Genomic DNA, 57,671 nt, shown 5'->3' with positions numbered 1-57,671 from the left:
AGCCATTATGAACTTATCACTACCAATGGTTATTGTAGCAACATTGGTAGGCTCTTGTTTAATCGGTGTCTTTATGACGTTAATTGGTGATATAGGAATTGAGCATGGGCTATCATTCCCAGTCTATATGCGTGCACCTTTTGGCACATTCGGTACACATATACCTTCCCTTGTACGTGGTGTCACAGCTGCTTGTTGGTTTGGTCTTAATACGTATTTCGGTGCTTTAGCGATAAATGGTATTTTAAATTTAATGTTTGGCTTTAATAATTGGTTTATCTGTTTCCTTGTATTTGCTGCTCTTCAACTTTTTAATACATCCCTAGGTATTAAATCCATTGAGCGCTTTGCTGATTTAGCAGCACCTGTCATTATTTTAATTTCTTGTTGGATGTACTACACATTAGCAGATAGTGCAACGTCACAAGGAAAAAATATTTGGACGTGGGTGGAAACCCCAACAACAGGCATTGCTGCTTTTACCGCTTTTATGGTAGTCGTGATGGCAAATATGGGCTTTTGGGCAACACTCGCAGCCGATATGCCTTCCCTATCTCGTTTCTTTAAGGCACCTAAAAATGAGCGAAATTGGTTTAAGCGTAATAAAACACAGCTTGTTGGCTCATTAATTGTTATGCCAATTACCAATACATTCATTGTCGCAATTGGAGCAGTTTGTTATATGGCTGTTGCATCGGCTGATCCGATCAACGCCCTACAACAAAGTGCAAGCGGCTTTATTTTAGGTATTTTATTGTTGATGATTGTGTTAGCGCAATGGTCGACTAATACCTCTGCCAATGTTGTGCCAGCTGCGACGATTTTCTCTAATATTGGCGGTCCTAAAGTACCGTTTTGGGTAGGGGTTGTCATTGCAGGAATTATTGGTATTATTGCACAGCCTTGGAGCCTATTTGATGTGATGGTCAATGTCCTATTAATAATTGGCGGTATTTTAACGGCCATTGTAGGTATTTTATTTGCTGATTATTACCTAATTCGTAAACGCCGTGTTCATGTTAAAGAGCTTTATGAGTTAGATGGGCAATTTAAATATTATAAGGGCTTTAATATGGCCGGGTTAATTGCCTGGGTCATTGGGGGAGCGGTCGCGAATATTTTTGCAACTTATTCCTCTTTAGTAGGATTTGTTGTTGGAGCGGCTGTATATTATGTATTAGCGAAGTATTGGTGGTTTAAAAAGTATCCACAGGCGGAGCTAGAAGACCCGAGTGATGCCAAATATTTAGGCATTACAGTCGGGCATAATTTGGATGAACTATTTGGGCAACCAGCATCTGCTCCAACGTCGGCCCTAGAGGAGGAAGAACTTGTGGAGCAACCAGATCCTCTGTTAGAAATGAAGGGCGCCGAGTAAGATAGACTACATCAAGACATTTTCAAAAGAAGGTGAGGTGATGACATGTCTGAATTCCAACAAAGCACAGAGGAAATCCAAAAAGTAGATCATTATTTAGATAGTGGCTTTAAAATCAAATATGTCTACGAAAATTTAAGTGGGATGTTTGTAGAATTTGCTCGTCAGGAAGAAGTGACATTGTTGCAAATTCTGACAGCGGATGCACGTAAATACTTCTCTGCAAAATTACAAGAACAAACATTATTACAATAATGACCTACACTCTATTCCTTTCAATGAGATGGGAATAGAGTTTTTTGTATCTTTTGAAACGATGCGAGGGTTCCAAAGAGCTTCTAGCTATAGACAAGAAAAAAACCCTTTCGTACAATGAGGTCTGGTCAATCAACTTCGTACGAAAGGGAATCCAAATGGATTATAAAAGTTTAGCACACAACATGGAATTGTAAGTATTAAATCGTCTTTGCTCCCCAGTATAGAAGACAGATTATTTATGGGCAAATCAAAGCAGATATAGGTAAAGTTTTACGCCAGATGGTAAGCATAAGAAAGCTACTCCTGCTAGAAGCAGTAATACTAAAAGCTTATACATTTCATTACTTATTCCTTTGTTGCTTTAAACATATAGCCGCTATAAGATTTGTAGATAATCATCACAATACCCATTAGCATAAAATTTGATATTAGTGAACTTCCACCATAGCTTAAAAATGGCAGTGTCATACCAGTTACTGGTAGAAGCCCAATGGTCATACCAATATTTTGGGTAATTTGGAAGGCCAATAAGCTAGAAATTCCTGCACCCATCAGTGTCATAAATGGGTCTCTTGCTTGTACTGTAATAACAACAATACGGTAAATAACAAAAAATAAAAGTGCAATTATAAATGATCCTCCAATAAAGCCTAGCTCTTCGGCAATATTCGCAAAAATAAAATCAGTATGTTTCTCCACGACATAAACATTATTGTTCATGTATCCTTTCCCAGTAAACTCACCTGTACCAATTGCTAAAAACCCCTGCCTCGTTTGATAAGAAGAATCTGGATATTCATATGGCTGTAACCAACCATGAATTCGAGAAATTTGATGCCCTGATAATTTATTTAAAATTTTATCTGTAAAAAAATCGTGGGATTTTACATATAAAAGTACCACAACACTAATAATTGATAGAGGGACGGCTGTAAAGATGACAAGCAATTTTCTTTGTATGCCTGAAAAGAAAATCATTGGTAAAATCATCGACATATAAAGCATGACCATGCCTGTATCAGGTTGCTTGTAAACGGCGAGCATCGGTGGAAGTGATATAATAGCAATTATGAAGAGAAGCCTCATATCCGTGAAAAAGGTAGGACGTTCGTATTTCTCTCGATGTGCGACGATAACCTTGCTGACAACGATTAAAAAGGCGAACTTTAAAAACTCTGACGGCTGAAATGATCCTAGCAAAGGAATTTGGTACCAGCGCTTCGCCTCGTTTATAGTTCTAGCTATACTTTCAGGTGCAATGAATAAGCTAAATGTTAATAACACCATTATCCAATAAAACGGCCAGCCAATTTTTTTAAGCTGTTCAATATCAAGTATGGCTATCCCATACATAGTTAAAAATCCGATTATGTAATAAATAAACTGCTTTATAATAAATGAGCTTGAATACTGTTCGAACACCGTACTACTGGAATGGACAAAGAGACAACTAATCATACCTAGTAGCATCAAGCTAATTACTAAACTTTTATCCAATTTATTGAAATGTAACATTCAAATATCTCCCCTTTGTTAGAAGCAACTATTAACGATAACGATTGGTAACTATGGAAGGTTGCGACATAACGGGGTAATAAATTTGACTTCAGATTATTTTGCTTAACTATTCATCCAATTTCCACAAAAATAGAACAAGTGATTTCTAGCTATATACTTTAATTATTGGTGATATATGGATAACTGGTTTTTTGATACATATGGGAAAGACAAGCTACTTGTACTATCTAATGGATTATTAGGTATTTTTAATGTTGATAATTTAGGGAAAAGTTATACTAGCCTATTAATCAAATTAAGCGTTAAAAGAAGTCTCTACTAACCTAGTGGAGACTCCTTTGCGTTATTTAGTAAAGTTATAAAATGAAAGAGCGGTATGAGCTAAATCTATCAAAATATCATTATTTTTTGTTTTTCCTAAAAATACATTTGTCTTTTTTAGAAAAATTGATTATGATTTTAAAGGTATTCAACGTAGAGAGAACATCAGAAAAGAGGCGTTAACGAGTGGCCAATAAGGAATTAAAACGAGGATTAGAAGCACGTCATATCCAAATGATTGCACTTGGCGGTACGATTGGTGTAGGGCTATTTATGGGCTCGGCCAGTGCAATTCAATGGACGGGACCTTCTGTACTCCTTGCCTATGGTATTGCAGGTATTTTTATTTTTTTCATTATGAGGGCAATGGGTGAGATGCTTTATATGGAGCCGAGTACAGGCTCTTTTGCAACGTTTGGCTATAAGTATATCCATCCTTTAGCGGGGTATTTAACAGCGTGGAGTAACTGGTTCCAATGGGTTATTGTTGGGATGTCTGAAATTATAGCAGTCGGAACGTATATGCAATACTGGTATCCAGAATTACCAGCGTGGATACCAGGTCTTATTGCGATGATTATTTTAGGTTTGGCGAACTTTATTTCTGTCAAATCATTTGGGGAATTTGAATTTTGGTTTGCGATGATTAAAATTGTCACGATCATTTTAATGATTGTAGCAGGTGTAGGGCTGATCTTCTTTGGCTTTGGCAATGATGGTATTGCCATTGGTTTATCTAATTTGTGGAGTCACGGTGGCTTCTTTACAGGTGGCTGGACAGGCTTCTTCTTTGCCTTATCTTTAGTTGTTGCTGCATATCAAGGGGTAGAGCTTATCGGGATTACGGCTGGAGAAGCAAAAAATCCACAAAAAACGATTACTAATGCCATTCAAAGTATCATTTGGCGTATTTTAATTTTCTATATCGGTGCGATCTTTGTCATTGTGACGGTGTATCCTTGGGATGAACTTGGGACAATAGGTAGTCCATTTGTGGCGACATTTGCTAAAGTAGGTATTACAGCTGCCGCAGGTATCATTAATTTTGTTGTAATCACAGCAGCTATGTCAGGCTGTAACAGTGGGATTTACAGCGCTGGACGTATGTTATATACTCTTGCGATGAATGGACAAGCACCAAAATTTTTCGCCAAGCTTTCAAGGAATGGCGTACCTTTATTTGGAACAGCAGGTGTGTTAGTCGGGCTATTCATTGGTGTCATCCTAAGCTATATTGCTCCTGAAAATTTATTTGTTTATATATATAGTGCGAGTGTTTTACCAGGAATGATTCCATGGTTTATTATTTTAATCAGTCAAATTCGCTTTAGAAAAGAGAAGGGTGCGCAACTGGCTAAGCATCCTTTCAAAATGCCTTTCGCACCCATTACAAACTATGTAACGATTATCTTTTTAATCATGGTATTAGTTGGTATGTGGATTAATGATGATACACGTATATCATTAATTGTTGGTATTATTTTCCTAATCCTCGTAACAATTAGCTACTATGTGTTTGGGATTGGCAAAAACCGCTACAGTAAAGATTCTATAGAATAAGCTAGAGGGATGTATCTCAACGTGAGATGCATCCTTTTTTCTGTCTATTTTTACTAGCACAATTTTTACATAAATGAACGGATAAAAGCCAAACTACTAAAAAATGAATGACAATGACTGGTATTCATCGGAATTAAAGGGGTTGAAAGAAATGAACGAGATACCGGAACAAATTGTAGCTAAATTGACGCAGGAGATCAACGAAATTGATGATGTAAAACTGAAAATGGTGGCGACAGAAGAGGGAGATGTCACGGTCATTTATTTCTCCTCGCTCATTGAAAAAATGACCTTACAAACCATGGTGACGATTCCGTTGGCTAATAATTTAAAACAAATTCATCAAGTCGCTCAATATGTGGACCCAAAGGATGTCCAGGGAGCCGTTAAAAAATTGAATGCTGGGCAAACCCTCCTTTTTTTTCATGAAACGAATGCGTTGTTAAGCGTGGATACGTATAGTGCACCGACAAGGGCCATTACAGATACTGAAACGGAGTCCACAGTAATCGGTCCACAGGATGCATTTACAGAATCATTAGAAACAAATATTTCATTGGTGAGAAGACGCATACAAAGCGCTATGCTTAAAAATGAAAACCGTGTTGTCGGGTCTGAAGCCAATATTAAAATCTCGATTATGTATATGGATAATATTGTGAGTCATAAAAATTTAGAGGATTTAAGAAATCGGATAGATCAAGTAGATTATCCATTATTTACGGATATATCTGTGCTGAAGCAATTAATTGAGGATAATCCTTTATCACCCTTTCCGCAATATTATATGACAGTTCGTCCAGATAGTATTTGCCGTTATCTTCTAGATGGTAGAATCGTCGTTTTTATGGATAATAGTCAGTTAGCAATTGTTTGTCCTACGTCTTTTTTTGAAATGTTTGTGTCGATTGAAGATTATTACAACCGATGGACAACGGCAACTTTACTAAGGATGTTACGCTTTTTTGGTTTTTTCCTAACAATTATGATTACCCCCATGTATATATCAGCTCTAACCTTTCATCCAGAAATATTGCCCTATGAATTATTATTAAATCTTCAAGAGTCGAGGAGTAAAGTACCATTTCCACCGCTGATTGAAGTGCTATTTATCGAGCTGATTATTGAAGTGTTACGAGAAGCGGGTTCTCGAATGCCAGCCAAAGTCGGTCAAACAATTGGTATCGTAGGAGGTATTGTTATTGGTACTGCTGCTGTAGAAGCGGGGTTACTCAGTAATATTCTCATCGTGCTAGTCGCGACATCGGCCTTATTATCGTTCCTACCGCCGATTTTCTTAATGAGTAATACTAGCCGTTTTGTGCGCTATATTTTTATCTTATCAGCAGGACTCTTTGGCTTATTTGGCCAGATGCTCGCCTTTGCCTGGTTAATTCATCATTTATTAAGTTTAAAATCGTTAGGAACGCATTATATGACACCCGCTATTCCTAGAAAGCCAAGCGATTTATTGGATGGTGTCATCCGATTTCCAACTAAATACCTAAAAAGTAAATCAGGTCTTTCAAAAGCACAGAAAAAATAGAACTAGAAGAATGAGGTGGTCAACTTTGAGTACAACGAAAGGCAAAGTATTAAATCGCTATCATGTCATTTTTTTAGCTCAAAGTGTAATGCTTGGTACGGGTATCCTTTCACTACCTCAAAAATTAAGTTCTATGGGATATTCTCAAACATTTATGCCGCTTTTATATGGTCTGATAGCGACTCTTACACTGTTTGCAATGGTATGGCTGTGTTCGAAATTTCCTAATGATGATTTATTTAAGATGAACGAAATACTTTTAGGCAAATATATTGGGAAAGCCATCAATTTTTTCATCATTTTACAATGTACTGTTTTTAGTGCAGGGATTATAAGTAACTATATGCATTTAATACAAAGTACAGCGTTACAGGAACAAACGATTACATTACCTGTACTTTGCTTTTTACTTTTGCTTATTTACATCGTAAATGGCGGTATAAAATCAATTGCAAGATTTTGTATCATGACATTTTTTATTACGATTTGGATGTTCTATTTTACACGGTGGGCGATTGAAAAAGGGAGTGTAAGTCATTTTCTTCCTCTCTTTAATTTTACGACTAAAGAATTTTATGCAGCATTCAAGCAAGGCTATTTTTCATTTCTTGGATATGAATTAATTGTATTTTATTTTCCTTTTATCATTGATAAAAAGAAGGCTTTTCGTCATTCCTTATTAGGCGTTTGGATTAGTGTTTTTTTATGTTTTATCACAACGCTTATTAGTGTGATGTATTATTCGGAATGGCAATTGAAAAATGTAGAGTTTTCGGTGTTGAATTTATTTAAAGCAGGGGAATTTACCTTTATAGAGCGTATTGATATTATTGGCATTACACTTTGGGTATTTCTGATTTTAACTTCTATGACTGCTTATGTATGGTGTGCGAAACAAGGTGCCCATGCATTATTTCCGTTACCTAAAAAAAAGAAGAATTATTACTTATATATGATTACCTGTCTGATCTTTGTCATTATTAAAATGCCTGTTTCCAGAGAAGTTCAGGATAAACTATTTTTGGCAAGTAACTATATAGGTTATATCTTAATTATATGGCCACTATTTTTAATCATGATCTACTTATTTAGGAAAAAGCAGGTGCAAGTATGAAAACACGTCTATGTATACTCAGTTTGATTGTTTTAATTTTACTTGTGGGCTGTTCTCGAAAAGAACTAAAAGTGCCATTAGAGGATATTGGCATGGTTGATTCGATGGCATTTGATTACATTGATGAAAATGAGATGAGGCTTACAGTGGCTATTCCTCAATACTCTCCAGAGGCAGAGCAGGATACGCAAAATTTTTCCATTACGACAGATCTAGTGTCCAGTGGCATAGTCAAAATAGAAAAACAATCAGATAAAAAGATTGTTTTCAATCAATTACGTGTGGTATTAGTCAATGAGGATTTTGCACGAAAAGGAAATGTCAGAAAGATTATTCAGCATTTATATCGCAATGCAGAGGTGGGAAATAAAGTGCTCATCGCTGTTGTAAAAGATAACGCAGAAGCTATTCTAAAGGGAGATTATCCTGATAAACCTAATATTAACTTTTATTTAAATGATCTATTAGAACCTAGTATTAATACAGCCTTTAATCCAAACACCAATATCCATGATTTTATGTATACAATTACGAATCCAGTAATTGATACCATTTTACCTTATATTGAAAAGCGAGGAGATAAATTAGAGGTGGAAGGTGTTGCAATTTTCAAAGGAAATCATATGCATGAACTGATTAAACCAGAGGAAGCACTGGTGATTCAAGCTTTGAATGGACGGAAAAATCTTGCTCCGTTACACTTAGACTTAAACGCAGGGCATGGGGAAGAGAAACTCATGATTGATTTAATTGAGAGCAGTGTAAAAAAAGAGAGTAATCAAAACGTGAATTCACCAAAATTAACGATTTTCTTAACAATCAAGGGTACATTAAGCGAGTATAAGGGTAAAAGAGAATCTCATTTGTTTACAGTTGAAAGCATTAGTAATTTAGAAAAAGATGTGAATAAACAGCTTGAACAGGATATTGGTGATTTTTTAGAGCGATTAAATAAAGCAGAGGTAGACCCAGCTGGCTTAAGTGAGGAATTTAGAATGTACTATCATGGGAAATGGACGACGAAAAAAACGAGGGCGCTTATTAGTAAATTAGACGTTAAAGTCCATGTAGAAACGTCCATTATTAGTACAGGTACATTAAAATAAATGGAGGCCAATTCGTCAAGAATTGGCCTTTGCTATTAGGATGTTTTCCGCATAATAAAGCTTAAATGTCTTCCTGCCTGTTTGTCCTGACGGTAGGAAAAGCCATTTGGGCTAAGGAACGTACAAGTTTCATCAATTTGAATTTGGTCAGCTGGAATACCAGCAAGCTCACATTGTTTTTTTACTGTTTGCTGATTATCAATATGATATTTATTCGTTTCTGCATTGTAGTACATAAAGTCTTCCGCATAACCAAGGCTGTGAAACTTTTCGTAGACATCTGCGTCCACCTCAAACTTTTGCTGACTCAGCGCCATACCAATTTGGACATGAAAATCCTCTGGTCGACATTGTTCTTCATTCATCAGATGCTCAAACAATTTGGGCGTTATTTCTTTGACAGTTCCTTGCCAACCTGAATGAATAACGCCAACTAGTCCGTTCACAGCATTATAAAAAATAACGGGAACGCAATCAGCCGTAAAACTACATAATAATAAATTCGGCTCTATGGTATAAAGGGCATCGGTATTTTTAACTGCTGTATCGATTTGCTCAGCACCTCGCCCTTTATCAGCTAATGTGACTTTATGAAAGTTCGCACTATGTGTTTGCTCGGTGCAAATAAAATGCTGCAAATCACAGTTCAACGTAGCGGCTAAATGTTGCCGATTGTCGATGATAGCTTGAACATTATCACAAATATGCAAAGCCATATTGTTTTGCTCTAGTTCCATGTCATCTTTCAAGGTAGTCCCAGCGATAAATTGTTCATTATCCACATAAATTTTTGTTTTCATTCAATCACCTCGTTTTACTATATAGGATTACTTATGGAATGTATAGGTTGCATCTATTTGATATTTAGCTACCCCTTTACCCTTCTATTAAACTTTTAGACATAATGAATCGTTTTCCTCACATATAGTAGGAGGAATGCTATATAGGGGAGAGAGCGAACATTGACTGAACTAAACCTATTATTAATTTGCCAATTAGGAATGGGTCTGTTTTGGATAATTACATACATACTCGTGATTTATAAAGGGTGGCAAGATAAAAAATATGGAATGCCTATGGCCGCTATTTGTGCCAATATTTCATGGGAGTTTATCTTTGCTTTTATCTACCCACAAAATGATCTCCAACGATACATTACACTCATTTGGCTTGTATTGGATATCTTTATTTTAATGCAGTTTTTACGCTATGCGCCAAGTGAATATCGTAGGATACTTACTAAAAAAATATTGTATGGCTCCTTTTTGGTTACGTTACTTTTCAGCATGTTGATGATTTTTGGCATCGTCTATGAGTTTCAGGATTTTGAAGGGAAGTACACAGCATTTTTCCAAAATCTTATGATGTCAGGGTTATTTATCGCTTTATTGTTGCAAAGAGGGAACTTAGCCGGTCAATCAATGGGAATTGCCGTCTGTAAAATGGTAGGTACATTGTTTGCTGCGGTGGGCTTTTATCTCTACTTCCGTACGCCATTGATTACCATTATTTCCATGGCAACGCTCTTTTATGATGGGCTCTATATTCTACTAATTTATCGATTAAAAAGTAAATAATTGTCAAAATAGGATATTTTATGAAATTTTAAATAGCTGAATGTATTAGTAATGTATGCCAATTACAAAAAGATTGCAACTTGATGACAAAGCATATGATGCAAAATAGCGTAATAAAGGGTTTTGTTCGTTTGTGTTGTGCCGATGTCATACAATTGTAAAAATCCTTCCAAATATTTTGTGATGATTATGGCTCTGAAACTATTTACGATAATAGTAGAGCAAACAGGAAGGATGATGAACATGTTCAAAAAAATAAAAAAGGCAACATTCGCTTCAGTAATCGCAGCTTCATTATTAGTACCAGCAGCGGCAATGGCAGCCGAATCCTATACAGTAACATCTGGTGACACACTTTGGAAAATAGCGTTGAAAACTGAGACAGGCGTACAAGAATTAATAGATGCCAATCCACAGCTTGCCAATCCGAATCAAATTTCCCCTGGGCAAAAAATCAATATCCCTGTAAAGGAACAGGCCACGGTTGAGCAAGAGGTTGTTAAACTTGTTAATGCAGAACGCGCCAAAGCAGGTCTGCCAGCATTACAGGAAAATTGGGAGCTATCCCGAGTAGCCAAATATAAATCTCAAGATATGCATGATAAACAGTACTTTGACCATACAAGCCCAACATATGGTACACCTTTTACCATGATGAAAAACTTTGGTATTACGTACAAAGCTGCTGGTGAAAATATTGCAAAAGGTCAACGCTCAGCTCAAGAAGTTGTAACAGCTTGGATGAACAGTGCAGGACATCGTGCCAATATTCTCAATAAAAGCTATACCCATATCGGTGTAGGCTATGTGCAGGATGGTCATTATTGGACACAAATGTTTATTCAAAAATAAAATAGGACACTGTTCTGTACTTGAGCTTTTTTACAAGAGTTAAAAATGATAGAGCATCTACTGGCTCATTTGATAGCTAATAGATGCTCTTTTTTACGTAAACTTTGAACGTCATTTCTGTTGCTTCGCGAGTAATTTCCTTTCTTCACGGGAATTCATCTTGCTTATCGACAATAGGGCGTGCTAATTGGTAGAAATAACTTTTCATGCGATACGGCTGAAAGTTGATAATTAAAATTCCGATGATTTCTCTATAAATTAGAATGGACGAGGGTTTTCAGTTAAGATTCTATATTAAAAGTTGCACAACAATATATTAACCCTGTTCTAAAATTAGGACAGGTTAACATTATTTTATTGTCCTTCACCATATAGGTGTTTCTCATTTACATAAAATAATTTGACGTAAAAAAGACTGTTTTTTAGCAATACATCGGTCAACTATCTCGAATCCAGCTTCTTCAATTAAGTCATCAATCGTATCAATTGTGGCAATAATAATTTTATCTGAAATTCGTCGAGCGTGCTTTAGTATCTCACTTTGTTCTTCCCTTGATGCGTGAGTAAATAAGTTATATGGTAAATCAACAATCGCTACATCATAGTGCTCCGTTACCTCTGAAATCGGTCCTAGTGTAATTTTACCTTCTAGTCCGAAATAAGTGATATTACTTCTGGAACCCTGACATACATGATAATTAATGTCTCGACCTTCAATATCAATTCCCATTGAAAGTCCCTCTATTATGACAGTTCCTATTCCACAACAGGGATCGATAGCACGTACATTTTCTATATGTGGAACTGCAATATTAGTAATAGCACGAGCAACTCTTGTGCTCAATGCGGTTGAATAATTGTGTGGCTTCTGTTTATGTTTAAGCCAAATGGGTTCACTTTTTGTATAGTTGCCAAAATACCAACGACCGTCTAAAGTAATAATCCCCAAGATAATTTCTGGATTGTCTAAATCTGGTTCTCCGTTAATCGACAATCCAATTTCTCTTTCAATTTTACGACGCTCTGCATGGTCTATTTTATTAGTAGTATTTATGACCATTTTATTTAAACTAATTACTTTGTAAGTGTTTTCTCCTACATTGAAATGCTTAAGACGATCCTTTAATACGTCTAAATCATTCTCTTCATATAATATCTCAAGTCTCTCTTCAATAAATGGGCTACGGCTTGGATCAATTTTAACATCGCTAATTAAATAGTTTGAGTCAGAATCTTTTCCAAAAAATGAGCGCATCTCCATTCTACATAAATCATATTCATCAATATGATGAATATAAGTGTAGATATACTTATCACGTATTTTTAAATCATTAGTCAATTTATTTTTCTTCCTTTAAATTCCAGATTTTATTTATGGGAAATGTAGTTATAAGTAGTGTTTTAATATAAAACAAAATTTAGTCATTTATTTTAATCTAAAGAATCATTCTACTAAACTTTAGCCTCATATGCCATTTTATTTCTTTGAGAAGTAATGTTTTTAGGCTGTATAAATGATGAATGCGGAATAATCTTATCTAAATTAAGATAGCGAAGAGAAAATAGCTGCACCAAATAGTACTTACAATCCTCTATCGTCTAAAGGTTTATTCAATCATAAAATTTCACAGGTAATAGTGGTCTTCATATAGTGTGTTTTTGCAGTATTGACAAATAAAAATCATCAAAAAACAACACACTATGAGCAATCTACGAATAAGATGTCTCTGTAGTATGAAGATAGAGGTAGGTGTTCATGGTTGAGAAAGAAGTGGCTGGCTATATGCGGCATTATCTGTACGCTTGGGCTAGTAGGATGTCAGGACAAAGCGGCAAACGATAACAAGCTAGAACAAGAAATTCAACAACATGAAGAAGCTCAGCAGTCTGTTACGTATGAACAAGAGCACCCAATTGAGCCTATTGTAGAGGTTATTGATCCCGTAACACAGCAGATGGTTCAAACAATCTCTCCTAAGGAATTTGGCTTTGACACAGATCCGCAAGCTTATTACCAGCAGCTAGAACAATTAGCAAAGGAATTGGCGAGAGGAACAGACACAATGACTGGCTATGATCAACGAATGGTGCTCGATCGATTGGGAGAAGAAGGGCAAGTAATCAAAGGAAGACCGCAAACTATTTTAAAAGAAAGCGAATTAGTAGAGCGAATTCTAGAGGCTTCAACGACGGGTGGTCAAGTGGAAATGCCGCTCTATGTAACAGAAAGTGGCTATTATTTAGAGGATCTTCCTTTATTAGAGGATGTCGTTGTTGCATCCTATACGACATATTTCAATAGCACAGATAGTGGAAGAAATAAAAACATCGAGCTGTCGGCTAGGGCAATCAATAATGTCATTGTAGGTAGTGGTGATTATTTTTCTTTTAATACGATTGTGGGTCCGAGGGATGAAGCGAATGGCTATCAACCTGCACCGGAAATTATTAATAAGAAGGTAGTCATGGGGATTGGCGGTGGAATCTGTCAAACGTCTTCAACCCTGTTTAATGCTGTCGATCAAATTCCAATTAACTATGTGGAACGTCATCACCATTCCTTAGATGTGGGGTATGTACCTAAAGGAAGAGATGCTACTGTTTCCTACGGCAGTTTAGACTTTAGGTTCCAAAACACGAATGATGTACCATTTTTAATAAAGGCTACCTATGGCAATGATTTTCTAACAATTGAAATCAGAACGGCAGCGAAATATGTAGAAAAATTGACAAAGTCATAATGGCATGAAAAGACACCACTGGACGTTGGTGTCTTTTTTTAAGTGACATGATATAGTTAAATTGAGATATTTTACAAAAGCTTTGGGAGAAGGGGGAAGACAATGCATCCAAAACTACAGGCAGCGATTGATTCGATTGATTTATACCAAGCAACTTATCCAGAGGATGCTTGTGTCATCGTGGCAGATAGAGAGAAAGTTCTTGCCTATAAACCGGGGAAACGTGTTGATTTAAAAGTAGGGGTTGGTGAACCAGTACATAAATATCGAGGGACTGCAACGGAAATAGCCTTAAGCTCAGGCCGCTTTGTGAAAGAAGAGCGCGGGGCGGAAGGGTTTGGCATGGCATACATTGCCTCTGCACAGCCTATTTTTGACGGAGGTCAGGTAATTGGTGTAGTAAGTGCCATTATTTCCAATGAAAAAATGGATAGTATGCGCTTGTTGGCAACTGAGCTTTCAAGTGCTGTTGAAGAAATGACGACTACCAATGAAGGATTAGCTACTTCCAGTATGGATGTGTCCAATCGTTTAGAGGAATTATCGAACTTCTCGGAATCGATGGCAAGTGATATTAAGCGGATTAATGACATTGTGAATTTAGTAAAGGATTTGGCTATGAAATCCAAAATTCTCGGCTTGAATGCATCCATTGAAGCAGCACGTTCAGGTGAGCATGGTCGTGGCTTTGCCGTGGTTGCTTCAGAAATACAAAAAATGTCCCAAAGCAGTACAGAAAGTGCTGATAGCATTACAGTGCAACTAGAAAATATTAAACAATCCATCGATCAAGTCAATGCGTCAGCAAATCAAATTTCTGCGTTTACACAGCAATTTGCTGCGAGTATGCATGAATTAACAGATGCCTATAAAGGGGTTAATAGCACGGCAGAAAAGCTCATGCAGATTAGTGAGATGAAAGGATAATAATATAAAAAAAGGATAATAGACAGGTAACATGCTATTATCCTTCCCCATAATTAAATAATCTCTAAAATTTCCTGTGGTGTAGCGACCTTATATTCAGGATTTTCGTTTTGCACGACCTCTATGGCATCATAGCCCCATTCTACCCATACAATCGGGACACCTGCTTTCTTACAAGCCACGATATCCCTTTGTTCATCCCCAATATATAACACGTCAGCTGAGTTGACATTTGAGTCCTTTAAAAACTTTTTCATCACTTTATCCTTGCCAAAAATTCGATTGGAGCAAAGAACATCTGCTACACAGTGAATACCGTTCATTTTAAGAAATGCTAAAATATTTTCCTTAGAATTAGAGGAAATAATAATGATTTTATAGCCTCTCTTATCAATTTCCATCAGGACTTCCTTCATTCCATCAAAAAGATGAACATCATTTAATGATTGACGATACAATTTATAAAATTGCGGTAAAATCATGGGCAATTTATACATTGGGAAATCAAATAATTTACTGCGTTCAGAAATCGATAATTTTTTCAGTGTATCAATTTCCTTTAATTCGATGCCTTTAAATTTATATTTTTGCGCTAATGTATTCCATGCTGATGCAAACACTGCGGTTGAATCTGCCAGTGTTCCATCAAAATCAAAGATAATATGCTTCATTGCCAATTTTCTCCTTTTCCATCTCGTTGTAATTGACGTTTTATCTTAATTCAGCAAGTGTTTTTTGTACCAAAAGTGAAGCAGTACTTTAGAGAAAGAAAAATATTTGTTTTGTTTTCTCCAATGGGTGTTCAAATGCCCGCTAAAAAAGCTGAACTCAGGCTAAGAATGCCACATCTTGTGCCATATCTGAGTAATCATCATCATGTTAACCCGAAGCCTCGGCGGAAGTCACTGATTTTGAAGTTGACCTGCACGATGCAAGTCAGTTAACTGTCACAGGACGTGATGGTCTGAGGTTAACATTCTACTCATCAGCTCGAAAAAACGGGGCGCAAAGTTGATCTGCGCGAAAATGCAGAATCAGCGGCAATTACGTCAAAGGCGTAATTGATGTTTAAAGATATGACATAGGATGGGCGACCTAGTGTAGTGCATCATGAAACAACAACTATTTTGAACGTACGTAAACATCTTATGGTAAATATTATCAGAAAATACTGCGATTGCAACGGAAATGACATAACAAAAGGAGGTGCCTTAAAATTCCTTCGAGACACCTCCCTTCTATACTAAAATTATTGAGTTTTTTTCAAAAAGAAAGAGAGTATGACATTGATGATTGCCAGAGCAAAACTGATTGCAAAGACAAATGCAGAGCCTGAAGCCGCCGCCTCTTGAGCATTAGTTGTACTGTCAGTTAAGAATTGCTGTTGCTTAGCTGAGAACAACGAGACCATTACAGCAATGCCTATGGCACCTGATACTTGTTGAGAGGTTTGTGTAATCGCAATACCATCAGGAAAATATTGTCTTGGCAAAGCATTGAGCGTATTCGTTTGGACAGAGGCTAATACCATACCAACCCCAAGCATCATGATGATATGTGTTAACACTAATGCCCAAGTAGCTGTTTCGGTACCATTTAAAGCATAAAGTCCATAGCCAATCACAACAAGTATGGTTCCGGGGGTAATGATTGCACGTGGCCCGTATTTATCGAAGTATTTACCGATGGTTGGTGCTAATAGGCAGTTTAGTAGACTACCAGGGAGCATCATTAAACCTGTTACAAAGGCCGATACCAAAAGTGCCGTTTGCATATACATCGGGAGCACCACTAGCATAGACAGCATATTGAAGAAGGTAATCATATTCATCAGAAGACCCAATACGAACATTGGATACTGGAAAGCTCTCAAATTTAACATAGGATGGTCCATTTTTGATTGACGCAACACAAATAAACATAAGGCAATTACACCTAGTAAAATGGTGCTAAGTACGTTGATGCTTGTCCAACCCAATTCTCCACCGCTACTTACACCATAGACGATGCCACCAAAGCCAATCGTAGATAAGATAATAGACCATATATCTATAGCAAGCTGCTTTCTTTCATTCACATTGGGAATAAAGATAAAACCAAAAATGATCGAGAATAATAAGAAGGGGACAGTAACCCAAAATATCCAGTGCCAGGATAGCGTGTCTAAAATCATCCCTGCTAATGTCGGGCCGAAAGCGGGTCCTGCTAAAATGACGAGACCTATCATCCCCATAGCACTACCACGTTTATTAGCTGGAAAAATCGTGAAAATCACATTTTGCGTTAATGGTAATATAATCGCTAAACCTGCAGCTTGAATAACACGTGCTATAAGTAAGACAGCAAAGATTGGTGCAACAGCGGCAAGTATGGTACCAATTATGGAAAAGAGTAAAGAGATTATAAACATTTGGCGAGTGGTAAATTTTTGCATTAAAATGCCTGTAACAGGTACTAAAATGCCTAATGTGAGAAAATAGCCTGTTGCTAGCCATTGGATAGTTGTGGCATCCACGCTGAAAAGTTGGCTAAGTTCCCCTAGTGCAATATTTAATGCTGTCTCACTAAATAGCCCTACAAAGCCGGCTACTAAGAGAGCAGCCATAATTGGACCTGTTTTTATTTCCTTATTCACTGTAAAAACTCCTTCAAAAATGTTCAACTTTCATAGAATGTATAAAAACAGAATATTCTGAAAAATAAAGTTGCGATGCTTCTACTATTTCATGTTCTGCATTATAAAAAAGTCTATGAAGATATAATCGTGATGTCGATTATCAGCGATCATGATTCCTTTTAGCTAGTACACCTCCGCGATACTAACTGCTCTGTTTTTTACTATAGCAAAAAAAAATTCTCAAATGTAAGTACTAATTTGAGCGATTACTATACGATTTCATCATTTAGACACATTTTTTTGAGATAGCATTCATTTTTTGAAGGAGAGGAGGAGATTTGTCCAGACCTCTCACAAACGAGTGATAGGTCTGAACTCTTTTATGAGAGCTTTTCGGTTTTTTCACGTGTTCGAATTAAGTAATAGGCATTGACGGAGGAGGCGATCGGAATAATCAGTGCAATACCGATGCCAGCACAAAAAATAGTCGTCATTTCAGCACTAAAAACCTTGGAGTTGACGATTTCACCAATCGAATAGGAGAGATCTTTGAACCATATTAATAAGCTTAAATAGCCACCAAAGAAAGCGAAGAATAACGTATTCGTATCGGTTCCTAAAATATCTCTCCCGATATTTAAGCCGGATGTAAATAATTTCTTTCTACTAATCGAAGGGTTGCGATAAAAAATCTCATGCATGGAAGTAGCAATGGAAATAGCGACATCCATAATTGCTCCAATCGTACTCATAATAATGACGGAGGCACCAATCTGCACAAAATCAACACCAATATAAAGGGAAAAGATGCTTATTTCTTCTGTTGATTCTTCACCAAATCCTTGAATCATCAACTTTTTCGTTACAAATGTAATAAAAAGAAGTAAGACAACAATCGTCACCATAGTGGAGATAAATGCTGTAATGGTTTTACTGTTTGTTTTATTGATATAGAAAAGGCTAATACAACTAATAATTGTACAGGCAACGAACGTTAAGATGATGGGGCTATTTTTAGGGTTGGTCATTAAAAAGATCGTCACAAAGAGCACACCGAAATTTAGGAATAAAGAAAGAAACGAACGTACACCTTGCTTCCCGCCAATTGCGACCATCAATAGACATAAAATAAAAGCTAATAACACAATTACATTCATTCTTGAACCCTCTTTCGATTAATGAAAAATAGAGCAGTATACTGACTGATCGGAATCGTGAGGACAACCCCAATACCACCTGCTAAGGCGCGAGCTAATTCTAAAGAAAGATTCAAGGACAGCGTGAGTCCTAAAGTAGAAGAATTTTTCAAATAGAGAATAACCATCGGTATGGAGCCACAAAGGTAGGCAAAGAACAAAATACTCGTAATGGTGCCCATAATATCTTTCCCGATTTCATGCCCTGAAGATTTAAGTGCCTTCACAGAAATAGTAGGGTCTTGTTCATATAAAGCAAAGATTGAAGAAGCCATCGTAATAGAGACATCCATGACAGCCCCAAGTGAGCCAATAAATAAGCCAGCCATAAAGACTGTACGATAGGGGCGTGTTAAAAATTGCATTTCTTCATAGCGAAGACCGTTTTCACCAGTTAACCACATCACGACAGAGCTAATGATGAGTGCCATAACGGTTCCTAAAAGTGTAGACACAATAGCTGCATACGTTTTCGTGTTCAAGCCGCTAATCAGTAACAACGAAATGATCGTAAATAGAAGAGCGCAAATACCACTGATGACTAACAAGCTTAGGTTACCATGTTTCACATATAAATCTAACGCGAATGATAAAATCAATGCATTAACAATTAAACTAATGATGGAAAACAAGCCTTGTCTTTTTCCTATAAGGAGTAAGACAAAAATAAAAATCCACGCAATCATGAGAAGGGTTTGATCTCGTTTTAAATCGAGAATGGTCCCAGTTAGCCCTGACTGTGATGCGTGATTATCTATGGAGACAAAGATTTCATTGCCCACACGGTATTCTTGATCGAAAGCTCCAGAGGCGGAATAGTCATTCGTCAAATGGATGGATTGCCCTTTATGTGGTCCATTTTGTATCACGGCTGTAATATGCTGTGTAAATAAATAATCATCATTATCATACATATCTGTCATTGGTTCTGATTCTGCTACATCAGCTTTTATCACCTCAGCAATCGGTCGATCATAAAATGATTCATTATGATGAACGAACACAATCGAAAGCACGCAGCAGAGCATTAATAAGGCATAGAAAATACCTTGCTTCAATGGGATGTTTTTAAAAAATAGCAAGTAAATGACCTCCAAAGTGCTGGACTGAATTGTCACTTGTAAAGGAACGTTTTAGTGAAAGGGAAGTTCCATGCACAGTTTAAATGTTATCAGTTTAATGATTTCGTTTACATTTATCAAGTCATTGTTATATTAAGCTGAAGACTCCCTTGCTGACGAGTGATTAAACACCTGATAACACCATCAAAAAACGCCGCCTCCTGTGGCAATAATATTGCATGTTGCCTCAATGCCTCAGGCGGACGTCACAAACGCGAAAAACCTGGATGCATTGTTGATCTGCTATAATTCTTTTTGAAAAATTTTTAAAAAGAAGGATGGATAATAGAATAAAATAGTGTTATCGTAAGATTAGCTAAATAAAAAATCCTTCAGGGTAGGGTGAAATTCCCGATCGGCGGTGATGAAGTAATTCAAAGTCCGTGAGCGCAAGCTGATTTGGTGCAAATCCAAAACCGACAGTTATAGTCTGGATGGGAGAAGGGTAAAAATGCGAGCTTTTTAAATTGATTGTAATTTAGAAGGTTTATTTTCCTATGCATTTATTACACTACTTCCCACAAGCTTGTTGGGAAGTTTTTTTATTTAGTGCCAATCGAATAGAAGATGTTCTTCGGGGTAGGGTGAAATTCCCAATCGGCGGTGATGAAGTAATTCAAAGTCCGTGAGCGCAAGCTGATTTGGTGCAAATCCAAAACCGACAGTTATAGTCTGGATGGGAGAAGAACAAATGAGATGACAGTCTATGGAAAAAATAGTTTTCAATTAGGCTTATTTGTTGATGTCTTATACTCCCAAACCCCTTTGCTGAAAGGGGTTTTTGTTTTTTATCGATAGCTAGAGCTAGAGAAGGAGGAGACGGATAAAACTGGAGAAGTGACGGATAGACCTTCGAAACTGATGGATAAGACTTCAAAAGTGAGGGATAGAAGCCTAAATCAATGAAAAGTAGGTGATGGAATGTTTACAGGGCTTGTAGAGGATATTGGCATTTTAAAAGCCATGCAAAGCGATAGGGACAGTATGAAAATAACAGTTCAATCAGCCAAAATAGCAGAAGATGTCAAGCTTGGAGATAGTATCGCGGTTAATGGTGTTTGTTTAACGGTGACATATTTTACGGAACAGACGCTTACGATGGATGTGATGCCTGAAACAGTCAACGCAACCAATTTACAGCAGCTCGCGGTAGGGGATTCCGTGAATTTAGAGCGCGCCATGCCTGCTAATGGGCGATTTGGCGGTCATTTTGTTGCTGGACATGTGGATGGGGTCGGTAAAATTTTGTGCAAACGTCCAGTAGCCAACGCAGTCTATATCGATATCGAATTGTCAGAGGAACTAACCAAATTTTGCATTCCAAAGGGTTCTATTACGATTGATGGCACAAGCTTAACCCTTTTCCATGTTGACACGAACAGTGTCACGATTTCACTAATTCCCCATACGTACAAAGAAACCGTATTAGGCATGAAGAAGGCTGGAGCGATTGTGAATATCGAAACAGATTTAGTTGGTAAATATATTTTACAGCACCTGAAAAAAGGGCAAGCAACACCAACCATTACGAGAGATTACTTAGCACAACATGGTTTTTAACAAACTGAACGAGGAGATGACAAAAGTGCTATATGCAATTGAAGAGGCCATTGAGGATTTAAAGCAAGGCAAAATGATTGTAGTGGTTGATGACGAGGATCGGGAAAATGAAGGAGATCTTCTGGCACTCGCTGAATTCATGACACCAGCAACTATAAACTTTATGGCAACCTATGGTAGAGGATTAATTTGTACACCGATTTCACAGCAGCTTGCACAACAGCTAGATTTACATCCGATGGTTCAGCACAATACGGATAATCACCAAACAGCGTTTACCGTAAGTATCGACCATGAGGATACAACGACAGGAATTAGTGCCTATGAACGAGCATTTACGATACAAAAAATGATTGAAAAGCAAGCAAAGCCGATTGAGTTTCGTCGACCTGGTCATGTTTTTCCGCTCATTGCGAAGGATAATGGTGTTTTAGAGCGAAGAGGGCATACGGAGGCGACTGTCGATTTGGCAAAGCTTTGTCATAGTGTGCCAGTGGGTGTTATTTGCGAGATCATGGGCGATGATGGTCATATGCTACGCTTTGAGGAATTGATAAAGTACGCAGCACAGCATGACTTGAAAATGATATCAATAGAGGCACTTGTAGCATACCGCAGTCAATTGCTGACAACTGAAAATAAAATTTCTATTTAAAAAGGAGAAAGAACAATGGGTCAAACATTTGAAGCACAATTAATTGGAACGGGTTTAAAAATTGCAGTTGTGGTAGGTCGATTTAATGAATTCATCACAAGCAAATTATTGGACGGTGCAATGGACGGCTTAACACGACATGGTGTTGATGAAGCGTCTATTGATGTTGCTTGGGTTCCAGGAGCTTTTGAAGTTCCTTTTATTGCGAAACAACTAGCAGAAACAAAGAACTATGATGCCATTATTGGTTTAGGTACGGTTATTCGCGGCTCTACAACACACTATGATTATGTTTGTAATGAGTCAGCAAAAGGTATTGCCAATGTATCGTTATCAACCAATGTACCTGTTATTTTCGGTATTGTGACGACGGAAAATATTGAGCAGGCGATTGAACGTGCTGGTACAAAATCTGGTAATAAAGGATACGATGCTGCCATGTCTGCCATTGAGATGGCTAATCTAAAGAAAATGATTGGATAATGACCAAATGTTTCTTTGAATATTTTGCACATCCATGGGAAAAATATGCTTAAGTGTATTTATTGAAGGTAATCGTTTTTCATAAATGTACTAATCTGGAGATGGCTCAGTAGGAGATGAGAAGTATTTCATCAATGGAACAAATGATCAATTTGAAAATGTTGAAATCACTATTTCAACGCTCTGCTGATGTGATTTTTCAACAATATAAATTTCAGCAATATACAGTACATTTGATAACTTGTGATGCAATGATCAACGAACAAATACTTCAGACGGTAGTTGTTCAGCGAGTCCAATCCTTATTAAGTGATGTCGCTGATGACATGTTAGAGGAACAAATCGACCAGCATTTACACATTCCCTATTTACAAAAGGTTTTAACGCAAGAGGATGCCATAACAAGAGTCTATAAAGGGCATGTATTATTGTATTTTGAAGAAAATCAATTACTATTTTCTAGTGATATTTCTAAAAAACCGAATCGAGAGCCCGGAGAAACATCGCTAGAATTAGTGGTCAAAGGGCCAAGAGATGACTTTATAGAAGATGTTTTTATTAATATTGCTTTATTAAGAAAGCGTTTGCCCACTAATTCTTTTAGTGTAGAAACATTAGAAATTGGGAGACGTTCCAAAACCACTGTAGCGGTACTCTATATGGATGACATTGTGAATTTAAATATGCTAGAACAAATCCGTCTACAATTACAAAAGATTGATACGGATATTGTTGTCAATGGTGATTTATTGATGGAAGCAATTGAACAAACAGCCAAAGTACTGCCCAGGCATGATTATACCGGGAGACCGGATTTTGCTATGCAGGCATTAATTAGGGGAAGAATACTAATAATGATTGATGGTGTTTCCTACGCATTGATCACACCTACGAATATAATGTTGCTCTTTAAATCGGGTGAGGATAATGATTTTCCTGTCATTGTCAGTTCAATGGAAAGATTGCTTCGTATTGTTGGGATATTAATTAGTATGCTAACACCAGGCTTTTGGCTTGCGCTGACTACGTATCATCAAGAACAACTTCCTTTTCTTCTTCTAGCAACAGTTGTTGAGTCGAGAACGGGACTGCCATTCCCAACGATTCTTGAAATACTAATGATGCTATTTATGTTTGAATTGTTTCGTGAAGCCAACTTACGTCTTCCGAGTGCAATTAGTGGATCAATTAGTGTTGTGGGAGGTTTAATTATCGGAGATGCAGCGATAAAAGCTGGCGTTACGAGCCCTTCAATGATTGTTGTCATTGCAATTTCGAGTATTGCGGCTTTTACATTGGTTAACCAATCATTTGTAACAGCCATGAGTATTTTTCGACTAATCATTATTATAGCCTCTGCCTTTTTTGGATTATTTGGTTTTTTTATTGCAGTATTTTTCATCATCTTATACGCAGCGAATATGCGTGTGCTAGGTGTACCCTATTTAAATTTTAGTGCACATTTGAAGAAGGAAAATCTAAAAAAATCATTATTAAGACTTTCATCAAAGGGCTACAGTAGACGACCTTCCTTTTTAAAGCCACAGGATCGAACACGTACTTCGAGTAAAAAATAAACAAATTTCATTAAAGATCAGGTATTGTAGTAGGTACCTGATCTTTTTTGTGACTTTTGCTTTAGGAAGGTATTACATTAGCCTGTAGGATAGGAAATGAGACATAAAATGTTATTAGTTACCTTTTTAGTTTACTTTCTTGTAAAGGATTATTAAACTATTGGTTACGGTGTGTAATTTTAGTAGAGTTCAAGTAAAATGGATTTTCTGTTTTCATTTCTGTAGGATAATCAAGAAATGTTCACTTTACAAACAAAAAATAGAGTTAATTATTATATAATGATATTCCAGAATATTTATAGGTGAGGAAGTCCCGTTTTATATGAAAAATCGAAAAATAAAACTAATATTAATTCTATCAACGCTTTTATTATGTTTGTTTACAAGTTTAAACATCATTACATCCTATGTGAAAATTAAAAAGACCGTTGAAGAGTCTATTGCCAATCAAAGCTTAGAGGCTGCCAACTCCATTGCTTCTTCTATTGATACAGCTGCTTATCAGCAGTTTTTGAAGAATCCACAGAAGAATGATTATTATTGGGAAGTAAGAAGCTATTTAAATGATGCCAGAGTAAAACTAGGTGCATTGTTTGTTTATACGTTGAAGGTGGATAATCCAGAAGTATCAAGTGCGATGATTATGGGGCTGCCAAATGAACTGAAAAAAGGCTTTGATATAGGAGAGGTTTGTACTGTCCCAGCAAAGCAAGTGGCAAAAGCCTACAAAGGTGAAACCTATGTTACAGAGGTTATTCATGATTCTGTACATGGTTCTTATTTATCGGTTGGTACACCTATCAAAGATGAGAATGGTAAAATTATTGGGTATCTAGGCATTGATATCAGCGCAGACACATTAAATGGCATTAAGGGAAAAGTCATTGAAGACAATTTATTTATTTTTATTTTTAATGGTGTATTTATTTTAATTGTCATTGGTTCTTTTTTATTTTTACAACGATGGTATCAAAAAGAGGTAGCGAAAGAAGTCGGCGCTACAGAGGACACATATCAAGCAGAAATTAAAACTTTGATTACTTCGGTATCATCATTACGTCATGATTTCACTAATCATATTCAAGTGTTACATGGTCTTTTACAATTAGAAAAAACAGAGCAAGCAAAACAATATTTGTCTTCACTATCTAAAGAAGTTCAAGCGATTAAGTCTTTAAAATTAAATATTGACCACCCAGGTCTGTCCATCTTATTACAAACGAAAAAATTAACCGCTCAAAATCATAATATTGATATGGACTTTACCATTTCTCAAAATGACTTTAATAAGATTAAAACGACAGATTTAATCAAGATTCTATCCAATTTAATTGATAATGCCATTGATGCTGCGGTTGAATTACCTGAAGGACAACGTAAAATTATGATTTGCTGTACAGCTGATGAAGTACAGTATGAATTTAAAATTACTAATACAGGGCCAAATATTGTGGATGCTGACCACATATTTAAGCAAGGGTTTTCAACGAAAAGGCATGAGCAGGGTCGCATAAGAGGACAAGGGTTATTTATTGTGAAAGAAATTGTCCATAAATACAATGGTCATATTTCAATCGACTCATCGAAACATTTAGAAACAACTGCTATTGTCCATATTCCCATTAAATAACTGAAAATAGCTTCCTACAAATTGTAGGGAGCTTTTTTCTATTTGTTAGACATACATTACAAAATAGAAAGTGTTATGATGAAGGGGATGAAAAAAATGGAAAAGGATCTCCTGACGTTATTGAGAAAGGGTGGGCTTCATTTATATGCAAGGCATGGAACGGCCACAGTTGGTGTAGATCAGGCATATGGCACGTTTCACAGTTGCCGCTATCAAAGAAACCTATCAGAGCATGGTCGTAGGGAGGCTGTTTACTATGGTCAAATGCTGCGTTATTGGCAAATTCCCATCCTTTCGCCCATTACAGCAAGTCCGTTCTGTCGAACAAAGGAAACGGCTCTACTTGCATTTCCAACTAACGGTGTACAAATTGACCCTTTTTTGTTTGAGATCTTCATGTTAGGTGGCAATCTTACCAGTGCTGAGCAAACTAGCATTTTAACGACACTGACATCCAAGCTGGAAATAAAACCATCACAAGGCATGAATAATGTAATGATTGGTCATAGCTTTCCGAGAGACGTGGGCCTTGGCATCCTTTCGAATATGGGGACGGTTGTCATCAAGCCTAAAGGTCCAGGGCGTGGGTATGATATCGTGAAAAAACTAACCTTAGAAGATTTAGCGACATTAGATTCCATTTGAGAAGAGGGAAAATATGAAGGTCAAAACAGTTGAACAATGCACATTAGAGGAAGTATTGAAAGCATGGAACAAAGGCTTCGAAGGCTATTTTGTGGATATCCATATGACGGCCGAAATGTTTTTACATCGACTGGTTGGGGAGGGGCTGTCTCCTAAACATTCCATTGTCATTTTTGACCAAGATGAACCGATTGCGATTGTTATGAACGGTTTCCGTATCATAAATGGCAAGAAAACAGCTTGGAACGGTGGTACAGGTATTTCCCCAGCCTATCGTGGTAAAGGCATCTCACGTTTATTAATGGAGGAAACCTTAGCTATCTATAAACGAGAACATGTAGAAATCGCTACGCTGGAGGCAATTAAAGAAAATCAGGTAGCTATTGCTTTGTATGAAAAATATGGCTATGAGGTTGCTTCTTCATTATTATTTTTAAGTGGCGAATATGGAGCGAACGTAGAGCCTACAGCCGCCACTCACGTTGCAACCATCCGCCCTGAGCAGCTAGCATATCTCTCTTTTTATCAGGAAGATGTTCCTTGGCAGTGTGGCTGGCAGAGTGTGAAGCAGGGGGAAGCCAAGGTTTTCTATAATGACAACAATGAAGCCCTAGGCTATATGCTATACAAAACCGTGTGGAATGACAGCGGTGAGATGGAGCGTATTCTACTCTATCAATTGGTGATCCTAGCAGAAAGTCATATAGATTTAATACCGCAATTTTTAGCCAGCGTCACAACACATAAAGTTCAGATAACGACAGTGAACTTTTTAGCAAGCAATCCAGCAACAAGCTATTTATTAAAGAATGGGCTTAAGGTGACAACAGAGCAGGTACAGATGACAAGGAGATTCTAGGCATGGTTGCCAACCTCCTAAAAATCCAGTATACTAATGCGATAAAGAATGGAAATAAAGGATGAATGAGATGACTTTTGAAGAAGTATTACCACGCTTAAAAGCAGGAGAAAAAGTAATTCGCAATGGCTGGGGTGGTGCTGAGCTATATGTGAAGCTGGTTGGTCAAAGCCAGCATGATGGCGAGACATTGAATCCTTATTTTTTAATTAACGTTCGTGGTGAGGGCTATACAATGTTCACACCTACAGTATGTGATCTATTAGCGGAAGATTGGATAATCGTAGAATCGTAATGAGTGAAGTCATCTCTTCTAGTGAGATGACTTCTTTCTGTAAGGAGACACAATATGAAGTTTGATGAATATAGAGAAAAGACGGTTTTTATTACGGGGGCCGCTTCAGGCATTGGACATGCTCAAGTTATTGCATTTTTAGAAAATGGAGCAACTGTTTTTGGATTGGATGTAGAGGAGCAGGGGTTAATACAGTTACAGCAGCAATATCCTGATCGTTTTGCCTATAAGGTTGGCTCTGTAAGTAGCCAACAAGATGTGGAGCAGTCGTACAAAGAAGCTATTTCACTATTTGGGCAAATTGATATTTTATGTAATACTGCTGGGATTTTAGATGGTTTTGCGAAAACTTTGGATACAGACGAAGCGCTGTGGGATAAAATTATGAACACGAATGTGAAGGGCACGTTTTTTGTGACGAACATGATTTTACCACATATGGTAGAACGTGGCACTGGTACAATCGTCAATATGGCGTCGATTGCTGGACTTGTTGCTGGTGGTGGCGGTGCAGCCTACACAGCTTCTAAGCATGCCATTGTCGGTTATACGAAGCAGCTAGACTTAGATTATTGTCGAGCGGGTATTCGTGCGAATGCGATTGCGCCTGGAGCCATTCAAACACCGATGAATAAGGCTGATTTTGAAGGGGACGGGGAAATGGCTGAATGGGTAGCTGAAGAAACGCCAGCAGGTCGATGGGCACAGCCTTATGAGGTGGCGAATTTGACTTTATTTTTAGCAAGCTCGGCTGCCGATTATATTCATGGGGCAGTGATGCCGATTGATGGTGGTTGGCTGACAAAATAGCATTGTTCAATTCGATATTCTTCTGCTATAATACGCAGGTAAGCAAAAACGGCTTGCACTACGGCACTTCAGATAGGGCGTGAAGCTCTCTTCCTTTGGTCGTAGTTATTACTAAAATAGCAACTAGCTATTTTACAAAGGAGAATAAAATTGAATACATCTATTGTAAAAGATTCTAGCCGTGTTTCTGTAAGTGAACTTACAAAAACGGCACTTGTTGCAGCCCTTTACGTCGCTGTAACGGTTATGTTGTCAGTCATTAGCTTTGGCGCTGTTCAGCTACGTTTGTCAGAAATGTTTAATTATCTGGCACTGTACAATAAGCGCTATGTGGTAGCGGTGACGATTGGCGTCATACTTGCAAACTTCATGTCACCAACATGGATTTTAGATGTGCCAATCGGTGGAATTGCGACCTTTCTTGTCTTATTACTTTGTAGAAGCGTCACAAAACATATGACAAATGACATTGCAAAAATGGTTGTTACTGCTTTGATTTTTGCTGTCTCCATGTTTACGGTGGCTGGTCAATTAACTATCCTTTACGATCTACCATTTTGGGCGACCTGGTTCACAGTGGGCGTTGGGGAATTATTGTCTATGACTGTTGGTGGACTGACTATTTACTTATTAAATAAAAAAATTGATTTATCTAAATAAATTCGATGAATAAAAAAGACATTATCATCGTAAGGGTGAGAGTATCAAGTTTAGAATAACTCTAACACTTCGGCTGAGTTATCCGTTCAAACTACCGCTTTAGCTACTTAATATAGTATTTTTCACTGAATATCAAAAAAGCCTCTTTGCCCGGATTCTGTCTAGCATTTTTCAGAACAAAATCCGGGCTTTTATTTATTTCCTCACGACCTAGCCAGATAGCAACAAGGCATCCCAAATCGCAAACCAATAGCTAACTCCCCATAAGCCGATTTTAGCTCACTTCCAAGCTACTTATGCCAAACAACATATCCAACTGCTAGAGCACAATTACCTTATTTCTATGATCCTTAAGCGGATAAGCGCATTTTACATATTATTAAACTGACTTTCACAACGACTTGATTGCTATCGATGCTTGTCAGACCAATCATTTGTGGGAGGGTCTAGAGACAATGTATTGCGCAGCACACAACAAGAAAGGACTCCCGATGATCCATAAAGGAGCATTGGGAGTCCCTACTATAAAGAAATTCTTTGTCCTATTGATTAATTGGAGTGTCTTGGGACGGCTCAACATTGATATTATCAGGCTTTGCCAGAAGCTGCACCGAATTAATAGACGAGTTTGATAGTATATAATTTCCATTTACCACAGCTAAAACCTTAGCAACGTATTCTGTGGAGGAAGTGAGTGGGTTACCAAATGCATCCAATTCTATGCTTAGATCTTGACTTACATTGGAGAGCCCATTTTGATAAATTCTAGTACTATTATCATTATTCATTGCATTACTTTCTTTGAAACCATCTGCTGCATCTTTAGGTAACATAAACACTCTATACTCCGTTACGTTTTGTCCGTTTTTGACATCGAAGCTAATTTTAATATCGGAATATTTATTTTTGTCCCCTTGAACACTCAATTTCACATTCTCCACCGCTACAGGTGCTGAATGATCCACTAAAGTAATAGCAGAAGATGCGAACGATAAGTTATACATTGCCTTGGAATTTCCATTACCTATGGACAATATATACACACGATATTCTTGGCCATTTGTTATAAGTTTTCCATCCGTATCTTTACTACCAGTTCCCAAACTCATACTATATTGGCCTTTATTTATATCTGTATAATCAGTGACTTTAAGAGCTGCGTTCACATCAAAGCCATTTGCTTTTGATGCGGGTACGACAAGAATACGGTAATTACCTATATTGGATTCATCAGAAGGCTTCGAGAATGATATTTGTAAATCTCGACCATCTCCAAAATCCCCAATATCGCTTACATTAATATTACTTACCGCCTGAACAGCTTTACTTTTACTAAGTGTAATCACAGGCGAAGCAGAGGATAGGGCATAAGTATTTGGAGTATTTCCATTGGCTACAGTCAGTACATAGACACGATAGCTAGTTCCTTCCGTAATAAAATTACCGCGCACATCCCTAACTCCATCCAACGTTCTAGTTGCAGCTATATTCCCACCTTTGCTTTCTGTAATGTAATAATTGCTACTATTGGCTTGTGAAAGATTAAAGCTGCTGTAATAAGCTGTAGGTACGATTAGAATTCGATAATGATTGACATTTGCTTCATTAGAGGGCTTCGTGAACGTTACTTGCACATCACGCCCATCTCCATTATCAGCTATATCCGCCACATTCAGATTGGTTACAGCTTGCACATTAAAATTCTTATTTAGCGTAATCGTAGACGTCGGTGCAGATAGTGCATTGCTTCCTATTCCATTCGCTACAGTTAAAACATAGATACGGTAGCTAGTACCTTCTTTGATCGTATTACCGCGCACATCCCGAGTATTTTCAGCTAACGCCTGCTCATATGTGGACTTTCCAGATTTGTAGACAGTCGTGTAATTGTTGCTGGATACATTATTGGCTTCCGTCAGACTGAAGTTATTGTAATAAGCTGTTGGTACAACTAGAATCCGATAGTGACTAATAATTGACTCATCTACAGCTTTATTGAAAGAAACAAAGAGGTCACGTCCGTTGCCATAATCACTTACATCGCTTGCATTGAGATTCGATACTGCACCCGCATTGCTGCTAAATAGCGTAATCGTATTGGAGGCTGAAGACAACACGTTATTCGCTGAGTTATTTGCTACAGCCATAACGAATACACGATAGCTAACTCCATTCTGAATGGGATAACCATCAGTATCCCTTGCCCCTGAAGAGAGCACCTGCGTAATATTGTAGCCTGTCTTGTTCACTTGTGTGTAATAAGTGTTAGATAAACTGTTCGCCTTCGTCAATGTAAAGTTCGAATAGTTGTTAGCTCTTACAACAAAAATTCGGTAAGCGTTGATAGTAGATTCATTGGACACATTATTGAAGCTTACTCTCAGGTCTCGACCATCCCCAAAGTCATTGACATCACTCACTTGTGTAATAATCGGAGTAGACATTGTATTTTGACTAAGTGTTACTGATGATGAGGCAGACGACAGTTTATTGCCTACTGAATTCGTATTACTTACAGACAGAACGACCGCTGTATAAGGTACGTTATTTCTAATGAACTCACCAGAGGTATCACGTGCTGAGGAAGACAAAGTTCCTACCAACGTACTGCCGTTACTTCCCGATTTATTCACTGTTGTATAGTAGCTGCTTGATAAATTATTCGCAGTAGTAAGACTAAAATTGCTAGCATCCTTGGTTTTTACGATAAACACACGATAATTGGAAATATTGTTATCATTCTGCGGACGAGTGAAGCTAACTGAGACATCGCGTCCATCGCCAAAATCGTTAATATCGTTAATCTTTACATTTGTTACCTCTGTAACAGAAGACAAATTGGTTAAGGTCATCTTCGGAGAAGAAGTCGATAAAACGCTAGAATAAGAACCTTTCCCAACAGCAAGTATACGAACCACATAAGGCTGATCATTTCTAATGTAGTCTCCGTCCACATCTCGTGAATTCTGCGATAAATTGATGGTACGGTTCGAACTTGAAGTAGTTACCACTGTATAATTAGAAGGGGAGACTTTCAAGGCAGATGCTAAATTAAAGCTTTTTGAAGCCTTCACAACCATAATGCGATAATGATCGACGTATGATTCTGTAGACGATCTGGAAAAGCTAACCTCCATGTCACGTCCATCTCCCTGATCATTAACATCGCGAACGGATACATGGCTCGCAGGAGCAATACTGATATTGCCTGGAATGTTTGGATTGCTTGGAGTGTCAGATTGAATCGTTACGGTCTGATTTACTGAGTTCCAGTCAACATCCTGACCAAGTGCTTCACTAACGAAGCGGACTGGTACCATTGTTCTGCCTCTTAAAATTTGTGCTGGTACATCAAGCGTAACTGACTTGCCATTAATAGTAGCTACCTTCGATTTCATCTTGAGCACTACTGTTGTATCTTCTTTATACCCTGTTACCGTTTGATTCTTTGAATCCCAATTTACACTGGCACCTAATGCCTCAAAGATTGCTCTAAGTGGCAGCATAACACGCCCTTGAATCATCGCTGGCGGTTGATCGGTCTTCAATTGAACCCCGTCCACAGTAATTGTGATGGCTTTTGCCGCTTGTGCGGTTGCCGGTTGCAGCAATAGCGGTACAATAAGCATTGCTGCGAAAAATAAAGTCCATATTTTTTTCATAAATTCCACCCTTCTTCATGCCATATGACTGACGCAGCATGACAATTAATTTAACGTATCAAAGGGCTAAAAGTTTCATCCTTTTACCTCGTAAAGAAAATTTAACCATTTTAGGCTATATCGATGCTATTTTCTGATTCACTTACCGTAACAAAGATTGAGAATTTTGAGGGGAGGTGCCCAACTATTCGGTGCAGGAGGATCGGTTAATAACGAGGATTATACTTAGAGTCTTTACGAAACAAAGGAAGCAACTCCCTTGCCCATAGTCGTTTCCACTAAAGGTTGTGGATTTCTATCATCAGTTTCATTTTGTCAACTGAATCAGAGGTGTTTGACGTGACTATAGATAAAAGAATTGCCGAGAAATATCATATACTATGGCTTGAACTATAGAAGTGTTTACTTTTTAGTTTTTATTCCACTGTCACTGAAAGTTCCTTTACAAGTAGCGAAGAGGAGCCATAGCCTTTTGGCAGGAAGTAAAGCTCAGAGCTAGTTTCTTTGATACCATTTAAGAACTCGAAAAAATTTCCGGCTATTGTCATTTGCTTAACAGGGGAGGCAATTTTTCCATTTTGAATATGAAACCCTTTTGCAGCGACTGAAAAATCACCTGTAACCGTATTCGTACCAGAGTGAAGCCCAGATAATTCAGTAATAAATACCCCGTTACTAACCGAGTGAATTAACTCATCAAGAGATTTCTCGCCAGTTGAAATATATAAAATTTGGGGCGCAATCGTTAACGTTCCTTTGTAAGAATCTTTATGGGCATGCCCTGTTGTTTCACAGTTATCCTTTTTAGCTGTTTTCCTGTTATGCAAAAGTGTTTGGAGTGTACCCTCTAAAATAATTTCCTGCTCTTTTGTTGCAACACCTTCACCATCAAAGTTTGCTCCAGACAATGCGGCAGGATGGAATGGCGTACTCAGCAATGTAACTGCTTCTGATGCCACTTTTTGTCCGACTTTTCCTTTTAATAGAGATTGATCTTTTTGAGCATTTTCAGCTGATAGTATTGGCATAAAAGTGTCTAATAAAGAGGCTGATGCATCAGAGCGGAAAACGATTGGATATTTTCCACCTGGAATCGATTTTTCACCTAAATTGGCAAGGGCTTCCTCAGCTGCTTCTTTTGCAATATCATCAACATGAAGAGAATGGAAATCACGTGTCATTTTCAAATAACGGCCTGTTTTCATTTCTTCACCCTCCTTTACAACTGTGGAGAGGAAAATCACTAAGCCGTTCTCTTTATGTGATAAGTCAAGATTTTTACTATTTACTAATGAACGTTCAGCTGTATATTCTTGCAGTAAACAATAATCAAGAGCAATGATGCGTGAATCGTATGCACGAATCTTTTCTTCGATGGAACGAAGAAGCTCTATTTTTTCTGGAATTCCGATAGTCTCTAATTCTTCATTGTAATATTCATAAGATGGGTATTCAGAGCTACCATCAAAAATAGCTATGCCCTCATCCTCATCAAGTATGTTTGCATTTGCTTTGGCGCTATTGATTAAAAAGGAAATCGAATCATCGTCTAACTTTTCCGTATAGGAATAGCCCACTTTTCCGTTGTAAAGTCCTCGTAGACTTAGACCTCCGTCTTCAGACGTTTCGTAGCTATCAATCTCGCCCTTGTAGAGCGTGCATCCAATAGATTTATTTTGTTCATAATAAACCTCAGCTTCTATAAAACCGGCTTCTAGCGCCTTGTCTAATAGTTTTTCTTGAAATTTAGCAATGTTCATCAATTATTCCCCCTTCGTTCCACCAACTGTTATTTCACTTACGCGTATCATTGGCTGACCTACATTGACAGGAAGGCTCCCGCTAAGTGAACCACACATACCTGCTCCATGGGCGAGATTATTACCTACTCGATCAACAAGCTGCAATGTTTTTGCGCCATTGCCTATGAGTGTCGCGCCACGTACAGGGCGTTCAATTTTTCCGTCTTTGATGATATAGGCCTCCATTACCGCAAAATTATAATCGCCAGTAGCAGGGGAAACTTGTCCACCTCCCATATATTTTGCATATATACCATACTCTGTCGATGAGATAATATCGGCTGGCGTAGATGTGCCTGGTGCGATATACGTATTTGTCATACGTGATGTAGGATTAAATCGATAGGATTGTCGACGAGAAGAACCTGTGGGCTGAGCATTCATGCGTCGAGCATTAAATTTATCGATTAAGTAGCCCTTTAAAATACCATTTTCAATTAAAATATTCTTCCTTGTTTTTTCTCCTTCATCATCAATATTTAGGGAGCCCCACTCGTTCGGTAGTGTGCCATCATCGATATATGTAACAATTTCAGGGGCGACTCTTTCACCGATACGATTGGCGAAGACTGAATTGTTTTTGGCAACAGCAGTTGCTTCTAAGCCATGTCCACAAGCCTCATGGAAAATGACACCACCAAATTCATTATCAATAATGACAGGGAATTTACCGCTTGGACATTCATCTGCGTGAAGCATTGTGACAGCGATACGTGCAGCTTCTCCTGCATAATGGTTAAGGTCTAGCTTTTCAATAAATTCAAAGCCTGCATGTGCACCTGGGCCATAGAATCCTGTTTGTACTTCAGTCCCTTCTGTAGCCGTCGCTTGCATACTAAGTCTACTGTGAACTCGCGTATCCTCTACAAATTTACCCTCTGAATTTGCGATCAGGACGTTTTGTTGCTCATCAAGATATCGAACTTTTACTTGGTGAATCCGAGGATCATAATGTCTTGCAATAGCGTCTGCTTGTCGCATGACCGCTGTTTTTCTTGTGTGCTCCACTGTATGAGGCATGTGGAGAATTTGATGAATAGGCGTGATGATCTCTTTGTGAAGAGGGTGAATGGTACCCGATCGACCACCTTTGATGGCTAGGGCTGCACGTTCTGCTGCTGCTAGTAAACCTTCCTCAGAAAAATCATTGGTGTAAGTATAGATGCTTTGAAGTCCTGAAAAAATACGGATGCCGATTCCAAAATCACGCCCAGAAATACTTTGTTCAATCTTGCCACTTTGTAAGACAAAGTCATTTACATATTTATCTTCAATAAAAATTTCAGAAAAATCCCCACCAGTTGCTAGCGCGGCTTCAAGTACATTTTCAATAATGGATTGTTTAATCATATATCTTCCTCCTTTTCTTGATTGTACCAAATAGTTAAAAAATTCTGTATTATACTATCTTCTCAGATTTGAAGTTATGGTCACATAAAATTATGTATAGTACTTAAAAAATTTTTTTATGACATATTTCTCTAACCATTTCACCACACTAACGGAAAGAAAGAGGAAGGTGAAGAAATGCAACAACCATATAATGTCGGTGATATCGTTTATATTTTTTATCGGAATCCTCATATTCAGGATGTAGCGAATATACAGGAAGCCGCAGTAGTTTATCATCCAGAGCAACCAGAGGAGCTGGCTCTATTTTTATTTGAAACATATTATCCAATTTCAAATGATATGTTAATTTTTTCAAGCGAGATGGCGGCTGAGCAAGCCTATCATCAGTATTTTCATTGAGGGAGGGCTACTATGATCAAACCGTTTATCCCTCAGCTCGTCTATTTTGAGCCTGATGCGCTCCAGTATCCATTAGGTCAGGAGCTAAAAGAAAAATTTGAACAAATGGGGATTGAAATTCGCTATACGACTTCGCACAATCAAGTAAGAAATCTTCCTGGCGACAATGATTTTCAAAAGTATCGAGTAGCGAAATCGACATTAGTAGTAGGCATTCGAAAAACGTTAAAGTTTGATACATCTAAGCCCTCAGCAGAGTATGCGATTCCGTTTGCAACAGGCTGCATGGGGCATTGTCATTATTGTTATTTACAAACAACAATGGGCAGCAAACCTTATATTCGTACGTATGTGAATGTTGATGAAATTTTAGAGCAAGCAGATCTTTATATGGCAGGACGAGCTCCTGATATCACACGTTTTGAGGCATCCTGTACTTCAGATATTGTAGGGATTGATCATTTAACACATACGTTGAAGCGCGCTATTGAACATTTTGGACAAAGTGAGTTAGGCCAATTACGATTTGTGACGAAGTTCCATCACGTAGATCACCTATTGGATGCCAAACATAATGGTAAAACGAGGTTCCGCTTTAGCGTCAATGCCGATTATGTCATTAAACATTTTGAGCCAGGAACATCACCATTAGTGAAGCGTATAGAGGCTGCGGGGAAAGTGGCAAGGGCTGGATATCCGCTTGGATTTATTGTTGCCCCAATCTATCTTCATGAGGGCTGGCAGGAGGGTTACTATGAGATGTTTGAGCGTTTGGATGCGGAATTGCCAAAGGATGTACGTGACGACATCACATTTGAGTTTATTCAACATCGTTTTACAAAGCCTGCCAAACGCGTAATTGAAAAAAATTATCCCATGACGAAGCTAGAACTTGACGAAACAGTGAGAAGGTATAAATGGGGGAAATATGGGATTGGTAAATATATTTATCAAAAAGAAGAAGAGGAAGATATAAAGGAACACTTGTATGGCTATATGCAAAAATTCTTCCCTCAAGCAAAATTAGAATATTTCACATGACAATAAGAGGGAACAATGTGTTCTCTCTAACTTATTATTTGTGTATGTTAAATCATCTGATAAATCCAATAATGAAAAAATACCACATTGTCTCTGATTCACGGTAATTAATGACTAAATCATTTGTAGTATTCTTGTAAACTAAACGGCAGTTACAGAGTAAAGTTCATCGCCATTAGATAGTAATCAGGTCCAGAAAAAATAAAGATTAACTGTAAATCTGTGATGGCTAGTCCTGTTTCTTCTGGCCTCTCTCCTTTGTTAAGCTATCCACTAATTCCATCAAGTCACCTGGAAGCCCCAACCACTATATGAATTTATTTAGAAAATTCTTCTTATTTATTGTGCTTGTATAATCCAAATGTCAATGGTAACGCTAACGGAGATCGAATAAGAAGGGGAGAGTACTGGATGGATTCATTTCAAGTAAATTGTTGGTCTGAATATGACGAACTGAAGGTTGTGATGCTTTGTGCACCTTCGATAGTAGATGTAACAGATAGCACAATAGCGGAGCAGGTTGGATGGAGTGATACAGTCAACCATAATAAGGCGATGGACAATTTCATAGCACTCAAAACTATTTTAGAAAACGCTGGAGTAAAGGTTCTAGATTATGCAAATGAGCTAGCCCATGAGCAGCAATTGTTAAGTGAACAGCTTATAAATCGTTATTTTGTGCGTGATCTTGCCTGTGTCATTGGTAATCGACTTTTACCTGGAAGGGCTGAGAGCTCATTAAGGAGACCAGAATATCCTCTAGCCCATGCTCTTTTAGAGAAATGGTTTCCTCAACAATTTACGGCACAATCGCAAGCACTTCATTCATTTGAGTGTGGTGATCTGTTGATTTTAAACAAGGATGCTGTGCTCATTAATCTCGGAATGAGAACGACATTAGAGGCCATCGACAAGATAAAAGAAAGCATTTTTCAAGAGGGATTTTCGGAAATTGCTGTTATTGATTTACCGAAAAGTAATGACACACTGCATTTAGATATGAATTGTAATGTTGTGAACGTTAATTTGGTCATCGCTAAAAGCTTTGTGCGCCTTTTTCCAGTACAGGTATTGACAGCACAAAGCAGCCGTTTCGACATGATTGAGCCATTTTTAAAGCGTCATGGTTTTGATGTTTACTGGCGTGATACCTATAAGACAATACCAGATATTAATTTCATCAACCTTAATCCAGAAACACTATTGATTAGCAAGCAGGCGACGAAACAGCAATTCTTGGCGCATCCGCTTCTAAAGAAAAAGAACGTGCTTGAAGTCGACGTCACAGAGCTTGAAAAGGGTGGCGGTGGCATTCGTTGTATGACATTGCCATTGGTAAGAACGTAACGAAGGACTGATAAACATGACTTCTACTTCAAATAAAGGAAGGTTGTCTTGGTGGCAACTTTCGCTTCTCGGTATCGGTTGTACACTGGGAACAGGCTTTTTTCTTGGGACAAGTATGGCCATCCATAAAAGTGGACCGGCTGTGCTCATTCCTTTTTTGTTAGCAGCTATATGTACGTATATTGTGTATGAGGCACTTGTCAAAATGTCTGTGGAAAACCCTGATAAAGGCTCCTTCCGTACTTATGCCAAGCAGGCTTTTGGGCGATGGGCAGGATTTAGTAATGGCTGGGTGTACTTAATTTCCGAGCTATTAATCATGGGTAGCCAGCTGATGGCACTCGGTATATTTACGAAGTTTTGGTTCCCAGCGTTGCCACTCTGGGTTGCTGCATCGATTTATGCTGTCCTTGGCTTAGTCGTCATTCTTACTGGCATGAAGGGCTTTGAAAACTTTCAAAATATTTTCGGGGCATTAAAAGCCGCTGCGATTGTCATGTTTATTATCGTAGCGATCATCATCATCATAAGAGCTACACAATCAGCTCCAATCGAATCATTACAGTCAAATTATGAAGGATTTTTCTCACAAGGAATCAAAGGAATTTGGCTTGGCCTGCTCTATGCATTTTATGCCTATGGTGGAATTGAGGTGATGGGTTTAATGGTCATCGATTTAAAAAATCCAAAAGAGGCGCCAAAAGCAGGGAGAATTATGCTCATTGTCATTACTATTATTTTTATCATGGCTATTGCGCTTGCGTTGGCACTTGTTTCCTGGAAAGACTTTTCGATAGATGAAAGTCCTTTTATTACAGCGCTTCAAGGTTATCATATCCCTTTTGTGGCAGATATTTTTAACGGTGTTTTAATCATTGCTGGTTTTTCAACCATGGTTGCTTCGCTTTACGCGGTCATAACCATTCTCACTACACTTGCCGAGGATCATGATGCGCCTGCCATCTTAGCAAAAAAGGGGAAGATGAAAATTCCTTTTCCTGCCTTTTTATTTTTAACAAGTGGCTTAGTAATTACGATTGTCATTGGTTTTTTGATGCCCGAAAAAATCTTTGAATATTTGATAACGGCAGCAGGTTTAATGTTGATCTATAATTGGCTCTTTATTTTAATAACATATAGAAAGCTAATGGAGCTATCGAGGTGGGAGCAAATTAAGAACAGTCTTGGCATGTTGCTTATTGCTGTAACCGTATCTGGTACTTTAGGCGAAAAAACGAGCAGACTCGGTTTTTGCGTGGGCCTGCTCTTTATTGTCCTAATCGGTGTGGCGACCTGGATCGTTGTGAAAAGGCAAAAAAACATTGCGTAATGTCCTATTTTCCTGTGACATCCGTAAAAAAGGGCATTCGGATGGACTATGATTGTCATCACTTAAAAAATATTGCTTCCATTCATAGCTATCCTCTTGACCATACCATTTTAAATCTGGATGCCCTGGAATCTCGTCATATTCTGCGATGCGCTGGCGGATAAGTTTTTTGATTTTTCGTCCAAATGCAGTAGCGTCGTTTATATCGTCAAATATCCAACGTGGCTGAATAGCCATTAGCAAAGTAGAAAAGTGACGACTCTTCCGCAATTGATGAGCTGGTGTTGCACAAGAAATAAAATAGGGTTCTCCATTAAAGCAAAACTCCCATTCATGATGGTCTGGATTTGTCGGTATTGCCTCAGGCCAATCCAACTCATCCATATTGGTTAAATTGTTTAAAATGGACCAAAATAATTGCTGGTAATCCGCCACCTTATAGCTATCAAGCATATCATGAGGGGTATGAAAGAACACCGTGAGCGTTGTATATTTTCCAAAAGATCTTGCTGTGTTCCCATATTCCTTTAAGCATTCAGCTAACATCTGAATCGATTGCTCCTCCCGTGGATCCCCTATAAAGCTATAGCGTAAATGGTTCGATAAAAACCCCATTCTGGCTGGTACACAAGGAAACGTATTCCCTTCATCGGCAATTGTGGCAGCAAAGTCAGTATAGGCTGACTGTTGCCACAACGGCAATGTCTCCAAATGTTCCTCAATCCACTTCCGATCAAACACGATTACTTCCACTGGAAACTCCTCCTTTTACTCACATTTATTCTATTAAAGAAAAAGCAAATGGGTTACGACTCTGTGCAGTGTGCAAGGATGTTCTTTTTAAGGAGATTTTTAAAGATTTAAGGTAAATCATCAATAATCAATTTTTAGTTAAGGGATTGCTTTGATTAAGGAAATAGCTAAAAATCATCGTTTTTTGCAGAGGTTTGGGCTGTTGCGAGCGCTTCGGGCAAAGGAAAGAACGATTTTGAAGCAAAAGAGAGCACTTCGAGCAAAGATATGAGTGGAATTGAGCCAAAAGAGAGCGCCTCGAGTAAAGGGATGAGCGGTGTTGAGTCCAGGGTGAGCGCTTTGAGTCAAAGAATGGGCAGTATGAGCCAAGAGAGCGCTTAAATCAACGTTAAGAGCGACTCTAACCTCAGAAAGAGTGATTCAAGCCGCTAACACACAATCGAGGCTTAGTCTTTTTGTTGAAAGACCTTTTGCTCAAGGATGGTTAGGGCATGCTGGATGTCCTTTAAATCATCCGATGTGGCATGCTGAATAAGCGCTAAAAAGCGTTCCTCAATACAGGCGAATGCCTCTGCCATCATTTTTTCACCTTCGGGTGACAGGCGTACATATTGCTTTCTTCGATCCTCTGTGTCGCTAAATTTTTCAATTAATTGGCGTTCTTGTAGTTTTCGTAATTCACGGCTTGTATTCGGTAAGGACATGTGCTGACATTCACTGATTTCGGTTGGTGTGACAGGTTGGCTTACTTTAATATATTCAAGAATTTTATAGTGAAGCGGTGTGATATTAGCTGTGGTTACATTTTGTGTGAGATCATGTGTCACTTGATGGATTGTGGCTGTGAATGATACAAACTGATGAAATAAAGTGCTTTTATTCAATGGGATCACCTCTACTGACAAGATAACAAATAACTTGTCCTAAAACAATTATCATTTGACAACTAAAAAGGGATGGTTTATTATTTTGTTATCAAATGATAAGTAATTGGAGGGCACATGATGAAAACGTTAATTATTTATACATATCCAAATCATAAAAGTTTAAATTATGCTTTTTTACAGGAAGTATTAAAGGGTTGTCAAGAGAATCCTGCCATCGAAGAAATACAGATACTAGATTTATATGAAGAGGAATTTGATCCACGTTTAATTTTCCATGAGCATAAACGACGTCGTGATATGTATCAGGATCCGAAATTGGAAAAATATCGACAACAGCTTTCCTGGGCGGATCAGCTTGTATTTGTTTATCCGATTTGGTGGGGAAGACCGCCAGCAATGTTGTTAGGTTATATTGATCAATTGTTTGCAGCTAACTTTGCTTATCGGGATACAAAGGGGTTATTTCCAGAGGGACTTTTAAAAGGGAAGTCGGTTGTTTGTGTGTCGACGATGAAGGGACCAACCAATTATCCGTTTTTATGGTTGAATAATGCGCATAAAATTTTAATGAAGAGAGCATTGTTTAAGTTTGTTGGGATGAAAAAAGTAAAGTTTTTTGAGTTTGGAAATATGGAAAGTAAAAAGGGGAAACAGCAGCAAAAATTGGATAAAGTATATCACTATTTTAGAAAAGTTGCTTACTAGTTAAAAATAACTCGTGCAGACCGCTTTTAGTCGTTTGCACGAGCTGATGTACTATCGATGGGCACTGTAACCAAAAAGCTTGTAAATTCAGCGAGCTTGCTCTCCACAGCAATAGTTCCATGGTGCATATCAATAATTTTTTTGACAATGGCTAATCCTAAGCCACTGCCACCATTAGCCGATGTTCGTGATTGATCAGCCTTATAAAACCTTTCAAAAATATGCATTTGTTGTTCTTCTGTTAGACCAATGCCAGAATCTTGAATAATGACAGTGATCGAATCTAATTGCTTCTTCATAGACAATGTGATGGTCCCTTTAGCAGGTGTAAATTTAATGCTATTCGTTAGCAAATTCATCCAGACTTGATTCATTAAATCCTCATCTGCTGTGATGCTTATATTGTCAAGATGGAGGTCAAAGTCAAGCTGTTTGGCTAGCCAATTCGGTTCAAGAGCTAGGACAACAGTGCGTAATTGTTTATCAAGCCGATAATTTTTAGGTTCAAAGGGATGGTGATGTGATTCTAAGGATGTTAGTTTGAGTAAGTTATCGCTGATTTTTGATAAACGATTACTTTCCAATTCAATAATGTCTAAATAATGCTGACGCTTTTCTTCGGGCAAATTAATATTTTTAAGTGCCTTCGCAAAGCCATTAATAGACGTTAAAGGTGACTGAATTTCATGAGAGACGTTTGAAATGAACTCTTGACGCATTCTTTCAAGTTCACCTAATTCAACGGCCATATGATTGATGCCATGGATTAATTGCCCAAATTGGTCTTTTTCATCTGCTTTCAAGTCTAACTGGACATCAAAATCACCTTTTGCCATGCGACTTAATGCATCAACGATTTTATCCCAGTAGTTACGTTGTCGGTTCAGTCCAATTAAAAAGATAATTGCAGCAGAACAGGCAAAGAGTACAAATACACCAATTACCGTGCCTAATTGTAGCCAGAAACCATGGGGCTCTGTCCCCAATCGAGCATACAGCCAAGTGGTTGCGTGATAGGCAATAAAAGCAAATACAGTATTGGCAATAAGGAACAGGCAAAAGACCATTGCCAATCTTACAAGGAATCTTCGTTTTCTCATGACATTAATTCCAAACGATAGCCAAGACCACGAATAGTGCGAATGACAAAGCCACTCAGCTCTTGTGGGAAACGCTCGCGTATTCTTTTAATATGAACATCGACTGTTCGCTCATCTCCCTCATAGTCATAGCCCCATATTTCTTCAATTAATTGTTCTCTTGAAAAGGTTTTACCAACATAGCTGGCTAGGGTAAATAAAAGCTCGAACTCCTTTAAGCGAAGTAAAATAGTCTGTCCATTCATATCTACTTCATGTGTATGGCGATTGAGTTTGACGTTACCTGCTTCGACAACCTGAGAGAGAGAAATGCGATATCTTTTTAAAATCGATTTTACACGCACGATTAGCTCGGCTGGCTCGAATGGTTTCACGAGATAATCATCTGTCCCTAAATGAAAGCCTTTGACCTTTTGAGAAGTTTCGCCCTTCGCTGTCAGCATCAGGATAGGGAGGTCTGTATCAAATGAACGTATTTCCTCACATAATGCCCAGCCATCCATATTGGGCATCATAATATCCATTATGACCATATCCACTTTTTCAGTGGCTAATTGGGACAGTGCATCCACACCGTCCATAGCCTCAATCACCTCTAAGCCTTCATTTTGTAGAAAGACTTTTACTAATTCTCGAATATGTGCATCATCATCCACCACTAATAGTTTTGTCATCTCAACAAACCCCTTTATTCATCCTCTTTAATACGTAATTGTTGCATCGCAAACTCACGGTACATAGCATGTGTTTCAAAGAGCGTTTCGTGTGTACCACATCCTGTAATATGCCCTTTCTCAATAAATAGTATTTGATCGGCATCTACTACTGTTGATAGACGGTGCGCAATAACCAATGTTGTGCGACCTTCCATTAAGTTGTCTAATGCTTTTTGTACATAAATTTCTGACTTACTATCTAAACTCGATGTTGCTTCATCTAACATTAATATTTGTGGATTACGTAAAAGCGCTCTTGCAATAGAGATACGTTGACGCTGTCCTCCTGAAAGCTTAATGCCTCGTTCTCCAACTTCTGTGTCAAACTTATCTGGCAGCTCGTTAATAAATTGATCGGCATAGGCCATTTTGGCTACCTTTTCTAGCTCATCATCTTGCACATCTCGCTTAATACCATAGCAAATATTTTCTCGAATCGTTCCTGATAATAGGGCACTTTCCTGCGCCACATAGCCAATTTGACTGCGCCAAGAATGGAGTGAGAATGTTTCTATTGGTATATCTCCTAGCGTAATACTACCGCTCGTCGGCTGATAATATCTTTCTAACAGTGAAAATGTAGTTGTTTTACCACCACCACTTGGCCCGACGATGGCTGTTACTTTGCCTGGTTCAATCGTGAAGTTTATATCAGATAAAATAGGTTCTTCCCCATAAGAGAAATCGACATTTTTAACATAAATGGGTTGATTTACTTTTTCAACTGTTAAGCCTTCTTCAATATGTTCCTCTTCATGTTCAAGCAATGCACTAATACGTTCTGTTGCACCCATTGCTTTTTGCAGTTGAGTAAAGAACATTGTCAATTGCGTCATTGGCATAATGATTTGGATTAAATATAAAATAAATGCCACCATATCGCCAGCCGTCAGCTCCCCAGAGGAAACACGGACACCGCCATAGCCAATAATAGCTACAAGCACAGACATCAGCACAAATGAAATAAGCGGTGAAATCAATGCATGGATTTTTGCTTCTTTTAAGCCAAATGTAAAGAGATTAGAAATACCTTTTTTTCCACGCGCATATTCAATTTGTTCAGCATTGGAAGCCTTGACTAGACGTGTTTCGGGTAAAACTTGATTCAATACAGACGTAAATTTCGCTGTCTCATCTTGCATACCTTTTGAAATGACAAACATGCGTCGACCAAGCAACATTAAAATGACCATTGCCAGTGGTACAGCAATCAGCATCACTAACGTCATTTTCCAATCTAAAAATAACAGAATGATGATCGAACCAATAATCGAAATAACACCAGATAAACAGTTTGCTAAATGCTCTGTAATCAGTTCTTTCACAACAGCTGTGTCATTTGTAACACGGCTCAAGGTTTCCCCTGTATCATGTTCATCATAATAGGGGATTGGTAAGTGTAGCAGTTTTCTCCATAATTGATCGCGTAATTTTGCTACAACATGATGACCAACTCGATTTAAATAGTAAATAGATAAGCCACTCGCAACAGCTTGTGCGATAAAGGCAATACCTAGCACAATGATTTGCCAATAATTAAGTGATTCTAAAGAAAAGCCATCCACTAATTGTTTTGTAAATAATGGAACAATAAAACCTACACCCGTTGTCGCTAAACTCATCACTAAAGCGATGACGAGTAGCCAAATCGGCGGCTCAGCCCGTTTTATTAATTGTATAAAGCGTCGCCAATCTTTTTGTTTTGTCGTATCTTTTGATGTCTCTTGCAAAGAAATAAGCCTCCTTCATTGTTCGAAAACAATGTTTTTCGTTTCTATGGCTTTACTATAGCATGCGATTATGAACTGAATATGAAATGAATCGTCATTAAAAAAGGTGATGTCACCATCATCTTTTGCTATTAGTCTGCGCATTCATCATGGTAGCAAGACTTCCCAAGCAAGCGATAGGTTCTAAGCTTTAGTTGAATTTGTAAAAGTTCCTCATAGCTTTTTAAATCAGTTTATAAAATTTCTTTAATCTATTCGATACGATAAATCAACATTTCCTTGGCGGTTTCGCTAATTTTCATATTTATGTAGATGCAATATGAATTGCAGAGGTACCCATTTAATGAAGGCCAACAAACGATTCAAAAATAAAAAGACGACCTACCTTGCTAGGAAGTCGTCTTTTTCATATGGATATGAGGTTGATTCTGATTGCCAATTTTTAGTTGAATCAGGACCATAGCTAGAACGATGATAATCATGCCAATAATCGCAACTGAAAAATTGCCTGTGAAGTCTCGTACTAGACCAACAAAAAATGGACCCAGGGCAGCGAATACGAAACCAACTGATTGTGTCATGGCTGCCAGGAAGCTTGCCTCGCTCATATCCTTGGCCTCATCGATAGGTAATGTTAATCCTAATGAGAATAGCCCACCTGCACCAATGCCAATCAACATACTACTTAACCAAGGATTATAAGAAAACAGTAGCATCAATAACCCAATTAATTCTAATGATGAACTGCTGATTAGCCATACAGCTCGATGCTGAAAACGATTATTTAAGATAGGCACTAAAAACGTGGCAGGCATTTGGGCGACGGTTAATAGTGTCAGCATCATGCCAGCATCGTGTTTGCTGTAGCCCATATTTTCAGCGATTGGTGGTAACCAAGCCATTATGGTATAAAACATGAAGGCCATTAAACCAAAAAAGCCTGTTAAAAGCCAAGCCTTTTGATTCGTTAGCATGTGCTTCACATTTATACCAGTACTAGATGGTTTAGCAGCGCCTGATTTTTGTTCGACTGGTTTCCACCAAAAGACTAAAGCAATCAGGGCAAGTATAGCCCATGAAGCGGCAGAAGCTTGCCATGAATGAAAGAGATTGCTCAATGGGATGGAAAGCCCTGAACCAAGTCCAGCGCCTACAACAAGTGCTAACGAGTAAAGACCGATTACACGAGACGGATTCGAAAACTTCTCCTTAATATAGCCCGATAATAAAGGACCCGCTATAGCAATACCAATGCCTGATAAAAAAGCCGTAACTAGCATCACCCAGGCAGAATAAGCAAAAAATCTTGCAGCTGTTGCTAGTCCAATAAGAATAAGGGAGTAAGCAATGGCTCTCTCAATGCTCCAACGATTGGCTAGTTGTATCGCAAAAGGAGCAAACAAGCCCATACATAGCACAGCTAAAGATGTTAATAAACTTGCAGTAGCCGCACTCATATGTAAAGATTCGCGGATGATGCCTAACAAAGGTGAGACCGAAGTAATCACAGGACGTAAATTAAATGAAGCTAAAATAATAGCGATAATGGGTATAATTGTTTGCTTTGCATTCATGTTATTTCAACTCCGATACAATTCATAGTAAGTTCAAATTGAAGTCTATACCAACCAAGATGATTGAACAATACTATTATTACTATTACAATAATAGATAAAAACTATGATTGGGTGTGATCGGTGTGGAAATACGTCATTTACACTATTTTATGGCAGTCTGTGAGGAGTTACATTTTACAAAAGCTGCTGAGAAACTTGGCATTTCTCAGCCAACATTAAGTCAGCAAATACGCGTGCTTGAGGACGAGTTAGGTATGCCATTGTTTGATCGGATTGGAAAAAAGATTGTTGTAACAGAGGCTGGCTCTCTATTATTTAGCTATGCTACGGAAATGCTCACAACATTACAAAATGTTAAAGATGCTATCAATGATTTACAGGAGCTGCAAAGAGGACAAATAAGTGTTGGCATTATGCCATCTGATTTAGATTATCGGATTACACAGCTTGTCATTGACTTTCATCAAAAATTTCCGAAAGTAAAACTGATGATACTGGCTTCTATTGATATTATGCGGCAGGTTCTTGAAAATGAAGTGGATATTGGCATTGGGACGAATGTGGAGCCAGATGATCGTTTGGTAATCATTCCTTTACGTAGAGAGGAGTATGTGCTGACCGTTTCACAGGAGCACCCATTGGCGAATCAAACCGCTATCACCATTGCTGAATTGAAAGGCCTGCCTATGGTGATGTATCCAGAAGGCTTCTTTGGCAGAGAGATTGTAGAGGAGGCTGTAAAAAAACATGGTTTTCAGCTTCATTCTATTCTTGAAACAAGCTCTGTCACGTCGATTATGAATCTTGTCCGTGCCAATATTGGTGCGACAGTGCAACCATACCATCTAATCCAACAAATAAATGATCCTACTTTGTGTAGTATACGTATTTCAGATGGAGCACCTAGCCGTAGCTTGTCTATCATTTACCGAGTAGATCGCTATGTCAGCCAAGCAACAACAGCATTTATTAAACAAATTAAAGAATATTTCAAGGCTTGAAGCAAACAGTTAAGAAGATAAATTGCCAAATAAAGTTCCTTTTTTTGGTGAGATTACATATACTATTTATAAACCGACAGTCAGTCTAATTTATGTAGGGCAAGATATGAAGCGTGTAAAGTTTCACTTGTGCCTACACTTTTTTTACACAAATAATGACCGACAGTCGGTCTAATAAATTGAAGAGGTGGTCATTAAATGGAAATAACAATAACAGAAAAGGGCTATTCGAAAGATTTTTTTATAATGGTAGTTGGGCAAATTATTTCTATTTTGGGCTCTGCACTTTTAAGATTTGCTTTGTCACTTTTTGTGTTAGATATGACAGGACGCGCAGATCTTTTCGCTTTGCTTTTTGCTATTTCATGCCTACCTATTTTACTTACGCCATTTGGTGGTGCTATAGCAGATCGATTCAATCGACGTAATTTAATGGTCCTATTTGATTTTATCAGTAGTGCTATTGTCTTTATTTTCTTTTTCGTGTTACTGACAGACAATCATTCCGTGTTATCGATAGGGTTTGTTATGGTGCTGTTATCACTTGTCAGTGCAATGTATACACCAGCCGTAATGGCTAGTATCCCTATATTGGTTAGTGAACAGAAACTAGAACAAGCCAATGGCATTGTCAACGGAGTGCAGGCTTTGGCAGGTGTGACTGCACCTGTACTAGGGGGAATTTTATATGGTGTGCTCGGCCTAAAAATGCTGGTCATTGTAAGTGGTTTTTTATTCTTCTTTACAGCTATTGTAGAAATGTTTATGACGATTCCCTTTATAAAGCGAGACTACGATGGGCATTTGGTGCAAATATTAATGAAGGATATGAAAGAAGGTTTTACCTATGTGGTGAAGCAAACATTTATTTTAAAATGCACGCTACTAGCTGCTTTATTGAATTTATTATTGACACCGCTTTTTGTTGTGGGCGTGCCGATTATCCTTCGCGTCACAATGGAAAGTAGTGATGCATTATATGGAATAGGTATGGGTATCATTGATTTGGCAACCATTTTAGGAGCATTAACGATGGGCTATTTTGCACAAAAGCTTCGTATTCACAACCTCTACATTTGGGTGTTGCTGTCGGCATTATTAGTCATTCCTATGGCGATGGCTGTGTTGCCTCGAATGTTACTAGTAGGCTATTATCCTTCATACGGCATCTTTATTGGGTGTGCCGTTGTGATTGCGATGATGATGACGATCATTTCCATTTACGTGATGACCCTTGTCCAAAAGCAAACACCAAATGATAAATTAGGGAAGGTCATGGCAATTATGATGGCAGTATCACAATGTATGGCTCCACTTGGGCAAATAGGGTATGGTATGTTGTTCGAGGTCTTTCAAGGTAGGATTTATATACCTGTTCTCATGATAGCTGTATGTGTACTATTGTTAGCGTTCATAACGAACAGAGTATGGCGATTTGAGACTAAATGATTTGTTATAACAAAGAAAACCACCTTTTTAATGGTAGTTTTCTTTGTAAAGCTTAAAATCTTCTCGCTCTATGACGCCTCTGCCTGTTAGTAGGAGCCTGCGTAGGCAAGAATGGGAAGAGAAGTGGTGGCCTAAACTGTGCATTATTGCCTACATGGACAGCCAGCGATTCCTTTTCACTCGTAGGAGCCGCACTCTCTTCCTCCTGTGCTATGGCGTTTAATAGCGGTGCTGGAGACTCGTTATGATGTGTAGTACTGGTAGTTTCAGTAGGATTTGTTGTAGCAGTCGCTTCTTGATGTTGTGCTGGATGTTCGATGGCAGCATGTGGCTGCTGGACTGCATGGACGTCTTTCATGACGAGGATTGGCCGCATCATATCATGGTCCTCGTGCTCAAGGAAGTGACAATGCCACATATAATGACCAATATGATCTTTCCAATGCATAATAATTTTCGTTACCTTACCTGCATCAGCTTTCACTGTATCCTTCCAGCCTCGCTCATAGTCACGTGGCTCCTCAGGTGGCCCTGTGAATTCTATAATGCCTTCATTTTGATAAAGTTCCAGATTAAAGGGTCTTCGCTCCAAAATTTTAAATTGAATGAGATGTAAGTGAATAGGGTGAAGAAAAGGTGTAGCATTAATAAAATTCCATATTTCCACACTATCTAAAGATGGTTTTTCTGTTGCTGGGTCATGGTACATACGGTCATTTAATAATAACATGGGGCGTCCAAATTCATCAGTTGTAGCTGTCAAGGGCAGTTGTCTTTCAATATGTGCATGGTGTGTATGGAGATCCATCGTAACGGCTAGCCTTTCAGGAATATCACTTGTATCCTCACATTTTAAAGGTACTGTGACTCTAAATTGCATAATGACATTTGTGTGTTCATTACTGAAATCTGTATCCGCATTGATTAAGGTGATTTCCTGTCCCGCACAGTTTGAAAAATCGATAATCACATCTGTACGTTCTGCTGGCAGCAACTCGACAGATTGGATCAGTTGGGGGGCGGATAAGAAACCGCCATCTGTACCAATTTGAAACATTGGCTGACCATTTGACAGGCTGATAACATAGCCCCTCCGATTGGAACCATTAAGAAAACGAAATCTATATTTACGTGGCTCTACATCTAAGTAAGGCCATAATTTTCCGTTCACTACGATTGTATTACCAACAAAACCAGGTGTAATAGAGGGGTGAACGGGGACTGGAAATGGTGGTTCATCAGGATAAAACAACGAGCCATCCTCATTAAAGGATTTATCTTGTATTAAAACCGGATATTCGTAGTCACCGCATGGTAAATTAGCGCGTTCCTCAAGTGCATCTCTCAGTAAATAAAAGCCTGCTAATCCTGCATAGACATTTAAACGTGTTAAGGCCATTGCATGGTCATGATACCACATGGTAGTGCCAGGCTGATGATTTGTATATTCATGTATTTCCTTATTAAATTTTGGCCCAGTATGCCGATAGTCTCTTGTGTACCATGCTTCTGGATGACCATCACTCTCCCAATCCACATTGGCGCCATGTAAGTGAGTGACGGTTCTTACCTCTTGAGAATCGTTGGCGGCATGAAGTGTAAAATCTACGGGCAAAAAGTGCTGTAAGGGTAGCTGATTTTTATATTTCACATAAATGCTTTTGTCTTTAGTAGCTTCAATGGTTGGTCCTGGATAAAGCCCGTTATAGCCCCAAATGTATGTTTTGGGGAAATGCTTATGAAAACGGTGCTCGCCTTCCATCATGACTAATTCGTAATAATCATTTTTTTGTTGCCCTCTACTATATTTGGGTTTAGCTGTCATTGGTTTTGGAAGTTCATCTACAAATTTTGGAATAGTTGCTGGATCAGAAGGGTTAATTTGCATACTCACAACATCACGTCCTTTTTCAATACTTAAAATGGCTAATTATTTCATCATATGGGTAAAAACAATAGGTAACGGGGACAATGATGGAGAAAAGTGTGTGAAGGCATAAAAATTTAACGACAACTATGAATGGAAAGCGATGATTCATTTTGAAGGTGTAGCGCAAGAAAAAGATGGTTGGACCTAGTAAGAGATTTTGAAATGCAGGAAATAGTTGGTTATCTAATGAAAAGGGCGGACGGAGTGAATAAATATACCTTATAATTGAGAAAGCACAAAGTGTATAGGGCTTGGAGAAGTGGTGAAACGGTGAAATTAACATTAGAAGAGTTAAATAAAACGATTATGGAAATGCGCACGAAGGGGTTTTTAACGGAAGCACTAAAACTAGCGGATCAAGGTCTTTTAGTCGCATTAGAGAGCAAAAATTATGCATATGTATTGGATTTGTACTATCAAAAAATACTAGTTCACCATTCTTTAGGTGACACATTAAGCATGGTCAGTCTTATGCATGATTATGAAGCGATTTGTCAAAAATATGGTTCTAGCAAAGATTTAATGCATTATCATTTAATCATGTCTTTAATCTATGACTTGGTAGGCATACGTGAAAAAACAGTAGAGATGACGAAGAAATCGATCGCCTATGCACAAGAGTTGCAGAACGCCATCATGCTTGTTCGGTGTCATAATAATTTATGTTATTTAGAGGTGGAGAAGGGCTGTACGAAGGAAGCACTTCAAGCAGGGCTTTTAGCTAGAACATATAATCAGTCCTTATCTAAGACAATGCCCGATCTTGCAAAATTACATGATATTCGTATTAATAATAATTTAGCAGATGTTTATATTTTAGAAGGGGATTTTAAAACGGGGAAGGCCTTGCTGGACAGCACGTTATCCTCTGACATTATTCATCAGCATAAACGCGAAAAAGTAGCTGCGTTGTTTGGCTATGGCTTTTTATATGAAAAGCAGCAAAAGCTTGAAGAAGCCGTCCCCTATTATAAAAAGGCTGTAGAGCTTGCTAAATCCTACGGGGATAAACCGACAACGAAAAAAGTCATGCGTTTACTGTTAGATGTATTGTATCAATTGAATTGGCGGGATGAAATTTTTGATGTACAGCGTGAATATATTGATCTTACAGAAAAAATGAGTGTTGCGAATTTACTACAGCAAGTCATGAATTTGGAATTTAAGCGTCAAAAGGAGAAGCTTGAGAAAAAAGCCCATTATGATCCATTAACGGGCGTGTTAAATCGTCATTTTTTGGATCATGAGCTACATGAATGGTTAAACATAGCCGAAATGACGCAATCATATGTGTGTATTACGGTACTAGATATTGATCATTTTAAATTGTTTAATGATATGCATGGTCATCTGTTTGGGGATATGGCTTTACAGCTTTTAGCCAAGGGCTTGAAGAACTTTTTACATAAGGAAGATGTGAAAATTATTCGGTATGGCGGAGATGAATTTATCCTTTGTATCAAGCATCAACAAAAGGACTATATCAAAACACTTGTCAACAACACGCATGCTTATTTACTCACTTTAAAGCTAGAACAAGAGCATCAAAGCTATCCGTTAAAGGTGAGTATGGGTGCTTGTGTCAACAATCAGCAAAATTATCAGTATAAAGAGTTATTTGAGCGAGCAGATAGCTGTTTGTACGAAGCGAAAGATAATGGCCGTGCCAGCTATGTTCTGTGCGAACTATCATAAATTTACGCATTCCTATTTACTTGGTTGAATAGGAATTTTTCAATGGAATTAAATTTGCTATACCAATCATTTGAAAACGTTATTCTAGCAACGTACAATATATGAAATTAGGAAACACGACAGTACAAAATTGTTGTATAATGTTGTGGTATGAGGAAAGAAAGCAGGTTGACAAAATGGAAAGCAAAATGAATGGTTATACAGTGATAGACATACACAAGCTTCAGCTATGTGTTATGCCAAAACAGCTCGATAGGAAACATAAGGTGAATAGATGAAAAACTGGTTAATTTTCATTTCTGTCTTTATTGTTTCATTGTCACTTGTCATTAGCATTTTAGTACTCTGGAAAGCCGAGGCTCCGTTCCGTTCAATTGAAGAGAAGGCTGAACAGTTGGCACTCGATGCCAAAGCCCTCGCAATTGTCTCGGAGTCCTACACATATAATGGCAAACATTCGTATGTTACTGTGTTCGGGGTAGACGAATACGGTGATAAAAAAGCTGTCTTTGTTCCAACGAATCTAGATGAGGATTCCATTCAGGAAGTGTTATTAGAAGATGGTATTACGGAAAAGCAAGCATTATCGGTTTTTAAAAATGAAGGAAATGTACAAAAAGTCCTCCACATGAAATTAGGTTATGAGGAACCTGGCGCTGTTTGGGAGATTACCTATCTAAACAACCATGATCAGCTCAACTATGTCTATATCATGTTTAAGGATGGCGACTGGTGGAAGCGCATTACGAATTTATAAGAGGAGTAGATCCCGGATGAAAAATTTATTAGCAACACGTGTAAAAACTTTAACACCATCTTCAACATTAGCTATTACTGCGAAAGCAAAAGCATTGAAAGAGCAAGGTATTGATGTTATTGGTCTTGGGGCTGGTGAACCAGACTTTAACACACCTCAAAATATTTTAAATGCAGCCATTGATTCAATGGAAAAAGGATTAACAAAATATACACCTGCTGGCGGACTTCCAGTTTTGAAAAAAGCTATTATTGATAAGCTTCAACGCGATAATAATCTTGCCTATCAATCAAATGAAGTCATTGTCGGCGTAGGGGCAAAGCATATTTTATATACGCTATTCCAAGTTATTTTAAACGAGGGCGATGAGGTTATCATTCCAATTCCTTATTGGGTGTCTTATCCAGAACAAGTGAAATTAGCTGGTGGCGTACCTGTATATGTTGAAGGTACACGTGAACAAAGCTATAAAATTACAGCGGATCAACTAAGAGCAGCTGTGACAGATAAAACGAAAGCTGTTATTATCAATTCACCTAGCAACCCATCAGGCATGATTTATTCTCGTGAGGAGCTAGCAGAGCTTGCAGCTGTTGCAGAAGAAAAAGATATTTTAATCGTGTCAGATGAAATTTATGAAAAGCTTGTATACAATGGTATTGAGCATTTTTCAATTGCACAACTTTCTGATGCAGTGAAAGCACGTACAATCGTTGTAAATGGTGTGGCAAAATCTCACTCTATGACAGGCTGGCGTATTGGGTATGCTGCAGGTGACGCAGACATTGTTAAAGCAATGACTGACCTTGCATCACATTCAACATCAAATGCGACAACAACAGCACAATATGCAACTGTGGAGGCGTATAATGGCCCTCAGGACGCAGTAGAAGAAATGCGTCAAGCATTTGAATCTCGTCTTGAAAAAATTTATCCACAGTTAAGTGCAATTCCTGGCTTCCATGTCTTAAAACCACAGGGTGCATTCTACTTATTACCAGACGTAGCAGAAGCTATGGCTCACACTGGCTATGATTCAGTAGATACATTCGCTGCGGATATTTTAACAGAAGCAAACGTAGCAGTGATTCCAGGCTCTGGCTTTGGTGCACCAACTACAATGCGATTATCCTATGCTACATCTTTAGAATTATTAGAAGAGGCAGTCCGTCGTATTGATGCATTTGTAAAATCAAAATGGCAAGACTAATCCCTCTAGTCGACTTTGGAGGATTTCTATGAAAAAAATTATGATTAAAGATATGCCACAGCATATCGGTGAAACAGTCAAAATTGGCGTTTGGTTAGCTAACAAACGTTCAAGCGGAAAAATCGCGTTCTTACAGCTACGTGATGGTTCTGGCTTTGTACAGGGCGTTGTCGTGAAAGAAGAAGTAGGCGAAGCAATTTTTGCTACGGCAAAAGGAATGACGCAAGAAACGTCTATGTACGTTACGGGCGAAGTGAAAGCTGACGAACGCTCAAGCTTTGGCTGTGAGCTTGCTGTAACAGGTATTGAGGTACTACATGCAGCAACAGATTTCCCAATTACACCAAAAGAACATGGTCCTGAATTTTTAATGGATAACCGTCATTTATGGCTACGCTCTCGTAAACAGCATGCCATAATGAAAATCCGTAACGAAATTATTCGTGCCACATATGAATTTTTCAACAATAATGGTTTTACAAAAATGGACCCACCAATTTTAACAGGATCTGCACCTGAAGGTACTTCAGAGCTATTCCATACAAAATATTTTGATGAAGATGCTTATCTATCTCAATCTGGTCAGCTTTACATGGAAGCGGCTGCAATGGCGTTAGGAAAAGTATTCTCATTCGGTCCAACTTTCCGTGCTGAAAAATCTAAAACACGTCGTCACCTAATCGAGTTTTGGATGATTGAGCCTGAGATGGCATTTGTAGAATTTGAAGAAAACTTAGAAGTACAAGAGCAATATGTAGCGCACATCGTACAATCCGTACTGGCAAACTGCAAATTAGAATTAGAGCGACTTGGCCGTGATACATCGACACTTGAAAACATCAAAGCGCCATTCCCTCGTATTTCGTATGATGATGCGATCAAGCTTTTACATGAACAAGGCTTCGACGATATCGAATGGGGCGATGATTTTGGTGCGCCACATGAAACAGCTATTGCGAATTCATTTGACAAACCAGTATTTATTACTTGTTACCCAGTAGGCATTAAACCATTCTATATGCAACCACATCCAGAGCGTGATGATGTTGTCTTATGTGCTGATTTAATCGCACCAGAGGGTTACGGTGAAATTATTGGTGGTTCTGAGCGTATTCATGACTATGAATTATTAAAATCACGTTTGGAAGAGCATAATCTATCATTAGATGCTTATGCATGGTATTTAGAGCTTCGCAAACATGGTTCTGTCCCACATTCAGGCTTTGGTCTTGGATTAGAGCGAACTGTAGCATGGATTTCTGGCACAGAGCATATCCGTGAAACGATTCCATTCCCACGTTTACTGAACCGCTTATATCCATAAGCTAATCAATTTAAAAGTCGCGTAGTGAAATATCTACGCGGCTTTTCTACTTACTAAAGAAGGAGTCTGGAGAAACATGAACGTAAATAATCATCGACTCCGTACATGGACTGAGCAGAGAATGATTCACATTCCTCAGCTTTTTTTTCAGTTTTATAAGGAGTTAAATATGGAAGATGAAGAGGCACTCATTGTCATGCACTTATTAGCCTTTCATATGGAAGGGAATGATTTCCCAACACCTAATGATCTCAAAAATCGCCTCACAATGTCTGACCATGACATCACATCACGTTTACAACGCTTAATGCAAAAAGGTTTTCTTGAAATTTCACGCGATGTTGATGCGGGAGGCAAGCTATATGAAAAATATTCCGTGTACCCACTATGGGAGCGCATTGTGCAGATGATGGATATGAAAGAGCAGCAAAAAACGGCAGTGACACTTCGACAAGAAGAAGGCGAGCTATTCCGTCTATTTGAAGAGGAAATGGGGCGTCTTTTATCTCCTTTAGAGCTTGAAAAAATAGGATGTTGGCTTGATGAGGACAAGCATAGTCCAGCGCTCATTAAGGAAGCACTAAAGGAGGCTGTCTTTGCTGGGAAACTGAGTATTCGTTATATTGATCGCATTTTATTAGAGTGGAAAAAGAAAAATATTACGACACCACAAGCCGCACAAAAGCAAAGCGAGCAGTTCCGTGAGAAACAGACATTTAACAGAGCACCAGGGCGGACAGCTCAACAAGAAACAACGCAACCAACGAATAAAGTACCATTTTATAATTGGTTAGAGGAAAGAGAATAGGGGGGCATCTGGTTTGTTAACAAAAAAACAGTGGGAGCATTGTCTAGAAGAGATGGATCGAATGTTTCCAGATGCACATTGTGAGCTCG

At 38.2% G+C, this 57,671-nt stretch carries 49 protein-coding genes, 2 pseudogenes and 2 riboswitches (2 of these 53 cut by a window edge); of the genes and pseudogenes, 34 read left to right on the top strand and 17 right to left on the bottom strand.

Annotation, left to right across the window (positions count from 1 at the left end):
• The 3 genes and pseudogenes from CRI88_RS00685 to CRI88_RS22665 form a co-directional block, all read left to right on the top strand.
• On the top strand, nt 1-1,378 hold the 3' portion of the coding sequence (locus CRI88_RS00685) for an NCS1 family transporter (protein WP_036118680.1). 140 nt of this gene lie to the left of the window's left edge; only the last 1,378 of its 1,518 coding nucleotides appear in the window; the start codon falls outside the window, past its left edge; the stop codon is at nt 1,376-1,378.
• A 45-nt stretch (nt 1,379-1,423) separates the two neighbouring features.
• The gene (locus CRI88_RS00680; protein WP_016995612.1) at nt 1,424-1,633 is read left to right on the top strand and encodes a hypothetical protein; all 210 of its coding nucleotides are present in this window, start codon (nt 1,424-1,426) and stop codon (nt 1,631-1,633) included.
• A 204-nt stretch (nt 1,634-1,837) separates the two neighbouring features.
• Nucleotides 1,838-1,951, top strand: a pseudogene (locus CRI88_RS22665) (IS200/IS605 family transposase); the annotation flags it as partial.
• 30 nt (nt 1,952-1,981) lie between these two features.
• Here the strand turns inward: CRI88_RS22665 and CRI88_RS00675 are convergent.
• On the bottom strand, nt 1,982-3,151 hold the full coding sequence (locus CRI88_RS00675; protein WP_036118670.1) for an FtsW/RodA/SpoVE family cell cycle protein: 1,170 nt from the start codon (nt 3,149-3,151) through the stop codon (nt 1,982-1,984).
• A gap of 510 nt (nt 3,152-3,661) precedes the next feature.
• Between CRI88_RS00675 and CRI88_RS00670 the strand changes: the two genes are divergently transcribed.
• From CRI88_RS00670 to CRI88_RS00655, 4 genes are all read left to right on the top strand, one after another.
• Nucleotides 3,662-5,035, top strand: coding sequence for an amino acid permease (locus CRI88_RS00670; protein ID WP_089933258.1), 1,374 nt, complete (start codon nt 3,662-3,664; stop codon nt 5,033-5,035).
• Nucleotides 5,036-5,186: 151 nt separating this feature from the next.
• A complete protein-coding gene (locus tag CRI88_RS00665) occupies nt 5,187-6,581 on the top strand; it encodes a spore germination protein (protein ID WP_101966328.1) in 1,395 nt (464 codons plus the stop codon).
• Between the two features lie 25 nt (nt 6,582-6,606).
• A complete protein-coding gene (locus CRI88_RS00660; protein ID WP_051891585.1) occupies nt 6,607-7,695 on the top strand; it encodes a GerAB/ArcD/ProY family transporter in 1,089 nt (362 codons plus the stop codon).
• Nucleotides 7,692-8,801, top strand: a complete 1,110-nt coding sequence (locus CRI88_RS00655) for a Ger(x)C family spore germination protein (protein WP_036118653.1) — start codon at nt 7,692-7,694, stop codon at nt 8,799-8,801. The genes CRI88_RS00660 and CRI88_RS00655 overlap by 4 nt, the downstream gene beginning before the upstream one ends.
• 35 nt (nt 8,802-8,836) lie before the next feature.
• Here the strand turns inward: CRI88_RS00655 and pgeF are convergent, their stop codons facing one another.
• On the bottom strand, nt 8,837-9,601 hold the full coding sequence (gene pgeF, locus CRI88_RS00650; protein WP_036118651.1) for a peptidoglycan editing factor PgeF: 765 nt from the start codon (nt 9,599-9,601) through the stop codon (nt 8,837-8,839).
• A gap of 162 nt (nt 9,602-9,763) precedes the next feature.
• Between pgeF and CRI88_RS00645 the strand changes: the two genes are divergently transcribed.
• Complete coding sequence (locus CRI88_RS00645) at nt 9,764-10,378, top strand: transmembrane-type terpene cyclase (RefSeq protein ID WP_257982857.1); 615 nt, start codon at nt 9,764-9,766, stop codon at nt 10,376-10,378.
• A 243-nt stretch (nt 10,379-10,621) separates the two neighbouring features.
• Nucleotides 10,622-11,230 (top strand): SafA/ExsA family spore coat assembly protein, encoded by a 609-nt coding sequence (safA, locus tag CRI88_RS00640; RefSeq protein WP_101966327.1) that lies wholly within the window; start codon nt 10,622-10,624, stop codon nt 11,228-11,230.
• Nucleotides 11,231-11,612: 382 nt separating this feature from the next.
• Here the strand turns inward: safA and CRI88_RS00635 are convergent, their stop codons facing one another.
• The gene (locus tag CRI88_RS00635; protein WP_371327987.1) at nt 11,613-12,569 is read right to left on the bottom strand and encodes a TRM11 family SAM-dependent methyltransferase; all 957 of its coding nucleotides are present in this window, start codon (nt 12,567-12,569) and stop codon (nt 11,613-11,615) included.
• Between the two features lie 421 nt (nt 12,570-12,990).
• Between CRI88_RS00635 and CRI88_RS00630 the strand changes: the two genes are divergently transcribed.
• A complete protein-coding gene (locus tag CRI88_RS00630; RefSeq protein WP_101966326.1) occupies nt 12,991-13,971 on the top strand; it encodes a VanW family protein in 981 nt (326 codons plus the stop codon).
• A gap of 102 nt (nt 13,972-14,073) precedes the next feature.
• Entirely contained in the window at nt 14,074-14,898 is an 825-nt protein-coding gene (locus tag CRI88_RS00625) for a methyl-accepting chemotaxis protein (RefSeq protein WP_101966325.1), read from the top strand.
• Between the two features lie 53 nt (nt 14,899-14,951).
• Here CRI88_RS00625 and CRI88_RS00620 read toward each other — a convergent pair whose 3' ends face one another.
• From CRI88_RS00620 to CRI88_RS00605, 4 genes are all read right to left on the bottom strand, one after another.
• Entirely contained in the window at nt 14,952-15,569 is a 618-nt protein-coding gene (locus CRI88_RS00620; RefSeq protein ID WP_058844609.1) for an HAD-IA family hydrolase, read from the bottom strand.
• A gap of 578 nt (nt 15,570-16,147) precedes the next feature.
• Nucleotides 16,148-17,533, bottom strand: coding sequence for a DHA2 family efflux MFS transporter permease subunit (locus CRI88_RS00615; protein WP_101966324.1), 1,386 nt, complete (start codon nt 17,531-17,533; stop codon nt 16,148-16,150).
• Between the two features lie 362 nt (nt 17,534-17,895).
• Nucleotides 17,896-18,672 carry a YibE/F family protein gene (locus CRI88_RS00610; RefSeq protein ID WP_089933242.1) on the bottom strand — a complete coding sequence of 259 codons (777 nt, stop codon included), beginning with the start codon at nt 18,670-18,672 and terminating at the stop codon, nt 17,896-17,898.
• The gene (locus CRI88_RS00605; RefSeq protein ID WP_180957774.1) at nt 18,669-19,739 is read right to left on the bottom strand and encodes a YibE/F family protein; all 1,071 of its coding nucleotides are present in this window, start codon (nt 19,737-19,739) and stop codon (nt 18,669-18,671) included. Before CRI88_RS00605 ends, CRI88_RS00610 begins: the two co-directional genes overlap by 4 nt.
• A 417-nt stretch (nt 19,740-20,156) precedes the next feature.
• Nucleotides 20,157-20,282, top strand: a riboswitch (FMN riboswitch).
• Nucleotides 20,283-20,398: 116 nt separating this feature from the next.
• A riboswitch (FMN riboswitch) is annotated at nt 20,399-20,524 on the top strand.
• A 229-nt stretch (nt 20,525-20,753) separates the two neighbouring features.
• On the opposite strand from CRI88_RS00605, the gene ribE reads away from it, so the two are divergent.
• From ribE to CRI88_RS00555, 10 genes and pseudogenes are all read left to right on the top strand, one after another.
• The gene (gene ribE / locus CRI88_RS00600; protein WP_101966323.1) at nt 20,754-21,392 is read left to right on the top strand and encodes a riboflavin synthase; all 639 of its coding nucleotides are present in this window, start codon (nt 20,754-20,756) and stop codon (nt 21,390-21,392) included.
• Nucleotides 21,393-21,417: 25 nt separating this feature from the next.
• A pseudogene (gene ribB, locus CRI88_RS00595) lies at nt 21,418-22,044 on the top strand (3,4-dihydroxy-2-butanone-4-phosphate synthase); the annotation flags it as partial.
• 18 nt (nt 22,045-22,062) lie between these two features.
• Nucleotides 22,063-22,530: a 6,7-dimethyl-8-ribityllumazine synthase gene (gene ribH, locus CRI88_RS00590; protein ID WP_036118550.1), complete on the top strand. Its 468-nt coding sequence runs from the start codon at nt 22,063-22,065 to the stop codon at nt 22,528-22,530.
• Nucleotides 22,531-22,664: 134 nt separating this feature from the next.
• Nucleotides 22,665-24,107, top strand: a complete 1,443-nt coding sequence (locus tag CRI88_RS00585) for a spore germination protein (RefSeq protein WP_101966322.1) — start codon at nt 22,665-22,667, stop codon at nt 24,105-24,107.
• Between the two features lie 322 nt (nt 24,108-24,429).
• Nucleotides 24,430-25,737 carry an ATP-binding protein gene (locus CRI88_RS00580; protein WP_036118547.1) on the top strand — a complete coding sequence of 436 codons (1,308 nt, stop codon included), beginning with the start codon at nt 24,430-24,432 and terminating at the stop codon, nt 25,735-25,737.
• A gap of 96 nt (nt 25,738-25,833) precedes the next feature.
• On the top strand, nt 25,834-26,382 hold the full coding sequence (locus CRI88_RS00575; RefSeq protein WP_058845066.1) for a histidine phosphatase family protein: 549 nt from the start codon (nt 25,834-25,836) through the stop codon (nt 26,380-26,382).
• 13 nt (nt 26,383-26,395) lie between these two features.
• Nucleotides 26,396-27,241, top strand: a complete 846-nt coding sequence (locus CRI88_RS00570) for a GNAT family N-acetyltransferase (RefSeq protein WP_101966321.1) — start codon at nt 26,396-26,398, stop codon at nt 27,239-27,241.
• Nucleotides 27,242-27,311: 70 nt separating this feature from the next.
• Nucleotides 27,312-27,536, top strand: a complete 225-nt coding sequence (locus tag CRI88_RS00565; RefSeq protein WP_036118538.1) for a DUF2829 domain-containing protein — start codon at nt 27,312-27,314, stop codon at nt 27,534-27,536.
• Nucleotides 27,537-27,590: 54 nt separating this feature from the next.
• A complete protein-coding gene (locus CRI88_RS00560; protein ID WP_101966320.1) occupies nt 27,591-28,346 on the top strand; it encodes a 3-oxoacyl-ACP reductase in 756 nt (251 codons plus the stop codon).
• A 150-nt stretch (nt 28,347-28,496) separates the two neighbouring features.
• Nucleotides 28,497-29,006 carry a QueT transporter family protein gene (locus CRI88_RS00555; protein WP_101966319.1) on the top strand — a complete coding sequence of 170 codons (510 nt, stop codon included), beginning with the start codon at nt 28,497-28,499 and terminating at the stop codon, nt 29,004-29,006.
• A 542-nt stretch (nt 29,007-29,548) separates the two neighbouring features.
• Here CRI88_RS00555 and CRI88_RS00550 read toward each other — a convergent pair.
• From CRI88_RS00550 to CRI88_RS00540, 3 genes are all read right to left on the bottom strand, one after another.
• Nucleotides 29,549-32,668 carry a copper amine oxidase N-terminal domain-containing protein gene (locus tag CRI88_RS00550; RefSeq protein ID WP_101966318.1) on the bottom strand — a complete coding sequence of 1,040 codons (3,120 nt, stop codon included), beginning with the start codon at nt 32,666-32,668 and terminating at the stop codon, nt 29,549-29,551.
• A 416-nt stretch (nt 32,669-33,084) separates the two neighbouring features.
• On the bottom strand, nt 33,085-34,428 hold the full coding sequence (locus CRI88_RS00545) for a TldD/PmbA family protein (RefSeq protein ID WP_101966317.1): 1,344 nt from the start codon (nt 34,426-34,428) through the stop codon (nt 33,085-33,087).
• Nucleotides 34,429-34,431: 3 nt separating this feature from the next.
• On the bottom strand, nt 34,432-35,820 hold the full coding sequence (locus tag CRI88_RS00540) for a TldD/PmbA family protein (RefSeq protein ID WP_101966316.1): 1,389 nt from the start codon (nt 35,818-35,820) through the stop codon (nt 34,432-34,434).
• Between the two features lie 177 nt (nt 35,821-35,997).
• Between CRI88_RS00540 and CRI88_RS00535 the strand changes: the two genes are divergently transcribed.
• From CRI88_RS00535 to CRI88_RS00520, 4 genes are all read left to right on the top strand, one after another.
• Nucleotides 35,998-36,222: a transcriptional regulator SplA domain-containing protein gene (locus CRI88_RS00535; RefSeq protein ID WP_036118524.1), complete on the top strand. Its 225-nt coding sequence runs from the start codon at nt 35,998-36,000 to the stop codon at nt 36,220-36,222.
• Between the two features lie 12 nt (nt 36,223-36,234).
• A complete protein-coding gene (gene splB, locus CRI88_RS00530; RefSeq protein ID WP_101966315.1) occupies nt 36,235-37,263 on the top strand; it encodes a spore photoproduct lyase in 1,029 nt (342 codons plus the stop codon).
• A gap of 411 nt (nt 37,264-37,674) precedes the next feature.
• Nucleotides 37,675-38,610, top strand: a complete 936-nt coding sequence (locus CRI88_RS00525) for an arginine deiminase family protein (RefSeq protein WP_101966314.1) — start codon at nt 37,675-37,677, stop codon at nt 38,608-38,610.
• Nucleotides 38,611-38,626: 16 nt separating this feature from the next.
• Nucleotides 38,627-39,940 (top strand): amino acid permease, encoded by a 1,314-nt coding sequence (locus tag CRI88_RS00520; RefSeq protein ID WP_101966313.1) that lies wholly within the window; start codon nt 38,627-38,629, stop codon nt 39,938-39,940.
• Here the strand turns inward: CRI88_RS00520 and CRI88_RS00515 are convergent.
• Nucleotides 39,887-40,693, bottom strand: a complete 807-nt coding sequence (locus tag CRI88_RS00515; RefSeq protein ID WP_101966312.1) for a YqcI/YcgG family protein — start codon at nt 40,691-40,693, stop codon at nt 39,887-39,889. The two genes, CRI88_RS00520 and CRI88_RS00515, sit on opposite strands and share 54 nt — an antisense overlap.
• A 446-nt stretch (nt 40,694-41,139) precedes the next feature.
• A complete protein-coding gene (locus tag CRI88_RS00510) occupies nt 41,140-41,577 on the bottom strand; it encodes a MarR family winged helix-turn-helix transcriptional regulator (protein ID WP_036118507.1) in 438 nt (145 codons plus the stop codon).
• 120 nt (nt 41,578-41,697) lie between these two features.
• Between CRI88_RS00510 and CRI88_RS00505 the strand changes: the two genes are divergently transcribed.
• A complete protein-coding gene (locus CRI88_RS00505) occupies nt 41,698-42,285 on the top strand; it encodes an NAD(P)H-dependent oxidoreductase (protein ID WP_036118504.1) in 588 nt (195 codons plus the stop codon).
• Between the two features lie 26 nt (nt 42,286-42,311).
• Here the strand turns inward: CRI88_RS00505 and CRI88_RS00500 are convergent, their stop codons facing one another.
• From CRI88_RS00500 to CRI88_RS00480, 4 genes are all read right to left on the bottom strand, one after another.
• Nucleotides 42,312-43,385, bottom strand: a complete 1,074-nt coding sequence (locus CRI88_RS00500) for a sensor histidine kinase (RefSeq protein WP_089933204.1) — start codon at nt 43,383-43,385, stop codon at nt 42,312-42,314.
• Nucleotides 43,382-44,059, bottom strand: a complete 678-nt coding sequence (locus CRI88_RS00495) for a response regulator transcription factor (RefSeq protein ID WP_036118499.1) — start codon at nt 44,057-44,059, stop codon at nt 43,382-43,384. The genes CRI88_RS00500 and CRI88_RS00495 overlap by 4 nt, the downstream gene beginning before the upstream one ends.
• A gap of 14 nt (nt 44,060-44,073) precedes the next feature.
• Complete coding sequence (locus CRI88_RS00490; RefSeq protein ID WP_089933199.1) at nt 44,074-45,831, bottom strand: ABC transporter ATP-binding protein; 1,758 nt, start codon at nt 45,829-45,831, stop codon at nt 44,074-44,076.
• Nucleotides 45,832-46,220: 389 nt separating this feature from the next.
• Entirely contained in the window at nt 46,221-47,405 is a 1,185-nt protein-coding gene (locus CRI88_RS00480; protein WP_058845079.1) for an MFS transporter, read from the bottom strand.
• A 125-nt stretch (nt 47,406-47,530) separates the two neighbouring features.
• On the opposite strand from CRI88_RS00480, the gene CRI88_RS00475 reads away from it, so the two are divergent.
• Complete coding sequence (locus CRI88_RS00475) at nt 47,531-48,409, top strand: LysR family transcriptional regulator (RefSeq protein WP_089933196.1); 879 nt, start codon at nt 47,531-47,533, stop codon at nt 48,407-48,409.
• Nucleotides 48,410-48,607: 198 nt separating this feature from the next.
• Entirely contained in the window at nt 48,608-49,858 is a 1,251-nt protein-coding gene (locus CRI88_RS00470; protein WP_101966311.1) for an MFS transporter, read from the top strand.
• A gap of 52 nt (nt 49,859-49,910) precedes the next feature.
• Here the strand turns inward: CRI88_RS00470 and CRI88_RS00465 are convergent, their stop codons facing one another.
• Nucleotides 49,911-51,746, bottom strand: a complete 1,836-nt coding sequence (locus tag CRI88_RS00465; RefSeq protein ID WP_036118480.1) for a multicopper oxidase family protein — start codon at nt 51,744-51,746, stop codon at nt 49,911-49,913.
• 312 nt (nt 51,747-52,058) lie between these two features.
• On the opposite strand from CRI88_RS00465, the gene CRI88_RS00460 reads away from it, so the two are divergent.
• The 6 genes from CRI88_RS00460 to nth form a co-directional block, all read left to right on the top strand.
• Nucleotides 52,059-53,483: a tetratricopeptide repeat-containing diguanylate cyclase gene (locus CRI88_RS00460; protein WP_101966310.1), complete on the top strand. Its 1,425-nt coding sequence runs from the start codon at nt 52,059-52,061 to the stop codon at nt 53,481-53,483.
• A gap of 274 nt (nt 53,484-53,757) precedes the next feature.
• The gene (locus tag CRI88_RS00455) at nt 53,758-54,240 is read left to right on the top strand and encodes a cell wall elongation regulator TseB-like domain-containing protein (RefSeq protein ID WP_036118471.1); all 483 of its coding nucleotides are present in this window, start codon (nt 53,758-53,760) and stop codon (nt 54,238-54,240) included.
• A 16-nt stretch (nt 54,241-54,256) separates the two neighbouring features.
• Entirely contained in the window at nt 54,257-55,450 is a 1,194-nt protein-coding gene (locus tag CRI88_RS00450; RefSeq protein WP_036118468.1) for a pyridoxal phosphate-dependent aminotransferase, read from the top strand.
• Between the two features lie 28 nt (nt 55,451-55,478).
• The gene (asnS, locus tag CRI88_RS00445; protein WP_036118465.1) at nt 55,479-56,774 is read left to right on the top strand and encodes an asparagine--tRNA ligase; all 1,296 of its coding nucleotides are present in this window, start codon (nt 55,479-55,481) and stop codon (nt 56,772-56,774) included.
• A 76-nt stretch (nt 56,775-56,850) separates the two neighbouring features.
• Nucleotides 56,851-57,582: a DnaD domain-containing protein gene (locus tag CRI88_RS00440; protein WP_089933190.1), complete on the top strand. Its 732-nt coding sequence runs from the start codon at nt 56,851-56,853 to the stop codon at nt 57,580-57,582.
• Between the two features lie 13 nt (nt 57,583-57,595).
• Nucleotides 57,596-57,671: the 5' end (the start) of an endonuclease III gene (gene nth / locus CRI88_RS00435; RefSeq protein WP_036118459.1), read on the top strand. It continues 587 nt past the right edge of the window; only the first 76 of its 663 coding nucleotides appear in the window; it begins with the start codon at nt 57,596-57,598; the stop codon falls past the right edge of the window.

This window comes from Lysinibacillus fusiformis, assembly GCF_002845985.1.
GTDB classification, from domain to species: domain Bacteria; phylum Bacillota; class Bacilli; order Bacillales_A; family Planococcaceae; genus Lysinibacillus; species Lysinibacillus fusiformis_D.
The sequence above is the reverse complement of the archived record's forward strand: the minus strand, read 5'-3'. Positions and strand labels throughout refer to the sequence as shown.

What these genes read in the sequence shown, in the direction of transcription:
- CRI88_RS00440 (WP_089933190.1), top strand. Translation starts at nt 56,851, where the DNA reads ATGAACGTAAATAATCATCGACTCCGTACATGGACTGAGCAGAGAATG.
- CRI88_RS00580 (WP_036118547.1), top strand. Translation starts at nt 24,430, where the DNA reads ATGAAAAATCGAAAAATAAAACTAATATTAATTCTATCAACGCTTTTA.
- CRI88_RS00495 (WP_036118499.1), bottom strand. Translation starts at nt 44,059, where the DNA reads ATGACAAAACTATTAGTGGTGGATGATGATGCACATATTCGAGAATTA.
- CRI88_RS00665 (WP_101966328.1), top strand. Translation starts at nt 5,187, where the DNA reads ATGAACGAGATACCGGAACAAATTGTAGCTAAATTGACGCAGGAGATC.
- CRI88_RS00625 (WP_101966325.1), top strand. Translation starts at nt 14,074, where the DNA reads ATGCATCCAAAACTACAGGCAGCGATTGATTCGATTGATTTATACCAA.
- CRI88_RS00550 (WP_101966318.1), bottom strand. Translation starts at nt 32,668, where the DNA reads ATGAAAAAAATATGGACTTTATTTTTCGCAGCAATGCTTATTGTACCG.
- CRI88_RS00505 (WP_036118504.1), top strand. Translation starts at nt 41,698, where the DNA reads ATGAAAACGTTAATTATTTATACATATCCAAATCATAAAAGTTTAAAT.
- CRI88_RS00545 (WP_101966317.1), bottom strand. Translation starts at nt 34,428, where the DNA reads ATGAACATTGCTAAATTTCAAGAAAAACTATTAGACAAGGCGCTAGAA.
- CRI88_RS00540 (WP_101966316.1), bottom strand. Translation starts at nt 35,820, where the DNA reads ATGATTAAACAATCCATTATTGAAAATGTACTTGAAGCCGCGCTAGCA.
- CRI88_RS00675 (WP_036118670.1), bottom strand. Translation starts at nt 3,151, where the DNA reads ATGTTACATTTCAATAAATTGGATAAAAGTTTAGTAATTAGCTTGATG.
- CRI88_RS00500 (WP_089933204.1), bottom strand. Translation starts at nt 43,385, where the DNA reads ATGAGAAAACGAAGATTCCTTGTAAGATTGGCAATGGTCTTTTGCCTG.
- safA (WP_101966327.1), top strand. Translation starts at nt 10,622, where the DNA reads ATGTTCAAAAAAATAAAAAAGGCAACATTCGCTTCAGTAATCGCAGCT.
- CRI88_RS00620 (WP_058844609.1), bottom strand. Translation starts at nt 15,569, where the DNA reads ATGAAGCATATTATCTTTGATTTTGATGGAACACTGGCAGATTCAACC.
- CRI88_RS00680 (WP_016995612.1), top strand. Translation starts at nt 1,424, where the DNA reads ATGTCTGAATTCCAACAAAGCACAGAGGAAATCCAAAAAGTAGATCAT.
- pgeF (WP_036118651.1), bottom strand. Translation starts at nt 9,601, where the DNA reads ATGAAAACAAAAATTTATGTGGATAATGAACAATTTATCGCTGGGACT.
- CRI88_RS00535 (WP_036118524.1), top strand. Translation starts at nt 35,998, where the DNA reads ATGCAACAACCATATAATGTCGGTGATATCGTTTATATTTTTTATCGG.
- CRI88_RS00525 (WP_101966314.1), top strand. Translation starts at nt 37,675, where the DNA reads ATGGATTCATTTCAAGTAAATTGTTGGTCTGAATATGACGAACTGAAG.
- CRI88_RS00465 (WP_036118480.1), bottom strand. Translation starts at nt 51,746, where the DNA reads ATGCAAATTAACCCTTCTGATCCAGCAACTATTCCAAAATTTGTAGAT.
- asnS (WP_036118465.1), top strand. Translation starts at nt 55,479, where the DNA reads ATGAAAAAAATTATGATTAAAGATATGCCACAGCATATCGGTGAAACA.
- CRI88_RS00520 (WP_101966313.1), top strand. Translation starts at nt 38,627, where the DNA reads ATGACTTCTACTTCAAATAAAGGAAGGTTGTCTTGGTGGCAACTTTCG.
- CRI88_RS00605 (WP_180957774.1), bottom strand. Translation starts at nt 19,739, where the DNA reads ATGCTCTGCTGCGTGCTTTCGATTGTGTTCGTTCATCATAATGAATCA.
- CRI88_RS00610 (WP_089933242.1), bottom strand. Translation starts at nt 18,672, where the DNA reads ATGAATGTAATTGTGTTATTAGCTTTTATTTTATGTCTATTGATGGTC.
- CRI88_RS00575 (WP_058845066.1), top strand. Translation starts at nt 25,834, where the DNA reads ATGGAAAAGGATCTCCTGACGTTATTGAGAAAGGGTGGGCTTCATTTA.
- CRI88_RS00585 (WP_101966322.1), top strand. Translation starts at nt 22,665, where the DNA reads ATGGAACAAATGATCAATTTGAAAATGTTGAAATCACTATTTCAACGC.
- CRI88_RS00470 (WP_101966311.1), top strand. Translation starts at nt 48,608, where the DNA reads ATGGAAATAACAATAACAGAAAAGGGCTATTCGAAAGATTTTTTTATA.
- ribH (WP_036118550.1), top strand. Translation starts at nt 22,063, where the DNA reads ATGGGTCAAACATTTGAAGCACAATTAATTGGAACGGGTTTAAAAATT.
- splB (WP_101966315.1), top strand. Translation starts at nt 36,235, where the DNA reads ATGATCAAACCGTTTATCCCTCAGCTCGTCTATTTTGAGCCTGATGCG.
- CRI88_RS00655 (WP_036118653.1), top strand. Translation starts at nt 7,692, where the DNA reads ATGAAAACACGTCTATGTATACTCAGTTTGATTGTTTTAATTTTACTT.
- CRI88_RS00570 (WP_101966321.1), top strand. Translation starts at nt 26,396, where the DNA reads ATGAAGGTCAAAACAGTTGAACAATGCACATTAGAGGAAGTATTGAAA.
- ribE (WP_101966323.1), top strand. Translation starts at nt 20,754, where the DNA reads ATGTTTACAGGGCTTGTAGAGGATATTGGCATTTTAAAAGCCATGCAA.
- CRI88_RS00450 (WP_036118468.1), top strand. Translation starts at nt 54,257, where the DNA reads ATGAAAAATTTATTAGCAACACGTGTAAAAACTTTAACACCATCTTCA.
- CRI88_RS00565 (WP_036118538.1), top strand. Translation starts at nt 27,312, where the DNA reads ATGACTTTTGAAGAAGTATTACCACGCTTAAAAGCAGGAGAAAAAGTA.
- CRI88_RS00560 (WP_101966320.1), top strand. Translation starts at nt 27,591, where the DNA reads ATGAAGTTTGATGAATATAGAGAAAAGACGGTTTTTATTACGGGGGCC.
- CRI88_RS00480 (WP_058845079.1), bottom strand. Translation starts at nt 47,405, where the DNA reads ATGAATGCAAAGCAAACAATTATACCCATTATCGCTATTATTTTAGCT.
- CRI88_RS00455 (WP_036118471.1), top strand. Translation starts at nt 53,758, where the DNA reads ATGAAAAACTGGTTAATTTTCATTTCTGTCTTTATTGTTTCATTGTCA.